Raw genomic sequence first — 57,671 nt, forward strand, 5'->3', positions numbered from 1 at the left:
GCGCTGGATAACCGCCGCCTGCGCCTGATGGAGGACCAGCGTGCCGCCGAGGCCGACGCGACTCGTCTGCGCCAGACCTTACGCCGGCTGACCACTGCCGGTGATGTGCCAACCCCGGCAGTGATCGCCCAGGCCCGGCGCGACCGTGACCAGTGCTGGTCCATCCTGCGCCCGCATCTTCTGACGGGCACGGTCCCGCCCGCCGATATGGTCCCGGTTTTTGAAACGGCGTTGCGCAACGCCGACGATCTGGCCGACCGGCGCGACCGCGATGCGCAACGGGTGGCCGATTATCTGCGCGCCGACAGCGATCTTGTCGCCTGTATTGAACGGCTGGCCTCCCTCCAGCGGGAGGCCGTCGCCCTGGATCAAGAAGAGCAGCGCTTGTCGCAGGCCTGGACGGAGCTGTGGCGCCCGGCGGGCATCACCCCTGGCGGGGCCGCCGAAATGTCGGCCTTCCTGACCCAGGCGACGGCGGTTCTGGCCGCAATGGCGCAGCAATCCCAGCGACAGGACGGGCTGGACAGCGTTACCGCCGATGCCAGCCAATGCGCCGCCCATCTGCATCAGGTGCTGACCCTGTGTGGCGGCGATGCCCTGGACACGGGCCCGCTCCCCGCCTTGCGTGTCGCAGCGGAGGCCGCCTTTGCCCAAGCGCGGCGGGCCGCCGATGCGGCCGCCAAGGCCGACCAGCGGATCACCCTCGCCCGCACTGCCCTGGACAATGCCGGTGAGGATCTTGCCGCCGCCGACAAGGCCCTGGCCGGCTGGGGTGCTGGCTGGGCCGCCGACATGGCGGCCATCGGCCTGCCCCCGCTGGCGCTGCCGACGGAAGCGGAGGCCGCCCTGCGTGTATGGGAGGATATTGCTGGTGATGTGCGCCAGATCCGTGATCTGGACCATCGCATCGCCGGTCTGGGCCGCGATATTGACAGTTACCGGACCGACAGTGCCGCCCTGCTGACCGCTGCTGCGGATCTGGTCCCCGGTCTGGATGTGTCCGCCGATGCGGCCGCCAGCGCGCTGTATAACGCGCTGCGCTTGGCACGGACCCAGGCGGCGCGGCGGGAAAGCCTGCTGCAATCGCGTGATCAGGCCGCCAGGCGGGCCGAACAGGCCGATCGGGCCGCCCGCGATGCCGCCGCTGCCCTGTCCGATCTGCGCCGCCTGCACCGTCTGGCGGACACCGATGATGTGCCAAGCCTTGTCGCCGCCGCCGCCCGCCGCCGCGACCTGCGCGCAACGGAGGCGGATTTGCGGGCCGACCTCGGCCGGGCCGCCGATGGGCTGGACCCGGATCAGTTACGCGCGGCGGTGACCGGTCTGGACCCCGACACGCTGACGGCGCAGGTTGCTGACCTGTCTACCCAAATTGAAACCGCCCAGAATGATCTGGCCGAAACCTCGGTCAAGCTGCGGGAGGCGGAACGGGCCTTGGCGGAGATGCGGCAGCGTGCCGGCATTGGCGGCGCCGCCCAGGATGCCGCAGATGCCGCCGCCAGTGCAGGCTCTTTGGCCGACCGCTGGTTGCGCCTGCGTGCAGCGTCGCTGCTGCTGACCCAGGCGGTTGAACGCTATCGCACCCGCAACGAACACCCGTTGCTGGCGCGCGCCGGGTCCATCCTGGCCACCATGGCCGCCAGTGGTGGCAATCCGGTGGTCCGGTTGAAGATCGATTACGGGACCGGCGACAGCCCGGTCCTGGTGGGCGTACGCCGGGATGGCAGCGACGCCTATGTGGAGGGGATGAGCGAGGGCCTGCGCGACCAGCTTTTCCTGGCGCTGCGCATCGCCTCGGTGGAGGCGCATGTGACCCAGGCCACCCCCCTGCCCTTCATCGCCGATGATCTGTTCATCACCTCCGACGAGGCCCGCACCCGCGCCGGCCTGGTGGCGCTGGCCGAACTGGGCCAAGCCACCCAGGTGGTCCTGTTCACCCACCATGAATATGTGGTGCAGGCGGGGGTAGAGGCCTTGGGCGACGCGGCGCGGGTGCATCGCCTCACGCCGGCGTGATCCCCTGGCCATAGGTGAAGACGCTGTTCGGGTCGACCCGCTTTTTCACCTGCCGCAGACGGGGCAAATTCTCCCCGTAATAGGCCCTGGCATAATCATCCAGGGTCGGGTCGGGGAAGTTCTGATAGGCGCCGGCGGCCGAACAGAGCTTGTTGGCCAGGGCGTAGAAATCCTTCTGCCACTGCAGATTTTCCTCAACCAGGCCCGCCGGATCAGTCGGCAACCACCAGTTCATCTCCACCGAGAACAGCCAGTCATTGCCGCGATGGACATAGGCGGTGGCGTCGGCCTTCATGTCGTTGCAGGCGCCGCCCGTCTGGAAGAACTTATAGGCGACGGGCATCGACGTGCCCGGCTGCGCACGTTGCGCATCGAACAGCGCATCAATGGCGCCCCGCGTGATGCGAGAGGCCTGCATATAGCTGGATTTTTCCTGATAGAAATAAGGATAGGTTTCTTCGGCCAGATAGTCCTGCCCCTCCCAATAGGGGATGTTTTCATGGACCCAGACCTTGGTGGCCGTCTCCCACAACGGCCCGAAGATATCCTTCAGTGTCTGGCCCTTGGTCACATGCAATTGCGCCAGGATCGACACTTCGCTGCCCTTACCCTGACAGCGCTGCTGAATACTGGGCAGGGTGACATTGATCTTGCTGCCAAAGGTACGCGGCGCATTCGGCAATGTTGTCAACAGCTTGTAAAGCACGTCCGCCTGATTGTCGGTCCATTTCAACTGGCAGACCGACACGTTTTCGGCCGGGAAAGTGCGCAGCAGAAATTCCGTGTTGATGCCGAAATTACCACCCGCCCCACCCCGGCAGGCCCAGTACAGATCACTGTCAGTTTTGGCATTGGCGTCGCGGCGTTCACCATCGGCGGTCACAACCGTCGTGCCGGCCAGGAGGTCGGACGCGATGCCATACATGCGCATGCTAAAGCCGATACCGCCGCCCAGCAGGAACCCCGCCGCCCCCACGGCATCACACCGCCCATGGGTAATGGTGCGGCCCAATCTCTCCATATCCTTGTAGACCAGGGCGTTGCCCGTGCCGCCCTTGACGCGGACAATGCCATCCTTTTTATCCACCACCTCCACCCCGGCCATCAGCGACATGTCGATCAGCAGGCCGTTGGTGGATGAATAACCCGCATAATTATGGCCACCCGACCGCACGGCAAACGGCAATCCCTGCTGCTGCACCCATTTCAGCGCCGCCTGCACCTGTTCGGTCGACAGGCAGCGGGCGATGCCCATCGGCAGGGTGTTGTAGCGCAGATTGTTGGGCCGGCAGACATCGGTGAAAAACGGGTCATGCGGACGCAGGACACTGCCATCCAGAAGGCGGGACAGATCGTTCCAAGCGGAAGGCGGCGGGCAGGCCAGCGGCGGCGTTGCAGCGCGGGCCTTACCCCCCAAGGCCCAGGGGAGGGATGTGGCCAGCGGGGCCACCGCCGCAAACCGGCCCAACCCGACCAGGAAATGACGACGTGAAGGTTCAACCGTACGCAGCATGATCCCATCCCCCCGCTTTTTATCGCTTAGGTTTAATAGGGTATATGCCCATGCACGTCAATCCAGTCCTATGACCGACCTCCCAGTCCATCTTATTCCGCTTCCGGAACGAAGTCACATCACCGGAAACTACCTATTTCGATGCCGAAACGTTTCAGCTTGTCATAGAGGGTTTTCTTTGGGATGGCCAAGGCATCGGCCGTTGCTGCCACATCGCCTTGATGATCGGCCAGCATGGCACTGATCAATTGCCGTTCAAAAGCCTCCACCTGGGCCACCAGCCCGACCGTTTCCGCTGCCCCCGTCAGCAGGGCCGGCAGGCCCAGGGCCAGACGGTCGGCAACATTGCGCAACTCGCGCACATTGCCGGGCCAGGCATGGGCCAACAGCGCCTGTCGCTCTGCTGCCGGCAGCAATGGCGGCGGGGTGCCCAGCCGGTCGCTGGCCGTCAGCAGGAAATGGTCCAGCAGCAGCGGGATATCGTCGCGCCGGTGGCGCAGCGGCGGGATCGCCAGGGGCACGACATTCAGGCGGAAATATAGATCTTCGCGGAACCGACCCTGTTTTGATAGGGCGCCCAGATCCTCCTTGGTCGCCGCCACGAAGCGAATATCCAACGGGATCGACCGGTTGGAGCCCAGCCGTTCCACCCGCCGGTCCTGCAGCACGCGCAGCAGCTTCACCTGCGCCGCCAGCGGCATGCTTTCGATCTCGTCCAGGAAGACGGTACCGCCATCGGCAAATTCCAGCTTGCCGATGCGGGTCTTAGCAGCCCCCGTGAAGGCGCCCGCCTCATGCCCGAACAGCTCGCTCTCCACCATACTGTCGGGGATTGCGCCGCAATTGATGGCGACAAACGGTTTGGGCGCTCGTTTGGAGAATTGGTGCAGAGCATGGGCCACCATTTCCTTGCCGCTGCCCGTCTCGCCCAGGATCAGGACATCGGCGCCGGTATCGGCCACCTGCCGGATCAGCTTTTTCACCGCCATCATGCCCGCTGACCGGCCCAGCAGGGCGGCATCCAGCCCATCCTGCTGCACCAGCGCCTGACGCAGCGCCCCCACCTCCGCCACCAACCGACGCTTTTCCAGCGCCCGGTTGACGGTGGTGATCAACCGGTCGGACGCGAACGGTTTCTCAATGAAATCATAGGCGCCATCGCGCATGGCCCCCACCGCCATGGCAATGTCGCCATGTCCCGTCATCACAATGACGGGCAGACCCGCATCCACGGCCAGGGCCGCGTTCAACAGTGCCAGACCATCCATCCCCGGCAGGCGCACATCGGTGATCAGCAGATCGGCCCCGTCCCGGCGCAACACCGCCAGTGCCGGTTCGGCCGCCGCGAAGCCTGCGACAGACAGGTCCGCCAGTTCCAATGCCTGCTCCACGCCCAACCGGACGGCGTCATCATCCTCCACCAGCAGGATACGCGGTGCGACCATACGCTAACCCTCTTTTGCCGCCGGCAGGTCGATGCTGAACACCGCCCCGCCTTCCGGCCTGTTTGCGGCCGTCAGGCTACCATCATGGTCGCGGATGATGCTGCCTGAAATCACCAGCCCCAGGCCCAGACCGTCACCCGGCGGTTTGGTGGTGAAGAAGGGCTCAAACAAATGCGGCATATGCGCGTCGGCAATGCCCGGCCCGGTATCCGCCACACATAGCTGCACACGGCCCCCCGCCGCCTGCCCCGTTACCGCCACACGCCGCACTTCCCGCCCTGTCACCGCGTCCAGGGCATTGCCGATCAGGTTGACCAGCACCTGTTCCAGGCGCAGCTTGTCGCAGCGCACGGCCAGCCCATCGGCCAGATCCAGCACAATCTCCGCCCCCACCCGTCGCACCTTTTCGGCCAAAAGCGTCAGGCTGTTCTCAACGGCCCGCGCCACGACCACATTGTCGGGCCGGTTGTCCGACCGGCGGGCGAAGGTGCGCAACTGCCCGGTGATCCGCGCCATCCGTTCCGTCAGGCCGGCAATATGGCGCAGATTTTCCGCCACCCGGTCCAGCCTGCCCCGTTGCAGAAAGGCCGCCGCATTGTCGGAGAAGGTGCGCAGTGCCGCCAGCGGCTGGTTCAGCTCATGCGTGATGCCCGCCGAGAGCTGGCCCAGGGCCGCCAGCTTGGCCGCCTGCACCAGATCATCCTGCGCCCGGCGCAAATCCTCGTTGGCCGCGACCAGCGCCGCCGTCCGCGCCGCGACTTCGCGTTCCAGGGCGGCGGCAGAGCGTTCCCAGGCCCGCCTTGTCCGCCGCCGCTGCCGCCAGTACAGCCAGCCCAGCAGGCCCAGTGCGGCCAGCCCGACCCCGCCGACCCTGCCCACGGTACGGGCCATGGCCACCCCGTCCAGGCTGGACAGAAGGTAAAGCCGCCAGGGCGTGCCCTCCACTGCGCTGTTGCTGGCCAGATAGGCACGTGGCGTACCTGCCAGCGTCACTGTCCCATCGTCACCGGCGCGCCAGTCCAGGGCGCGCAACGCCACCCCCTCATATTGCCGCGTATCGGCGAGCCTGACCTTCTCCGCGTCTGACAGCGGGGCCAGCGTGCGGAAGGTCCAGTCCGGCACCGACGACAGGATCACCACGCCATTGCCATCCACCACCAGGATACGGTCCGACAGCCCGGCCCAGCTTTTTTCCACCGGGGTCAGCGAGACCTTGACGACGGTGATACCCAGCGTCAGCCCCCCGTCCTCCAGCGCGCGGGCAAAATAATGGCCGGGTTCACGGCTGGTGGTGCCCACGCCATAGAACCGGCCAGAACCGCCGGCCAGCGCGTCACGGAAATAGGGGCGATAGGCAAAGTTGCGGCCCACAAAACTGTCGGTCTGCCGCCAGTTGCTGGCCGCCAGCGTTGTGCCGGCGGTGTCCATCAGATAGAGCGCTGCCGCCCCCGTCCGCGCCGCAATCTGTTCCATATGGATGTTGGCGGCCTCTATCGCCGCCGGATCATCGGGGCTTTGCAGGGCGCTGCGCAGCGTGGCGGACAGGCCCAGAATGGCCGGCGTCGTCTCATGCCGCGTCAACTCGCTGCGCAGGCCGGCAATCAGCAGGTCCCGCCGCGGCCCCGCCTGATCCAGCAGCGCCTCCCGGCTGATCCCCGCCGCCAGTTCGCCGCCCCCCCAGGCCAGCACAAACGCCAACAGGGCAAAGCCCAGGCCGATCAGGCCGGTCTTCACCCTGTTGGGGCCGCGCATGGGAGGGGGGGAGGTCATGGCGGCCAAGGATAAAGGATGAAACAGGTTCTGCGGAAGCGCTTACTCGGCCGGGGCCAGCACCGTGCGGGGGCGTTCCACCGCCTCTTCAATCCCCGTCGGGTTGGCCAGTTCGGCGTGCAGCTTGTTGGTGTCCAGCGCGCCTTCCCACTTGGCCACCACCAGCGTGGCCACACCATTGCCGATCAGGTTGGTCAGCGCACGCGCCTCCGACATGAAGCGGTCAACGCCCAGGATCAGGGCGATGGAGGCCACGGGGATATGGCCCACGGTGGCCAGCGTGGCCGCCAGCACGATGAAGCCCGATCCCGTCACCCCGGCAGCACCCTTGGAGGTCAGCAGCAGCACGGCCAGAATGCCCAGTTCCTGCCAGATGGTCAGGTCGGTATTGGTGGCCTGGGCCAGGAAGATGGCGGCCATGGTCAGATAGATGCAGGTGCCATCCAGGTTAAAAGAATAACCGGTCGGCACGACCAGCCCCACCACCGACTTTTCCACACCCAGCTTGTTCAGCTTGACCATCAGGCGCGGCAGCGCACTTTCCGACGATGAGGTGCCCAGCACGATCAGCAGCTCTTCACGGATATTGCGGATGAAGCGGGTGATGGAGAAACCACAGACCCGCGCCACGACACCCAGCACACCGAAGATGAAGATCAGGCAGGTGGCATAAAACGCCGCCATCAACTGCCCCAGCGAGATCAGCGTATCGACGCCATATTTGCCGATGGTAAAGGCCATGGCCCCGAACGCACCGATGGGCGCCACCTTCATCAGGATGCCGACAATCTTGAAAAAGACACCCGACGCCTGATCGATCAGGTGCAGCATGGGCCGGCCCTTGTCGCCCAGGCTTTGCAGGCCAAAGGCGAACAGGATGGCGATGAACAGCACCTGCAAAATCTCACCCTCGGCAAAGGCGCCGACAACGGTGGTGGGGATGATATGCATCAGAAAGGCGATGGTCCCCTGCTCCTGCGCCTTGGCGGCATAGGAGGCGATGGACTTGGTGTCCAGGGTCGCGGGATCGACATTCATGCCGGCACCGGGTTCCCAGACATTGACGATCACCATGCCCAGCACCAGGGCGATGGTCGTCAGAACCTCAAAGTAAATCAGGGCCTTGAACCCGACCCGCCCCACCTTCTTCATGTCTTCCATGCCGGCAATGCCATGCACGACGGTCAGAAAGATGATGGGCGCGATCAACATCTTGATCATCTTGATGAAGGCATCGCCCAACGGCTTCATGCTTTCACCCACCGACGGGTAGAAATGCCCCAGCGCAATGCCGATGGCGATGGCCACCAGCACCTGCACATAAAGGCTCTGATAGAACTTTTTCGGCGCCGCCGGGCTGGCGGCGATGCTGGCACCCTGGGCCATGTCGCTTCTCCCAATTGATCCGTGTCCGCCGGGTTGGGAGGCCACATAGCCCCGTCCCGCCTTCAGGGGCCTATAGGCATGGGGCGTGCCAGGGGGCGAGTTGCTTGGGAATCAAGGGGTTGGCGTGGGGTGCGGGCGGGTTTTGTCTGGAAGTTCGGACAGGGGGTGTGGGGTTTGTGCGGGATTTCGGACGGGAGCGTCCGCCCCCGTGCGCGCCGAACACACTCTCCCGTCATCCCCGCGAACGCGGGGACCCAGCGTAAGCGGCGTCTGCCGCGATATGACTGACTTCACTGCGGGTGAGTCCCTAGTCTTAACCTTACCACTTGCCTGTCTTTCAGGAACTCTGTGCTGTATCCTGCGTATACCCTGCAACTGCAAGCCGCAGCCCACGCTCATGACCAACAGCACCGAAAAAGCGACACCGAAGCCCGCTGAGGAGAATCCTTGGTATTTGCTCGCAACGCTGTATGGAGTGCCTAGCCTGGACGACGATAACCTTCGGCTACAGAACCGGGTCGCCTGGAACCGCTTTTATGCAAACGAATGGACCGATATTCAAAGAAAGTACTTAGCCAACAAGATTGACGCCGAGGAAATAACGCCTTTTGACGATAACGAGATGGAGGAAATCCGACTTAAATTTGCAAGAAGGGCTGGAAAAGCAGCGGTGGATATACCAAGAGCTGACCAGTTAATTAACTTCGAAGATTGTCATTTTGACCAAGATTTTCGTTTTAGTTCGTATATTCTAAAGGATGCCTATTTCACTCATGCCAAATTCTCTCAAGGCGCATATTTCAGCAACGCCACCTTCTGCGGTGAGGCCTGTTTTCGCGGCGCTAATTTTGCAGGAGAGGTCCATTTCGATAGTGCTAAATTTTTTACATCCGCTCATTTCAGCAATGCTACCTTCGAAAGGTCTATGTATTTCCGCCACGCAGTCTTTTGCGGGGAAGCCTATTTCCGCAGTGTAAAATTCAAGGGGCGCACGAATTTCGACAGTGCGAGTTTCGAAAGGGAAGTTATCTTCTCCGGTGCAGAATTGGAGGCGGCGACAGACTTTGCCGATTGCCGGTTCGAAAAATCTCCACCCCAATTTGAAGGTGCTACGCTCCATCCACGCACTAACTGGCGTCGGGTTGCTTGGCCACGACTGAAGGGATTAAAGCCTGCAGATGTTGAAGCGTTGACCGATGCGTATTGCATCCTCAAGCTGGAGATGGACAAGCAAAAGCGGCACGAGGATGAGCTTCTATTCTTCGCTAAGGAATTGGAATGCCGGCGGAGGGAATTAGGACGGTTCAAAGGCTTACCGATCTCACTGTATTGGCTCACTTCCGACTATGGGCGAAGTTACTACTGGCCGTTCCTATGGCTGCTCTCGCTCTTCAATGCTGGTGCCCCGGCCTTGTTTTTCCTTCAACCTGATATAGGGTGGACAAAATCGGTCGGACTGAGCGCCGTCAATTGCTTGGCCGGCTTCGGCCTGCGCAAGGAACTGATGGGCAAGACGGTGGAGAGCTTGGGCACCGGGGCGTTAATCGTTTCCGGCATACAGATGGTTCTGGGCCTGATCCTCCTCTTCCTTATCGGCCTCGGCCTGCGCAACCGGTTCCGGATGAAGTGATCCGCTGCCCCTTTCCGCCTTCCCGGCGAAGGCCGGGACCCAGGGGCCACAAGCACACCCCTATCCATAGCCTCGATCAACGAAGCTGAAAGGTCGGGCGCTTGGCCCCTGGGTCCCGGCCTTCGCCGGGAAGGCGGTGGAGAGTGGGGGAGAGGTGGTGATCTTGGTGCCTCCAGGCCCTCCCCCCCCCTCCGCACCCAACGCCTTGCCCCACCCCACCGCACCCCTGCCCCCCGCCATCCGCCCTTGTCGCAGCGCACAATCCCATGCGATAAGCACTCTATAACGCAACATTCTGGAACCGCCGCCCCATCGGGCCGCCACCGTTCCGGTGGTGCTTATGATGTCCGGCTGCATCCTGCGCCGGGCCGGTTACGAAGGTTACGTTTCCTCACATGCTTGATTTTAATGGTCTGGGGCTGCTGTCCCCGCTTTCCGCCGGGCTGTCCGCTGCCGGTTACACCAAACCCACCCCCATCCAGGCGCAGGCCCTGCCCGCCGCCCTGGCGGGTCGTGACGTACTGGGTCTGGCCCAGACGGGTACGGGCAAGACGGCGGCCTTTGCCCTGCCCGTCCTGCAGGCCCTGGCCAAGGCCGATAAACGCGCCCGGCCGCATTATCCGCGCGCCCTGATCATGCTGCCCACGCGCGAACTGGCGCTGCAGGTCGGCACGGTCTTCGACCTGCTGGGCCTGCACTTGCCCTTCACCAATGCGGTTGTGCATGGCGGGGTGTCGATCAATCCGCAGATCAAGGCGCTGGCGGCCGGGGTCGATATCCTGATTGCCACGCCGGGCCGCCTGATCGACCTGATGGATCAGGGCAAGTGCAAGCTGGACAATGTTGTCCTGTTTGTGTTGGACGAGGCGGACCGCATGCTGGACATGGGCTTCCTGCCGGCGGTGAAGAAGATTGTGGCGAAGCTGCCCAAGGCGGGCCGCCAGACCATGTTCTTCTCTGCCACCATGCCCAACGATGTGTCCGGTCTGGCCGAAAGCCTGCTGCATGATCATGTCCGGGTGGAGGTGACGCCGCCCGCCACCACGGTGGAGCGCATTGATCAGTCGGTGATCCATCTCGACATGGCGCAGAAGGCACCGACCCTGGTGAAGCTTCTCTCCGATCCGGCGGTGGAAACCGCCATCATCTTCACCCGCACCAAGCATGGCGCCAATAAACTGGCGGCACAATTGGCGGGTGCTGGCTTAGGCGCGGACGCCTATCACGCCAACAAGTCGCAGAATGCCCGCGAACGTGCCCTGGATGCGTTTCGCGCCGGCAAGACCCGCGCCCTGGTCGCCACCGACATTGCCGCACGCGGCATTGATGTGGATCTGATTACCCACGTCTTTAATTATGACCTGCCGGAAGTGCCCGACGCCTATGTCCATCGCATTGGCCGCACGGGCCGCGCGGGCCGGGCCGGTACGGCGGTATCGCTGGTCACGCCTGCCGACCGGCCGCTGTTGAAGCAGATTGAAAAGGTGACGCGGCAGTCGATCCCGCGCCACCCGATGGAACCGGCCGCCGCCGCCATCCTGCCGCAACTGAAGCCCGAACGCCCGCCGCAGCCACAGCCCAAGCGTGGTAACCGGGCCAAGCCCGCAGGCCAGCCGGGTGAGCGCAGCAGCCAGGGCCGCCCCGGCCATCGCGGTCAGCCGCGCCATGGCGAGGCCGCCCGCAACGACAGCCCGCGCCCCGATGCGCCCCGGTCAGACATGCTGCGTGCCGAAGGCACGGCTGCCCCGGCCGCTGCCCCCGCTGCCCGGCCGCAGCCGCCGCGCCCCCAGCAGGGCCCCCGCCCCCAGGGGCAGCAGGGCCAGCGCCCCCCGGCTCAGGGCCAGCGGCCCGCCCCGCACGGCAAGCCGCAGAACCATTCCCGCCCCGCCGCCAAACAGGCCGCCGACAACCGTCCGGCGCGCGACGGTGCCGCCCAACCGCAGCGGGCCCAGCGCCCGGCCCGTGAAACGACCGAGGCAGGCGGCGACTGGACACCCGATTTCCTGCGCCGCCCCGCCCGCGGATGACGGGGGTAGGGAGGGTGTTCGCTCACCCTCCCCCCCCAGACCGCTGACTTCCCCGCCCAACCCTGCTATACTGTGCCAGGACAGCACCCGGACCCTGTCTGTCCGGCAGGTCGTCCCCAACGCCCATGCAACACATCCCTGTTTTCTGTTGCATCCTGTTGCACGAAGGCGGCAGGAGTGGCGCCGTGGTAACTGAATTACCAAACTGACATCGAATTCTTGTAACTGGGGGATTAATTCCGCAACCGGGCGTGCTATAGTGCTGTCAATGACAGGTCGCATCATGCCGCGACCGGATAAATGGACCACCAAGCCCCAAGGAATGCCCATGCGCCGCCATCGCCATGCCAAGATCGTCGCCACCGTCGGCCCGGCCAGCAATACGCCGGAAAAGCTGAAGGAGCTGTTCCTGGCCGGGGCCGATGTCTTTCGGCTGAATTTCAGCCATGGCAGCCATGAGGACCATGCCAAGGTTCATGCCGCCATCCGGGCGCTGGAGAAAGAGGTCGGCCGCCCCATCTCCATCCTGCAGGATTTGCAGGGCCCCAAGATCCGCATCGGCACCCTGACCGCTGGCAAGGAAGAGCTGGTGAATGGGGAGAAGGTGACCTTTGTTCTGGGCAAGGAACCCGGCGGCAAGGACACGATCCCCCTGCCCCATCCCGAGATTTTTAAGGCCATCATGCCGGGCCAGGACCTGCTGATCGATGATGGTCGCGTGCGGGTGCGGGTGCGCGGGGTCAGCGACGACAAGATCACGGCGGAAGTGATCGTCGGCGGTGTCATCTCCAACCGTAAGGGCGTGAACCTGCCCGGTACGGCGCTGGACCTGTCACCCTTGACGGAGAAGGACCGCGCCGATCTGGCCTTTGGCCTCTCCTTGGGCGTCGATTGGGTGGCCCTGTCCTTTGTGCAGCGCCCGTCCGACGTGATCGAGGCCAAGTCCCTGATCGGGGACAAGGCGGGTCTGGTCTCCAAGATCGAAAAGCCGCAGGCGCTCGAAAAGATTGAAGATATCATCCGCCTGTCAGACGCCATCATGGTGGCGCGTGGTGACCTGGGCGTGGAAATCCCGCATGAGGATGTGCCCGGCCGCCAGAAGGAACTGGTCCGCGCCGCGCGTCTGGCCGCCAAGCCGGTGATTGTTGCCACCCAGATGCTGGACAGTATGGTGGCCAGCCCCACCCCGACCCGCGCCGAAGCGTCGGACGTGGCCACTGCTGTCTATGACGGCGCCGATGCGGTCATGCTGTCTGCCGAAAGCGCGTCGGGTCAGTTCCCGGTGGAATCCGTGTCGATGATGAACCGCATCATCACCAGCACGGAAAAACATGGGACCTACCGTCCCATCATCACCGCCCTGGAGCCGGAGGTGGACCACACCCCGTCCCATGCTGTGGCCGGGGTGGCGGCCGATCTGGCTGGTACCATCGACGCCGCCGCCATCTTCGCCTACACATCCAGCGGAAACACCGTGGCCCGTATCGCCCGCAAACGGCCGGATGTGCCGGTGCTGGCGGCGACCCCGCATGAAGGTGTGGCCCGACGTCTGGCGCTGGTCTGGGGGGCGCACGCCATCCATTCCGGTGATGTCGGCACCTATGAAGAAATGGTGGACCGCGCCCGGACCCTGGCGGTGAAGGAAGAGTTTGTGCGGCCGGGCGAACGTATCGTCATCGTCGCCGGCATCCCCTTCGGACAGGCCGGCAGCACCAACAACCTGCGTATTGCCAAGATCTGATCCAGGCGGACCCACAAAAGCCCGGCACCGCCAACGGTCGCCGGGCTTTTTTGTAGGGTCGTCAGACGCTTTTCCCGCCTGAAGGCTGAACAGACCCCACAAGAGTAAATTGTGTGGCTTCCGGTGGTCCCATTGCGGATCGGTCAGAACGCTCGCCTTGTATCACGACGTCTTTGGGGTGATCTCCGGCATGCCAACAACCACGATCTCTATCTCTGCCGGCGCGCAGAAGATATTCAACGATACGACTTTCGGAAACAGGTTGTCGGGATTCTTCTTGAAGTTATCCGGATTGTAAATCAGCGACTTATGCCGCCAGCAGCGATAGCCCAGGGAATGGATCTTCTCCAACATTCTGGCCGTATCGACGTTGGCGCCATATTCAAAATAAAGGAAAGGCCGGCACCGTTGAATGGTGCCGACAGCACCGTCAAGCACGGCCATTTCCATACCTTCAACATCGGCTTTCAGAAGCCGGAGATGGGGCACATTCAGGCTGTCAATCGTCACAACGTCAACCTGGTCACCATCACCCGCGTGATGAAGCGAAATGCCACCAAAGTTTCCGCGCTGATCATAATCTGTCCGGGGGACATATAATGTCCCGATTTCGGCCCCGACCGCCACCGGGTGAACGGACACGTTGCTGTTCTTGTTCGCCTGCAGGTTCAAGGTCAGCACGTCACTGATCCGCTTCTGCGGCTCAAACGCATGGACATGCCCCTGTGGCCCAACCGCATTGGCAAGCAACAGCGTATGGGCGCCAATATTGGCGCCGGCCTCAACCACTATATCGCCCGGTCGAAGCACGGATTGGCACACCAATGCTTCTTCCACCGACCATTCGCCATAAAGCTCAAGGGAGCGACCAATAAACTGATCGGTGCCCAGATACCACATGGGACCAGTGCGGGTGGCTGCCTGTCGCAGTCCCGCCGACACCTGCTCTTCCGGTGCCTGCTTAAGCAAGACCGGCGGCATATACCGGGGCAGCGGAGGACGGGATACGGGCGGGTATGTTTCGGCAGGTGCCGGGCCGGGCGGTGGCGGCGGGAGCAGCCGCGACCGGTCTCCATCTTTCAGGGCCGCAACCTCTGCCGCCAGCCGGTCAAAGACCTGCGGCCAGTCGCCCGGCTGCCGCTGCCGGAACAACCGCATGGTATGAGGATACCAAGGACTGTCCTCCCGGTCGGTCAGCCAACGCCAATCGGGCGACAGTTTCAGCGGCACCCAGACGGGCCGACCCAAGGCACCGGCCAGATGGGCAACCGAAGTGTCGGAGGAAATGATCAGATCCATATGCTGCATGACAGCCGCGGTATCCAGGAAGGCATCGGCGCCTGCATCGAAATCAGGGCCGAGCGTTTCCACCCGCATGCCGTCGGGCAAATTCTCCAACTGATCAAGGCCATAACCTTTCTGGAGGCTGACCAGGGTCACACCCGGAACACGGGCGACCGCCGCCAGATGATGCAGGCCATAGGAACGACCACGGTCAATGCCCACACCGGCCTTGCCCTGCCAGACAATCCCGATCCGGAACCCGCCCGGCGGTAAGCGATCCCGCCACATCTCCACCCGCTGCGGGTCCGCAAACAGATAGGGAATCGGCGCCGGAATGGTTGCCAGCGTGGTACCCAGGACAAAAGGCACACTCATGATGGCCAGATGCACATCAAACGGCGGAACAGGCTCCCCATAGGTCGCCAGGGTCACCCCCTCGATCTTCAGCAGGCATCCATACAGCGCACGCAGGTTAGGCGGCACCTCCAGGATAACCTGCCGTGCCCGGGCGGCGACATCGGCAACGAAGCGGACAAACTGGATACTGTCGCCCAGCCCCTGCTCGTGATGCAGCAGAATGGTCTTGGTCGAGATATCCTCCCCCTGCCATTCCGGCTTGCCGAAATCGCGCAGCGGAACCGGCAGATTGGGGCGCAGCCAGCGCCACTCAAAATGAGCCCATCCCTCTTCAAGTTTCCCGGCACCCAGAAACAGGCCCGCCGCTGTACCATGGATCGACGGGCTCAAAGGGTGGTGGCGCAGCGCCCGGCGCACGATCTCCTCCGCGTCCGCTGCCCGGCCCATATTCATATAGGTATTAGCCAGATTATTCAGACCGTCAGGATGTGTCGGGACAAGCCTCACGGCCTCACGGAAACTGCTTGCCGCCCCTTCCAGGTCGTTATGAACATCATACAGGGCACTGCCCAGATTGATGTGGGCTTCCGCCAGATCAGGCCGAAGCTGGGTTGCTTTGCGCAGAAGCGTGATCGCTTCTTCCCCACGACCGCGCTTTGACAATTGATTGCCCAGATTGACCATGGCCTCGACCATGCCGGGATGATGGCGCAGCGCCTCTTCATAGACCGCGATGCCATCGTCCGCCCGACCCGTATCGCAAAGAATATTCGCGAGGTTGAATAGGGCCATGGCCGCGCCTGGATGTTCCTTCAAGACCAGGCGGTAATTCTCCTCTGCCCCCGCCGCATCGCCTTGCGCATAAAAGGCGTTGGCCAGAAAGCAGCGGATCTCCGGTGATTGCGGCCGTAGAGACAAGGCCCGCTGATAAGCACCCGCAGCCTCGCTCGCACGCCCCAACGCCAACAGGGAGTTACCGTGATTGACCAGCGCATCTGCATCTTGAGGCGCGTGGCTGAGCCAGCGGGCAATGATGGTCTCTGCCTCGGCGTGGCGTCCTAATTGCTGAAGCGCGATACCAAGCGGATGCAGGGCATCATGCAGAGTTGGGTTGCGGGCCAGCAGCGTACGATACCGGCTCTCCGCCTCGGCGATGTTCCCGGCGATATGGACCTGCTTGGCCGCGTTCAGTTCCGCCAGTACCTTTTGATTGACGCCCGCCTTCTGCACCGTCCCATCCCCCGCCACGGTCGATCCTATAGAACATGTACCGAAGGCGCAGAGTGTTAATCAATGGAATCCCGGCCCCAATGATTGGTCAGCGCAAGGCGTTGCTGATCAGGTAGGCGGCATAGTCGGCCACTTTCAGCTTGATACCAGCCCGTTCACTTTCGCCTGCCATGGCACGGGCCAGCACGATATGGCGCTGGACATCGGCCTCTACCACCTTGAACAGGGCGGTCTCCCCCTTGATCCGGGGGTAATAGGTGGGATCGACGCGTTTCTGCCGCTTGCACAAACGCTCCACCACCTCGTCCTCGCTCACCGCGACATCGGCCTGCTTTTTCACCAGGGTCCAGTCTTTCTCGCCCGCAAACCCCTCGGCCAGCAGCGGTGCCGGATCACCGTCGCAGACGCCGACCTTGAACAGATTCTTGCCCAGACCGACATCGGAGCCCCACTGGCTAAGATTGGCGCTGCGCGCAACAAAGATCGTCGCCATTGATTCGGGGCTCCTCTTCGCACATGACCCCACCACCGGGGTCATCGGCTTCCCGAGGTAGCGCATAGGAACGCCGGTGAAAAGAGGCAAAGAAGTGGTGAGAAGAGCATACCCAAACCAATCAGGATTGGCGGGGTCGCCACAACCACCCTTCTCTGAGGGGCGGGCAGGAAGAAGTGCCGGTGGCCCACCAACGCGGCCAGCCTGCGCTGGACATAACGGACGGGAGCCGCAGGGTCAGTATAGATTCCGGGGAAAGAAGGTGGCGGACCCGAATGGATTCGAACCATCGGCCTCTGCCTTCGGAGGGCAGCGGCACTTCTCCGATTTTGCAAAAAACACAGGATTTCTGCGGGGTTTATGAGCGCCGCATTGCACATTCTGACTATCACTGACGTTCATTGACGGCCCAAATCTGCTCTGGGCGGCAGTGATGCGTCAGTGATTTTGGCGTTCTACCGACTTACCTCAAAATCATGTCAACTATATTCGTTATGCGTTTGGCGCAACCTAATAAGGCAATTTCTATTGCCCTGAAGACAAATTACCCCTCCAGGCCATCAATAGGATAATTGACCTACTTTCATTAGGAAAAGAACGAAATCGCATGACCGTCCTATTCTCCGAAAGTGGCGGAAATCCTGGGTTTTTTGGGCATATTGGCGAAGGTGCGGAAAATTATAATGGTTAACGGCTGTGTGACTAATTCGTAACACATTCCTATCTTGCGGATATTTTCGGTAAAATAGGTTTTTTATCGCTCGACAGCCTAAAAACGCTGGATTATGTTCTGCTCATACCCGCCGCTGAGCAGGTATCTGGGCTCCCGCCACCCCATCATAATCACAATATGAACAAAAGCCGATATTGGCATCGGCGAAGGAGAGTAGTCATGTCCACGTCTTCCGTGAACCATCAGGTTGTTGTGCCGGCTGTTTACTATTCATTTTGTGTAACAGATATGAATGTGTATGACGCCTCTGAGAGCCGCGTGACTTTTGACTTCCATGTAAGTGCATCGCCAATTGAACGTGATGGCGAGGTATTGGTCAACATCGACTTCCGGTCGATTAGCAATGGCCGCAGGTTTAGCCGGTCGGCTGGACCCATGGTTGAACTTGTGCTAAAGCACAACCGCGCTGGCGATGACGAGGAGCTGCTCAGCGACACTACTTTTACTTATGGTTACCAAGAACGCGTATATTACAGCCCGGCTTACAATAAGAAGCCTCGCTGGAAGTTCCGCCACTATGAATCGTTGCGTTCGATGCACTACATGATTACCGCAACCGGCGAGATGCGCTACGACGACTCAGTCGCACTTCATCTCGCAGTTTATACCGCGCTTCTCAACAAGCTTGCTGCGCATCCGCATGCCGGCGATCCGATCAAGCTGCGCGTGAGCAGTATCGTAGGTGCGCTTCAGCGCAAGCACGATAGGAACATGGCCACGCTGCCGTTCAAGGCGACGGTTCCTGTGGCCGCTTGACAGCAGCACAGTTCCGGGTGGGCTGGCTGACCAGCCCACCCAGGCCACATCCCAAGACCCACAACACCGAGAAGTCGGACCCTGCTCAACCGGGCAGCGCCCGAAGGAGAGAAGTCATGCCCGCCGAGATCCGCCTGCCGTACCTCACACCCGAAACGTCCGCCGCCGAAATCGACAAGCGCCTGGCCGCCATGGGTTTCCAGTCCCTGCGCAGCGCCGACATCGCCGCCGCAGCCAGCCGTTCCCCTCAGCCGGCGCCTGGACAGAATTTCCACGTGTGGGTTGACGCCCCTGCAGATGGAGCCGGGATCAGGGTCGCGATGATCCCGGAAAGCGACGGCGGCTATGTCCTGCGCGAAATTTCGCATGAGGCCGACACTATGGGAGACCAGCGTCTCGTCCCTATCGCCCTTTGCCCGTCAGCGGCTGCTATCATGCCGCCGCAGGTCGCCTCAGGCATTCTGGATACCGTCGGCCTGCAGATTGCGGACGTCATCACGTACCTGGAAGCCGCCCAGGCTGCCCTGCGCCGGCGCGAACTTTCCGCCCGCAAAGTTGTTGAAGCCACCACTGTGTCTATCCCCACAACCGACGGCCGCTTCGTTGACCTCTACATCGCCCGCGCGTCGCCGTTCCGTTGCTGGTGGGTCGCTCAAATCGTGGACACGCCCGCCGCCACCCCCTGCCAGATCGTCATGCGCACCAGGCGCGGCACTGTTCGTACGATCTCCATCGAAGATGGCCGCCGCACCCGCCACCAGCGCGCCGCCGCCTGAAAGCGCCACGCACGAACAACGTCACAATGACGGGCCGGCTGCCGTGCCTGGCCCCAGGAGAAGGATAGCCCCATGTCCACCGCTCGCACACAGCTCATGGCCACCGCCGCCACCGTTCTCAGCTTCAACCCCAACCCCGACGGCGAGACCGCCGACGTCGTGGTTGAAGTTGCTTACCCTGAACATGGTCATGCCGACATCCTGCGCGGCACTTCGGCCCGCGACGGCCAGGAGCGCTCGTGGACCCACGTTCACCGCTGCTCCCCGGAGGAACGGGCCAGCCTTTACACCCTCGGTGATGACGGCAAGCCACTGATCTACAACGCTATCAGCCGCCAAGAGTTCTGGTCTGTTATGACCGGAGTCGAGCTTTTCGGGCCGAACACGGGCTCTTGCCGTCGGCCCCTGAACCCGTTTGAAGGTGGCGATCTTGAAACTGAGATAAGCCAGGCTGCCCGCGGTTACCAGGGCAAGTGCTACGAAGAAATGGGCCCCTTCGAGCGCATGCTGCACTTCAGCGACCGCGTCATCGCCGTTGCCGATCAGTCCGTCTATGAATTTTGGAATAACCATCCCTCCTCGTGTACCATCCGGGAACTCGAAGTTCATGTTCGCGGTGAGGATGTTGTTCGCCGACAGCCCATTCTCAGTCGGACCATTGAGTTGTTCGAAGATGCAATTAAGCGCTCCGGAATTACTACGAAAGAAGCCGAGAACGCACATTTTCATGTGACACTTCACAATTCGGTGAAAGCGCTTGAGACAATGGTGCATGTAACTATTCGCCGCGATGGGCCTGAAAATTGGGTAATACAGGATGTGGTCGCCGCTGATCCTGATAACGAAGATGAGCATTACTATGGCGATAGTCTTTTTCTTCCCAACCGCGACGATCTTTCGATTGTAATTCCCGTGGATGAAGGCGGTGTCGTTATAAGGTTTGACTGATCTAATGCTTTGTATATTTCGCGGAGACATTCATGTCGGACAAGAAACTCAGACTCGTGACGTCAGCCGGAACCCGGCTGACGGTAACAGAAATTGAAGTTGAACCTGAACCAGTTCTGCTCAGCGAGTGTCTCGGATATTACCGGCGCCCGCCGGTCAAAACCGTCGTAATCTCAATCAGCCCCTCAGCCCACAGCGGCGGCCAGCCCCTCATTCTCCGCTGCTACTACGCCAGCGGCCCAGGCGGCTCAAAGCTCGACGTCGGCACCATCGGCGGCCCAGGCCGCCGCCCGTCCGCCACCCGCCTGGGCGACCACATCCTGGAAACCGGACACATCCTGCCGCCGCCTGAAACCGACACGCGGCTTATCGCCTGTGCCTACCTTCTCGCCCGCCGCGCCTTGGACATTGAGCAGCCGGAAGATGAAGCCCACGTCCGCCGGATCATCGCCTCGCCGGTCACCGCCGACGAACTTCTGACCCTGCGGACCCCGGCAGACATCGAAGCCGAGGTCTTCGGGTGTGATATTTTTGCGCCAATTGAAAAGGATGCCGCACCGGTTTCGCAAGCCTGCGCTATGGCCGATCGGCGTCTGGATGCCGACGAGCTTCCGCAGGGCTTGGCCAGGATCGGCTATCACTTCTTCCTGCCCGTCAACCCGCCGTCAGGCGGGCCACCCATTCACATCAAATGCACCATCGGACTCTCTGGCTGGTCCGCCCAGATGGCCATCCGCACAGACAATTCTGGCCAGATCTATAGCTTGGATGGCCGGCCTTATTGCGAATTCATGACCATCCGCACCAACGCCCAGGCTGCCGAAATGGACGCCATCCTGGCTGCCTACCGCGCCCCCGCCTGACTACCAGCGTTGCGCATCTGCCACGCCGTCCTGTCACATCAGTGCAGCACCAGATCGCCAAGCTCCAGCGCCAGGGCACGCTCCAGCGCCGCCCTGACCCTCCGCAAATCGGCCCCGCCCGGCTTCGCAAACCCACGCCGGATGACCGCCATCACATCCCCGCGGATGCCGGGCACTGCGTCCGCGGGAATTCCCCTGTCCGCCAGGATCCCCCTGAACAGGGCCTGGATCGCCTCATCCGCATGCTCCAGTCCAGGCCGGCCCACATGCAGGATCCGGAGGCGGGACCGGAGCGGAAGCGGGACGCTGTCCAGGCTATTCGCCGTCATAATCCAGGAAATCGCGGAGATATCGAAGGTGGCTCGCAAAGCATCGTCATAGTATCGGCTGGCGGTTTCCTTCTCCAGCATGGTCAGCAAGGTGTCTGTCATGCTGCCGTTATGGCGACTACTGCCAATCTTGTCGACCTCATCTACAATGATTAAAGGATTGGCCACCTTATGCTTTGCAATCGTGGCAACAGGCCGCGACGGGGCGGAACTTGACCAGCCGGCCGCGGTTCCGGCCAAATCTCGGTTGTCCGACGCGCCGCTGGCGGAAATGATGTCGACAGGCAGAGCGAGCCAGAAGCCAAGCTCACGCGCCAGCGCCGTCTTGCCGGAACCCGGCGGCCCGACAAGCAAAACCGGCGGCAGGTTCCTGAACCCCGTGCGGCTCATCTTCATAATTCTTTCCTGTTCAGCCGCGAATTTGATAACTTCCTCGGCCCACGGCGCAGATACTTTCACGCCCTGCGCGTAGTCTGTCATGCGCCCGGCGATCCGCTGCGTTTCTTCATGGAAATACTGGATCATTTTCACCAAGTCCGGCCTTTTGTCCCCATTGGGAAGGTCAGACGGCGGGCGCGGCATCACTTTCATACTCCGCGCCCGAGGCTCCGGTTTCTTGGCATCTTCCGCTTTCGCGCGCCGATCTTCATGCGCCGCGAGGACCATCGCCTCGTCTTCCGTGATCGCCTCCGGGCCATCCTTTTCCCGCGCCGCCCTGATGGCCGCCAACGCCTGTTCACGGCTCAGATCGGCGAGAGTCCTCGGTTTTTCTGACGATCCACCTTCCGCCTCAGTAGCGTCATCCTTGCGTCCGGCAGCTTCGGACAGCCCATGCGGACGCATCCAGCCAATCGCCATGGCGGCAGTCGTCAGTGGATGATCGTCAACTAAAACGATGGTCGTCGCCACGAAATCAGCAGTGAAAACCTTGGCCTGGCCGCGAAGATATCCAAGTCTTCCTCGGCGCTTGTCGTCAGCGAATACATGCTTATACAGCAGGTCGCCGTCGGGAAGCGCCTGTTCTCCGCGGACAATTCGCGACGCAAGTTGCGTATACCAAACCAGGAAATGGAAATAGAGTAGATAAACGGCGTATTCGTGAAAATGCTTGGCCCTGTCGATGTAATATGAAGTAGTAAACAAGCCGATGCCCAAAGTGAAGATATGCATATAATATTTGTGGTAGACAACATTGTTTCTGCGTGAGCTGGCTGTAATCATGCCAAGAGCGGCTTCCATAAGCCTCACGATTACTTCAGGCCTGTGTGCCAGCGGCCGGACATTTTGATCGCGCAGGAGATGAATCGCATCGTCCAGTGCCGCAGTTAACCAGTCGATTCTATCATCGCCACGGGCCTGGGCAAGAATAACATGTCTCAGGCTCTCCGAACGCCGAAGTAATGCAGCCTTGACGCCTTGGTGATCCTTCGGTTCGATTGAAGTCATGCCAAACAACAACCGCCGAAAGTCGTCATGGCGCGCGTTTTTGATCCGACGCAACTTAATCATCATTACCACCATCATCTGGATATTTGTCTGGCGCTGGCTTGATTGTCAGCCAAACGCGCACGCGGCTCCGGGCATCAGCCCGATATTATGAGGCCGCCGCATATCTCGATGAAGGATGTGGTATATGATGTATATTCCATGCTGTTAGCCTGCAGCAGCTGGGCGGCAGGCGTCAAGGGGATCCGAGTCAGTCCGCCTGCGCGCCGGCCCATGCCTGCCATGCAGAAACAGCATTTCGTAGTTGATCGACATATCCTACAAGCGCGGCACGGCCAGCAGCGTCGATGCAGGCGACAGCGCCCGGTGCGCCAGGCGGAAGGAAAACGTCGGTGGCCGGCGGCTGGATGGCGGCGAGGAGTTCGGCGGGCGGTGCGACGGAAACGGGGACCGGCACCGCGACCTCCATGGTGCGGATAGTCTCGCGCGGGGGCGGCTGGGATGAGCAGCCGGCCAGGGCCAGCATGGTGAAGGTGGCCAGGATGGCGGCCCAGATCCTGGTGGTCATCGTGCGTCTCCAGTGGGTTGGCGGATCCATACATTCAAGGCCGCGACATCCTGCGGAACCGGCGTCGGCGGTCGGGAAAGTTCCCGTTTCGCTGCGACGTCGGCCCGCCTGGCCCGTACCTGGCCGTCGGCCTGCATTCGTGCGACGACGGTGTTCTGGGTGGCGATCGCCCGCTCAAGCTCACCGATCTGCGCATCGCGGCGGGCGATGTCAGCCAGGGCTTCGGCCTGGGCGACTTGGGCCCGGGCGACGGCGGCCTCCAGTCTGGTGACAGTGACAATGTGGAATGCGACAGCCGTGGTGAGGGCCAGGCCGGCAGCAGCCAGGCCGAATAGGTGCCATGGGACGGCGGACGCGGCGATGCGGGTGAGGATGGAGGCGAGCATCACCGCCTCCCCTGGCGGCGATCCGACCAGCGGGCATACAGGGCGAGCAGCGCGCCGGCAATGGCCAGGCCGGCCAGCACCATTTTTAGTGTCGGCGCGTCGACACCGATGCTCCAGAGCGCAGCCTGCACTGGCTGTAGGGCATCTTGGGTGTCAGCGACGACAGATGCAGTGGTAGCCACAGCCGCCGTGGCCGATCCAATGACAGTCCGGCTTGCAGTCAGCGGCGCGACGGTCGGCATGGCGGCACTTTCAGTCATGCCGCCCGCCTGGTCATCGCCTTCCGCGACCGGTGCGGAGGCAGGTGTTAAGAGATAGAGCGCCGCTTCGTAAGAGCGACGGCGGACAAGCCCTGGAAGATCCTGCCGCTTGCCATCAATCGTTCCCTTCGTCCACATCCCGAAGGCGCGGCCGGCGCCGGCGGTGTCGCCGGCGTTGTGCAGCCGGAGGACGCTAGAGCCAGCAAATCCCTTTTTGCCAAGGCCAACGTTGTAAGCAAGGCTTGTCATCGCAGCGAGTTGCTGAGCAGTAACCGGCTGCGCCAGCAGATCAATGACCCCGGACATGAACCTCTGCATGTCTTCACGCAGCATCTGCTCGCATTCTGCCCGACTGAACCCCTGCGGCCACAGTTCCTTGGCCCGCGCCAAGCCTGCCTTCCCTTTGAGTTGCTGGCCAGTCTGCGGGTCGATCAGGACCCGGCCCCACCCGACAGTGACGTAGCCGGTCGGGCACAGCACAGGGTCAGAATGTGGCGTCCGCTTGTCCCCATCGTGCCAACCCTCGAACCGTCGCAGGATCTGCTGGAGGATCGTCACAGCCTCGCGCCGGACCTCCTCGCTCACCGCAACCACGCTAATTTTTCCTGTATTCGCAGCCACTTGCGGCCTCCTGTCCTATAAACCGTAGGACGATTGTCAGATTTCGATTGACGTAGATCGTCTTATTCGACAGTATACGCATAGGCGGCACGGTCCGCAAATCGACGGAGATTAGGAAATGGGAATCATGGCGTTGATCGCCCGGCCGCGCGCCGTGGCGGAAGGGGAAGCTGCGCCGCCGCCTGGCCGCTGCACATACTGCGGAACCGAAGTCGGCCCAACGTGCAGCTCGTGCCCGACGTGCGGGGCAATGCGTCTGTCGCTGTCGCCTGCAGGTTTCGCAATGGCTGGCTACGCTACGCTGTCAGCCGGAATGGAGCAAATCCCGCTGTACGCCCTACCTGTCGCCCTTCTTCTTTGCGGCGTTCTCTATGCGGTGGCATCCAGCCGCCGGTCAGCTTCCAGGCGGTGTATCTGGATCAAAATCTGACATGTCCAAAAATCGCATTGTCCCGAAAATGGATTGGTGCGAAACAGAATGGCAAAACATCATCTTACGCAGAGCGACTTGGGGGCTGTCATGCCGGATTTCTACGAGTTTTTTGCCGGTGGCGGCATGGCTCGGGCCGGCCTTGGTAACGGCTGGACCTGCAAGTTTGCTAACGATTTCAGTGAGATGAAGGCCGACACTTACCGGTCAAACTGGCCGTCCGATGATCTCCACGTCGGTGATGTGAATAACGTCACCGTTGCGGATATCAGCGGCGGCGCGGGGGCGGCAGATCTTGTTTGGGCTTCGTTCCCGTGCCAGGATCTGTCCCTGGCCGGCAACTATCTCGGCATCGGCCATTGGGGCGACAAGCAGAAGACCAGATCTGGAACTTTCTGGCCGTTCTGGCGACTGATGCGTGGTCTGATCGACGCCGGGCGTGCGCCGAAGATCATCGCCCTGGAGAATGTCTACGGCGCAATCACATCGAACAACGGCAAGGATTTTGCCGCGATCAGCAGCTCCTTCAGCGGTGCCGGCTATCGCTTCGGTGCGATGGTAATCGACGCAGAGCTGTTCCTGCCGCACTCACGCCCGCGCCTGTTCTTCGTCGGTGTGCGTTCAGACGTCGAGATCCCGGCCAGCATCCGCTGCTCTGGTCCGGCCGATCCGTGGCATCCGTCCTCTCTGGTCGCCGCGCAGCAGGGTATTTCGGCCGAGGCGCAACGAAAGTGGGTTTGGTGGGACATGCCTACGCCGCCGGCGCGCACCAAGCGGTTCGCGGATATCATCCAGGACAAGCCTAACGGCGTCGACTGGCACACAGCCGCGGAAACGAAGGCCTTGCTTGGCCTCATGAATCCATTGCATCTGGCGAAGGTCGAGCGCGCCAAGGTGGCCGGTCGCCGAATGGTTGGCGGCGTCTACAAGCGCACCAGGTCAGAAGATGGTGTGAAAAAGCAGCGGGCCGAGGTTCGGTTCGACGATATTGCCGGGTGCCTACGCACGCCCGCTGGCGGATCGTCTCGCCAGAGCATCCTGGTCGTCGACGGCCAGCGCGTTCGGTCGCGTCTGTTGTCGCCGCGGGAGGCTGCGCGGCTGATGGGGCTGCCCGACACATACAAGCTTCCGGCCGGATACAACGACGCATACCATGTGGCCGGCGATGGCGTCGCGGTTCCCGTAGTCCGTCACCTGGCGGCGCATATCTTCGAGCCGATCGTCGCATCGTCGGAATCCGCGACCGATGTTGTCCATCATACCATTGCTGCTGAGTGAGCGACGAACCACTCGACTCTCTCAACTCATCCGGTTATGACTCCTGGCATTGATTCCGTCTTCGCCTGGAGGCTTGTATCTTGCCGACCGATATAATAGGCCGCAACCCGGATTCCGTAAATTTCCCACCGTTTGAAACCGAAGACCTTAGGAGAAACCTGGAGCTTTTCCTTAACCGTACAGTCATTGACCCGATAACTGGAAAGAATGTTGTTCTTGGGAACTATAAGTGGGGTGTATACGCATTTTTTGATTACGACGGTGAGCCGATTTATGTCGGTCAAACCAATGAGATGCTGAGAACCAGGATCAGGAGACATCTGACAAACCAGCGCACTGACGCTGTAGCTATGTCGGTACTTGATCCGTTTGAAGTCCACACGATCAATGTCTATCCACTTCCACAGTACCAGAATGTCGGGAAGGGCAATAAGGAGCAGTTCCAGGCGGCCAAGGCTCATCTCGATGGGCTTGAGCGGGCTATCTATGATGATTCGATCAACAGAAGCGAATTCAGGGCAATCCTGAACGAGAAGGACCCGCCACCATCGACCGTTGTGCTCGGCGCCCTACCTGTTTGCTTCTCCGGGTGCATTGTGTCTGAAGAAGTTTACAGAATCAGATCTCACCCGGATTTTCGTATTGCTCGGCGGGCATACATCATCAGCCGCCTCGCCCAGGTTATATCCGAACGCAAGGTTCAGGGCGGTCTGCGCAGGACGCTTCTGACACAGGCCAAGAGGCTGCAGTGGCTCGCGGATCGGCGATTTATGGCTCTGGGTGGAGCTTTCTCGGTCGAGACCGAGGCTGGTGGTGAAGAAGGTGATGTTGAATAGTGACTGCTAATATGAATAGAATTCCAGACTAAAAGAAGAAAGGTTCGGCTATGCGCTATGGACTTTGCAGAGTTACCGGTGCCAAAGGCTTTGGTGTTTACGCTCATTGTCTTTTTAAAGAGAATGGAGATATTGATAGAGTATTTGGGTACTCTATTTATAGCTCGGACAATATTTATGTTGGGAGTGCCGACACATTTGAGGGTGCGGTCGCAAAATTATTGAATCTATGTGACATCTTCAAAGATTATGTTGAATCATTTATGACCCATGTGAAAGAGGATGTCGATCGCATATCAAATGAAGATTTTAGTGAACTAAAAGACCAAATAGTTGATGATGGCATAATTGGTATATCATTTGGGCTGATGGCTAGTATGTTTGAATTCTTCTGTATTCTAATCGGCGGCGGACGTACTTTTGATAGTGAGGCATTCGAATGTATTTCGAAAAGCATAGAGTCAGCAAAATCAAAACTTGATGAATTAATGCCAAATAAGTCCGAATTAAAGGTCTAATGCACTATAGGGGCGGCCGGTCATCCTCCAGCCGCCCCCTATCAATCGCATCCAGCAAAATCCCGAGCCCGGCTCTCGCATGCGCCAGGTGCGACCTACCGCTCTCCGGATCCATGTCCTCGCCGTCGTACCATGCAGTCACATGCCGCAGCACGGCCTCATAATACACGCTCGCCTTTGGCCGCCGACCCTCCAGCCGCCAGTTAAAAGCCCCGTATTTCCTGGCCCCAAGCTCAAAAGCCCAGGCTTCTTCCCGCATCGCCGCTGGCGGGATCAGCCTCAGTGGCGTTTTCTTGCTGCCGGCCTCAGCCTTCGGGTCGTACCCGCCGCCGGCCCCGCCATCCCCACCGCCAGTTGCCGGGCCCTGCTCAGCGGTCTTCATGGCGCGGCTCCTGCTGCGGCGGGGTGAAGATGGCCGCCGCCTCCATGAAGAAGGAGGCGGCAATCTGGAGGAATATGATGGGCAGCAGGGCGGCCGGGAGCATCACTGGGCCTCCTGGACGGCCCAGCGGGGCGACTGCGTGTCACCGAATGCCCTGCTGGCGGGCTGGTCGACAAAGATCTGGGTCTGGATCGTGGTGCCCCAGCGGGGGTGGTCAAAATGCAGAGACTGGCTTGGCGGATGCGGGGCAAAGCGCATAGCGCGGCTCCACTCGTCGGCGCCTTTCAAGCAATCGTTGACGGTAATATTCGGAAGGCACATGTAATTGTGATAGTGACCAAGCAAAAGATGGTCAAATGGAGACTTTGCAGCGGCATAAGCTGCCATCATCTTCTTGGCGCCGCGAATGATCGGACCGGCGGCCCCGATGATGCCGTCACCACCACCCACCCCCAGGGAATCGCCGTGTGTCAGCATGTAACGCTTGCCGAAGACGCTGAATGGGGCGTCGTTGCTGTCAGCGACTTGCCACGAAACACCGGGAATTCCCTCGGTTTCGCGCTGTGCCAGGCGGTAGGAGATCCAGTCGGCGTTGGTCGCATTCCGCAGTTTTGCCATCGGTTTGTGGCTGGTGCGGCCGTGGTTCCCAGTGACGCAGACGATATGGATGTTTCCGAATGCCTTCGCCATTTCTTTTATGGCGGCAGAAATATTTGAGGATAGGTCGTAGATACTCTCCATGAGGGTCTGCTCGTTCGTCAGGGCAAGCTCATGATGTATATCGCCCGACACCATGTCGCCGCCCAGGCACAGGTAAAGGCCTGGGTACCGCGGATTCACCATGTGACCGAACGCGAAGTCGATCGTGCGCTCGACCAACGTTTTCAGACGCTTATGTGCGATCTGTGGATTGTATTCGTTGTAGCCATCCATCTCTCGCAGAGAGACGGTTTCGCCCCAGTGCCAGTCCGACCAGATTGCGATCGGTATCCCAGGGGCGCCCGAAGTCGTTCCTTGCGGCTGAGCCCGCCATTCCGGTTGGCGTAGGTTGGTTTTCCCGATGACACCGAGAATATCCAACACACGCTCGTCACTCGCCTCGGCGCGATGCGCCCGGCGCAGTTCGGCCTTCAGCCGGTTCACCTCGTCTTCCAGACCTATGATCCGGCGGGATGCTGGTGAACCGTCGATCCGATAACGCTCCGGCTTCTGCGGCGCGATCTCTTCAACCACCTCGGCGGCGGCCGCCCGTTTGTCCAGAGCCAGCGGCCGGCCATCTTCCATGCCGCCATCAAGCCCATCATCCGCCGCCTTCGGCACCGGCGGCTCGGACATTCTCACGCCGCCCAGGCCGCCCATCAGATCCTCGAAACTGACCGCCCGGCCTTCCTCTTCCACCGGCGCGGCGGAGGCCGGCTTGCCCGGCACCTTCTGCGCCGGCGAGGCGATGCCCAGCTTTTTGCACATGCGGTGCAGGCTGGACAGGGCCCAGCCCTGGCGGATGGCAGTGGCGCGGAAGGATCCGTTGCGGGCCAGCAGGCCCTGGATGTCGGCGGCGGATATGTCGGCGGGAATTGGCGTCGAAGAGGTGGTCATCGGGTGTCCTTTGTCTTGGCTGCCTGTCGCGGCGTGTGTGTCGGTTCGGGTTTCGGTTGGGCAGGAAAACGAAGGAAAACAACGGGTAGGTGTCAGGCGGCGACCTGGATTTCTTCGCCGCCGCGGAAGACGACATCACCCACGAAATCGTACGGGTCGTCCGCGTCCTCGTCCGTTTCGACGGCTGCCACGCTCCATGCGCCGGCGGCACGGACGAGGGTCACGTACCAGCGGCCGCCATCCACACCGCGCAGGGTCCTGATCAGCAAGGCATCGGTCAGGTCGGCAGCAGTGCGGCCAGCGGCAGCGATGGCCGCTTCGGCACGGGCTACGAGCGGAAACAGAATGGGGTCGGCGGCGACGGCTTCAGCGCCGCGGACTGCGATCTCAAAGGCTTCAATCTGTGCGGACATGCTTCTTCTCCTGCGGGGACGGGCTACCCATCCCCGATTGCATCGGTTGGCCATTTGCTTATTCGTGCGGCTGGCTAGATCTTGTGTTCGCCGCGCTGTGTGACCACAACATGAATCCAATGCCGTGGTCACAGCAAGTAAATAATTTCAGAGAAAACATAGCCGTGCAGTCAATCTCCGCCGATTACTTCCCAAACTTTGCTTAAAGGAGAATTTGGTTTTCCATGGAACTTTCCATTCATCGACCACCATTCTCCTTATGAAGTCCTTTAAGGAAAATGATGGAGAATCTGGCAAGGTATGACTGTGGCGCTAGAGGCGTATGCAGGTTAAGCATGGGTGGATGGGTTAGCCGACCCAGAAGGACGCAGATGAGCCAGGCGAGCTGGGAAAAATATTGTGGAGCCGGCCGTCCAGGCTGAAAACGCCTCGCAGCTGCGATCCAGTTGCGTGGAAAATTGCCATCACAATCGTGGAAACGCCTGTTGGATCCATATAGAAGCCGGTTCCCTGCGGTGAGAGATTGGCACCTGAGTATTCACCTGCGTTCGTAAGAATAGTGTACGTAGACCCGTTGGTAGATACAGCAAGCTGCACTACCTGTGTAGGATTGGGAGGCAAGGTCGCCGACGCATCATTTGTGCGATATACGATGTAGTATGTGCGACTTGCATCGCGAGGATCTGCTACTGGACCATACAGCGCGTGAACTCTTGCATTTAGTGTCGCGTTGGTCGGCACATCGGCAGTAAAAATTCCAGTCATGCCAGGCGCCGCAGGGCGGTAAACCGACCACGCATCACCAGGATCCGCGGGCACGGTTCCGTAATCCGTGATTTTCACGGACCCGATTTCACCGCCAGGCCCGCCAATCGACCACGTTCGCAGCCGGCCAGACCCTGCATATACATCGTCGAACATCGCTGCGCATCGCATAGAAATGATCCCGCCACTTCCGCCTGTGGCAAGAGCAAACGGCGGCATCGTATACGGACCGCCAAAATCATTGGCGACTACACTGGTTGACCGAAACTGAAGTCTCGCAATGGCCAGACCACCTGCCCCGGTATAAAGGCCAGTTGCCGTTATTGTTGACCCGGAATAAGTAATCAGTCCAACGAGTGTTCCGTTATGCTGGCTCCAGCCCTGCCAATATTCCGGGTCGACCGTCGCGGTGAAGCCGATCGCCGGGAATTTTGCGGCGCTGAGTGGCCAAGCCAGGCGCGCGATGTCTGGAAAAGCGCCGGAATCCGCGATGGTTTCAGCCGATACCCTGTCGTATCTGGTCGCCGTCGCCGCATTTTGCCAGAACAGCGCGACGCCATATCGCGAAGCCTGGCTGCGATACGCAATAAGAAGCGGACGGCCCAGGGCAGTCGCGCCGCCAAAGGCATACTGCATGTCGGTTATGACAGTGCCGCCGGCGGTTCGGAATTCCAGGCCAGCCACGCTGACCGGCACGGCGGTGAGCGTCCGCGCCGGGTCAGTGGTCGGCGTGGCGGGCGCGACGGTGTTGTGGTCAAAGGCAAGGCGGCCGGACTGGCTCGCCCTGGCGAAGCTGTGGCTCCAGGGCCAGGCTGTACCGGCGGCCGGCGGATAAAGGTGCCACCACCATGGCCGGCCGGCTTGATACCAGCCCGGCCGCGTCCCGATTGTGCGATGTGCAATAGGCATGATTTTAGTACCCCAGGCCGCCGACAAACGAAAACCAGCGGTTCAACCCCTCGACGTAAGTGCATGTTATTACGTCGATTTTCCCAGCGGTGGTTGAAAACTGGATTTGCGTCGCGTCGGCTGGCACGGCGCCCAGGCCGCCAGGCAGCGACAACGTCTTGGCGCCGGACGCGCCGTGGACAATGAAAACAGTCAGACTCCATGCCCGGCGGCGGGGGGCGAGCCCGGCTGGAACTTGGGCGGCAGGAACAGCTGGACGCGAGGCGACAGACAGTGAGCCCGACAAGCCCGGTAGATTCCAAACGACGATTTGCCCGCGGGCCGGATCGGCGATCACAGAAGACCCGCTAAGCTCTTGAATTACTTCGCCATAATCCAGCAAGTCCATCTTTCCGAGGATCGTTAAATCTCTAATATCGTGGAGCGGATCGGCCCGCACGGCCCGGCCCGGCTCAGGTGGCCCTACGCCGGCAACGGCGGGCTGGCCACCCCCTGCCGGCGATGCGGGCACGGGCCGGCGGGACGCTGTGTCAGCTGGGCGGCGGGCTGTGGTGGCGATGAGTGAGGCGAGATCGGTGGACATGTGGGCAGTCCCTTGGTGTTCTGGTTCAGGCCGTGCGGGCGAGGTTGATGCCGAGCGGCAGGCCGGCGACGAGGCTGGGCAGATCGGCTTCGAGCAATATTTCGCCGGATTGCGGCTCAATGTTTTTCAGCGCGATACTGATGCTGATGGGATGGTCCCGCAGGTACGCCTCGGGGTCAGATGTCAGCGCCAGGCCGGTGTTCTGCGACCCGAGCGCGTTGGTAACGGTAACGTTTGTGATGCAGAAATCGTCCGGATCCGCGACAAGTGCGGCGGCATCAACAGGGCGCCAGGGGTAAACCCCGGATTCCGGAGTCTTGGTGCCGACATACGACATGACCGATGATGACAGACCCGCGGGTCCATCCGCGGTTTCGTTTTGCCAGCTTGTCGCCCCGGCAGTTTGCCAGCCCGTCAAAGACGCTTGCACGCCCGTACCGATCGCGACGCCGATCGTGACCTTCGCCGTCCGCTGACCATCCGCGTCCGCCGACAACGTGAGCTGTGTCACTTTTCCTCTGCATGTGCCCAGCCCTGGGATTCCAGAAAGGCGAACAGAGGACGACAGCGTCAGCGCGGCGGCGGCCTCGAAGGTGCATTCGAAGCTCACCGCGATCGCCCTGGCCGCCGCGGCCAGCTTCGCCCTGGCCCGCTGCATGGCGTTCTGGACCAGGTTAAGGCCCAGGGTCGACAACCCGCCGCCGGCGAAGCATGCGCTGGCCGCGGCTCGCTGGCGAACCGAGGTTTTCCATGTCGTTTCGCCATCCGGCGACTGGTATTCCACGAGCTGCGAAGTCTCAAGCTCAGCATCAATGTAAGAGTTGGCCTTCAGGGCCAGCTTTTCTCTCTTGGCAGAAGAACCGGACGCCACAAAAAGTGGCTGAATACCAGCGGTTACTGAGAATGAAACGACTTCCCGGCGCGGCTGCTCGTAGTTCGCCTCGATTTGCATTTGCCCAGTGAAAACGCCCACTTCGTAACTGATCTGCCGGTTCCGCGGCACGTCGGGTGTGGCCGGCCAGTCGGGCGAACGAATGTAGTCCACTTCTGGGTCGCCGGACGGGTAGTCCAGCGCCGACACCGTGGCGGCGGACGACACAGTTGTACCCACTTTTCGCAGTGCGGCATATTTCACGGAGTAGCCGGACGACGAACCTGACACAGCCCCGGTCCAGGCGCTTTCAAGGTCGTCCTGGGTTATCGTGGATATCGTGGTCGTCGGAACTCCGCCGTTTGCAGCCGCGAAAATCTTCGGTGCCGCATCGAACTGCGTCGCAACCCGCTGCGACCAGCCCACATCCAACTCGACATCAATTTGTGTCACAGGCGGTTCAGTCACCTCAACGCTTACATTCCACACATCCGAAGCTGTTAAAGTGGTGAACCCACTGCCCGCGAAAATGTGGCTCAGCGTCGGTGAACCCCCGACGCGCGGCCAATGGACCACCAAAGGGATCGCGGCCAGTGCCACGGCTGGATCCGCCGGGTCGTAATCTTCCGGCAGCAAAAGTGGTTCGAACTGGGGGCGGCGCGGCCTGGAGATCGACACCGCAAGGTTCGCCGGCGTCCAGCCAACTGGGATTTCGATGACGGTCAGGATTCCGGCAGCGAAATCAACGCGATAGTGCGTGTTTTCGATCCAGAGCGGGTCGACCACATCGGCGGACGCGAGCTGCGTGAAGCCAAGGTTGAGCTTCGCACCGGCCAGAATCCCAGATTGTGGGAGTGAAGCCGTCGATACAAGGCCGTTTAAAGAGCCGAACAGCGCCAGAAGGGCCCCGCGGTCATCAAAGGGCCTAGAAACGCATTCTATAGCAACGCTTTCCTGACCAACCAGGCCGACCGGGAATGCGGTCAGCGAACCGGCGAACAGCAGCGTTGGGCTCGCGCCGGCGGTCAACTCGCAGGAAATGAAGGCCCGACGCTTCCTGCCTGGCGCAAGAAGGCCAATCCCAGGATTCCGGATCTCGACAGATGCCGTTGCGAACTCACCCTCGCCGTGGGAAATCGTCAATGCAAAGACTTCCTCGTCCTCGCGGGCGTGAGTAGCAACCGAGAAAACTTCCGCATCGTCAACCCACGCGAAATAAATCTTCCCAGACGACATAATCAAACCTCTTCGAGTTCAACGCCCCAGCTTGCAGACCGGCCCCAATCATTTTCCGACCTGGACCAGGATGCGACCAGACACTGAACAATGGGCCGATATGTCACGTAAGCGACTGCTTCCGGAAAAGTAACACTCCACGGGGCGCTTGTCGAACTTGTGGATGGCGAAATTTCGACTCCGTCGACAGTCACGCCCCTGACTGACCCCGCCACCGGCTGCCGGGCCAACACCGCCTGCGTCGGCGTGCCCGGCGTCGGCAGTTGCTCCACAGGATCCGGCATATGCACAGTGACCGGCATGCCGCGCCACAAACCCACCAGCGTCGGAACCCGCCCACCGCTATGCGCTAGCGAGATTTTGACCTTGCGGAACAATGGGTTGGACAGGTTCTTGAGCGTGCCGTTGACCGTCCTCCGGAGTTCGCCGGCATCGATCGGCGACACGTCCACGTCAATGCCGCGGGCAGAACGGACCGGGAACACGACTTCCCCTATTTCCGAGGAAATAATCCGCAGATAGGTATCTGGAGCATCGGTCATTTCGTTGTTTTCCTATTCTGATTGTCGTCCTACGGCCTTGCGGGAGGGGTTAGCGCCAGGCGGGCTGGCTGCCGCTCGAAGACACGCGCGCGGTGCGCTGCAGGGCGGCCTTGATGTCCCTGATGCCGGCGTCCGACGTCCGCGCGGCCACGGACTGGCCGCTTGGCAGCACGAGAGTCAGGCCGGCGCCCATTCCGGTACCGCCAACGTCGCCGATGCCGGCGAGGCTTGGGACCGACATCCGGGGCATGGACATGGCCCCGACGAACCCTCCGGTGGCGAAACCGGGCAACCGCAAGCCGTTGACGCGATTGAGGAAATCGACGCCGTACTGGCGCACGGCGGCGGCCCTGACCACGAACTCACCTGTGGACAGGCGGGCAAGGATAGAGTCAGAGGTCGGGCCGCCGGGCCCGGAGACCTGGCCGCCGTCGGCGTAGCCGGGGATGGACGGGGTGGTGGATGAGGTGGCTGGTGAAGACAGGCCCAGGAACCGGCCCGCGGCGGACAAAGCTTCGCCAACGGACCGGCCGACGTCGGCGGCCGTAGTGCGCAGCCAGTCCCAAAATCCGGCAAACAGGTCCTTCCACGCGATTATGGAAGTGGAAATTGCGCCCGTGAATCCTTCGACCAACGCGGTTCCAATTGCGGCGAGCGAAGGCAGCGGGAAAGTTCGGATGACCGTGACAACGCCAGCCAGCGCATCGCCAATCGCAACGATAACCGGCCAAAGTCTTGATACGACTGCAAAAACGGCACGCAGCGCACCGCCAAGCGGCGCCAACAAGCCGATCAGGATAAACAATTGACGATTGTTCTCAGCGCCTGTCAACTCGCGCAGAAAAGCCAGTACAGGCTCAACAAAGGCTTCGATTGGCTTGTAGATTTTCTCGAAAACCTTAGACACATCACCAGCGAAACCGACAATGTACTTAATAATCTCGTTGATGGCATCAAGGATCGGCTTGATGTCACGATCGTAAACCTTGACAAAGTCGTCAAACAGCGCTTTGAACTCTTTTGTAAGAGTTGCACGAGCCTCTGAGATCCATTTCGGTACAGCGCTTGGCTGGCCGTTGATGAACTTGAAAATCTCGCCGAAAATCCCGCGGATTTCAGACGCAACGCCGGTAAATGCTTTCAGCCAATCGTTGGTCAGCGGCTCCTGGCTCCCGGAAAGCAACTTAAAGATGTCGACAATGACGCTGCGCAAAAAGCCGAACCCCTGCGCAGCGAGGTCAACGATCGCGGCGCGGTTTTCAGCGATCCAAGCGGTAAGCGCCTGAAGATCTGCGGCGGACTGCGGCCCAAGGGCTTCCAGCAAGGCGCGCTGAACCGATTTCAAAGACAGAACAAGTCCTTGCCAAGCAGAGTCAACCTCTACGGCAATTTTCCCCTGGTTATCCGAAACAAACAGGCCCAGTCGATAAATTTCCTCCATTTCCTTTCGGATGCCGGCACTGCCCTTTTCGAGGAGTGGCAGCAGTTTTATTGCATCGTCTTCACCAGTAATCCTTTGCAACGCGAAAGTCCGGCCAGCCGAATTCGGCATGGCGGCAAGACCATCGGCGACGCGGGGGATGAGCTGGCTCATAGTCAGCAACTCGCCGTTCGGCCCGCGCAAAGCAACGCCCAACGCTTTGAAAACGCTGGCTTGCTCGCTCTCTGGATCCTGGAGCGCTGTGACGTAGGCGTCGGTCAGACCGGACAGAGCGCCGGACAGGTCATCGACTTCAATGCCGGTTTTGCGGGCAACTGCGGCAAAAGCGGAATACTGTCCAACGCCCCCGGAAAAACCGCTGGACTGCGTAATGCGCTGAAGCTTTGCTGTTTCGTCCGCGCTGTCGCGAAGGGAGACAGCGAGTCCGGCACCCGCTGCGGCGCCGGCGGCAAGGCTCGCCAGGCCGGTGCGGATGGTAATCCCAGCAGCTGCGCGAGCAGCGCCAAGGAGTGCGCCGCGCAGGCGGCCCGCTGTTGAAGTGGAAGCAGAAAGGCCGGACGCCAGCGGGCCGGTCGCAGCGGCCATAGATGAGATGGACGAAGCGGCACTGGAGGGCGGCAATGCGGAAGTGAAGGCGGACATGGCCGTCGCAGCGGAACCGGCGGTCGTGGCGATTGACCTTAGGGCGGCGTTGATTGCAACCAGCGCGGTTTCTAGTCTCGTCGCGGAAATGACGAGTTTGTCTATTGCGTCGGTGACGCGCTTCAGGGCAGCCACGGCTGCGGCGTCGCCGGTGATCCGGATGGCGATAGTGCCGGCTGAACCGACGGCTGCGACGCGGGTGAGCGCCGCCGCGATGTCATCGAGCAGTCGGGCGACGCGGGCACCGCGAACGGCGGCACGGCCCAGGGCGGTGGCTAGGCTACCGACCGCGGCGGCGCCGGTCGACCTGATCGTCGTAAGGTCGGTGGCGATGCGCGCAAGGTCGGACGACAGCGCAGCGGCGCCAGTAGCGCGAAGATCAATGGATGCAGACGCGGAGCGCAGGGCGGTGACGGCGGTGGCGATGCGGGACAAGGAAGATTCAGCGGCTGGAGCGCCGGTGGTGGTAACGTCGATGTCGATCGGAGAACGGATGCCAGCAATGGCAGCCACCAATTTGCCAATCGCGGTCGACAGCGTGCTGACCTTCGTCGTTGCGGCACTGGCGGCTGAATCCAAGCCGCCGATCGCCGGCCCGGCACCGCTGCGAACGGCGGCAAGACCAGCAGAAACGGCGGCAAGATCGCGGGCGATGGCAGCCAGACCTGGAGACTCGATGTCAATTTTCCCAGAAGCGCTTTTCAACGCCGCGGCAGCGGCTGCCGCGGCGTTGAGATCGGTCGTCAGCGCTGCGACCTTGGACATCGCCCGTGTCGTCGCCACCTCAATATCGCCCAGGGCCGCCCGGATTCTATCCAGGGCAGTCGTCACCGTGCCCACGCCGGATGCGTCAAACTCGAAACTAAGTTTCTGACTGGCCGATCCGGTAGTCATTTTATTACGCTCCGCTCAGTTCCTTGAGCAATTTTTTGACACTGTCGTCTTTGCCGTGGTGCGCAGCGCGGGCGGCGACTATGGACCTGGCCATCGCGAGATCCAGGCGGCGGGCGTCGATGGCGGCGAAGGCGGCGATCTGGCGCGGGGTGTATTGCCAAACTGACGACGGAGGATGGCCGGCGGCAATCAGTTGATGTATCGCCGCCGCCAATTCGCTCAGCGGTCCTTCGGAGCGCCCCGACCGCCGGTCGCCGCGGTGGCGAGGCTTTCGAGGCGGCGAACGAAATCCTCCACGCCCTGCGGCATGGTTTCAGCGATGATGGCCGACAGCAGATCCAGCTGTTCTGAGGCGGACAGCGTCGCGGCCACGGCTTCCGCCTTGCTGTCACCCGGCGAACCGGTGCCGGCGGCGATCACCGCGGCCAAGGCTTCAGGCGCAGCCTCAGCCAGCGTCTCAGCCGACATGTTGCCGCCACCGAGGGCCGCCAGCAGCGCCGGAAACCGGTGCAGCAGCGTAGCCAGTCCAGCCGCCGAGACTCCGGTGACAGCCACGTCCGTCCCCCTCACGGGAACGGTGCGGCCGGCGGGTGCGATATCGAGAAGGGATGCCATAGTCTGATATCTCCAATCAGATCAACTGGATAGCGGGAGAATTAGAGGGTGGACTCGCGGCCGATTTGGAACCCGGCGGGCTGCGTGCCGTCGGGGTAGGCGCGCCCGGACAGTTCGACCGTGCCAAAGTCGCTCTCGGAAATCAGAGCGCGGGCGCTGGCGGGGCGAAGCTCAACGTCGTGCAGCTCAACGAGCGATTTGACGCCGATGGCGTTGATCCCGCGAACGATGAGCCGGCCGCGAATTCCGGTTCCATCGGCGATCCCCGACTGGTGGCCCGAGGTAATCGCGGCGGCGTCGTAGCCGATGGTGAGGTCGCCGGACAGGCCCGAGGGAATGGCGACGATTTCGACCAAGCCAGCGGCAGCGTCGACGCGGAAGTGGGTGTTGGCGACCCAGGTGCCGGTGCCGGTGGCGGACGTCAACTCGACGCCGCTGACGGACAGGCGCGGCAGGCGGTAAATACCGCCGGCTTCAACGTCTGCGGAGGGGATAACCAGCGTCTGATCCGTCGCGGCGGCCTGCGTCATGACGGTGGCGGTGGACATGAGGCTCGCGGCGCGGGCGTACGGCGACATCTGGGCGAGCGTCATCGAGACCTCGGCGTCGACCTGGGAAACGACCCGCTTCACAAGGGTTCGCGTCGCCTGATTGTTCGCGTACCTGTCCGTTTCTTCGACCGAAATGGTGATCTCGACACTGTCGGCATCGCCCAAGTTCAGGAATTTGGTGCTTCCGCGCGGCTGAAACAAAAGTTCCGCCTTAGGGATCGAATAAAACTCGTCGCTCAGGGGGCTGAAAACCTTGGACATTTCGGAAAACTCCTGGTGATTACTTGGTTGTGGAGCCCTCACGGGCGACGATATCGACCTCGTAGGTCGCGGATACGGAGTGAGTGAGGCGGTCGCCCTCAGACGTGATTGCCTTTTCTGCGCCAGTCAGCTGCAGATCTGCGGCGATCCCGCCGAGCGTCACATCGGCGAAAAGGCGGACCTCTACATCGGCGGCGACAGCCTCTGCGGCATCCTCGCCGTCATCGCCGCGGCTCGCGCCGACAATGGTCACGAGAACGGTCCTGGTGAGCATCCTGCTGCCGGGCCGACCCGCACTTCCGGTGGAGACGCGCTCGCCGGTGACATAAACCAGCGCGGCTGGATAAGCCGTGTCAGCGAGCGGGTAAGCGCGGCTGGCTTCAACTGTGCCTGCCACTGGCACACCGGAGGTCAGCGCGCCGACAATGGCGTCCCTGACCTGGCTGCGGATGTGTGGTACGGTGGCGGTCATGGCGATTGTTGGAGATCGTTGTTTTCTACACAAAAGGCAGACTATCACGGCGATCTGGCTGGCGCAAATCTGAGCCCGGCTGGCGGGATCAGCTGCGGGAAAGCCGGCAGACGACGAGCCCGCCCGCGGGCTCGGCCACTGTTCGCACCTTATATATATGTCCGTCGGGCGAGATGAGGCTGTGGCCTTCGGCAATCCCGGGCGCTGCGTCTGCGGAGATCGTGGCCATGGGGGCGGTGGACTGGTACTCAACCCCGTCCTGAACATCAACAACCACAGCGTCAGCGCGGAAAATCAGGCGGATCGGCGTACCTGCGGACGACGGGCTGGCCCGCCAAGTCCAAGCCTGGCGGTCGGCGAAAGCGCCGATGGTGAGGGCAGGCAGTGCGGCGAAGATGGAGGCGGGCATTGGCTTAGATCCTTGCGGATGGGCCGCCACCGGGTCCACGGGAAGCGAGGGCAGCAAGGACGGAATCGATGCGGGAGGTGAGCCCACCGAATCCTGCTCGAAGCTCGGCGCCGAGGTCGCTGATGCGGGTTTCCATGCGCTCGCGATCAGCGACGTATTCAGCGCGCTTCAGGTAATCATCCCGGATGTCATCGAGGCGGCTGAAGATTTCGTCGCGGTCGCGGTCGACGCGGGCGACAATTTCGACGCGGGTCTTGTCGATTTTCTTGGACAAGAAAGAATAGACACCCCAGGCGACGCCGACGGCTGAAACAGCGGTGCCGGCGATTTTGAGGAGCAGATCGAGTTCATCCATGGAGGCACCGCGAATATTTGGGGTATGTGGTTGGCCGTGTCGGCTGGTGATGATCGACAATATCATGGGCGCGACGACGAACGCAAATCCGCCCAGCGAAATGCAAGAGTCGTAGCCACATCAATTTTCGGATACGTTATGTCGGTCGCAACACATACTGAAGGTGCAGATTATGCAGGCCGACGACCCTACCGCCGCTATAAAGGCGAAACTTGACCCGATATTGAAAAGTATAAATGATTATGTATTGAGAGCGTTATATAATGGTTCTGGCAGTAGAGATCCGGCTTATAGCCAACATTCCGCAATTATAGCTCAAATTATTGAAGACTATAACAAAATCGAGAATGCGACTGTTGATCTTATGATTCAAAGCGTGAAGTCAGGTGGCGTTAGTATTAACGACCTGTTCCAGCGCATTGATTCTGCTGCAAGAAACTTTACTGATGCCGCACTGGTGACCAGAAGAGTTGGTTTCAAGGACGAATATGTCAATCCGACCATGTTTGGCGGACCATCGGTAATCAGTAGAATCAAATATACGAAAGATGTTCTGGATTATTTTATCAGGGAACTGAACAAAATCTGACACACAATATTTGTTGGAGCAGCATGGCTATCAGAGACTTATCTTAGATAATTCTGCTGCCATGCCGCGTTCTGTGATGACAACCTGATCTTGAAAGGGAATATCTCACTATGCCGACATGGGAAGGTGTGTTTAAAGTCAGAGGTAAAGACGGTGGGCCAAATAAAGTCATGATATCGGACGGCGATTATCCTGATGACATATATATTGATGAGGCGGACTACAGAGCTAGACTCTATAATCCGCCTTTCGAGAAGCTGAAGTGGAGCGACAAACCGGACGAGGAGTAATTTTCACACCCACGACTTAAGCGCTCTGTGCGAGTGTAACGTGGATATTGCGGCCGATATCCTGGCGATAGACAGTCATTATCGTTCGCCAACCGCCGGCAGACAGTGGCACAGCCTGGCCCTGGCTCAGGCCGTGGAACTGATCTGAATTCGACGCTGGATAAAGCTCGACCTGGTTTCCCGAGGTGTTGAGATACGTGGTCGGACCCACCGCGCTGCTGGCCCTGACGCCCTGGCCGCTGGCGGTGGAATTTACGACGACCGACGACGGCAACCCGTTGCTACCATGAAACGCTGCGCCCGATGCGTTGCTGCCAGTTGCGTTAACCGAGTAGACGGCCGGCGCTTGCACCAGAGCTTGCCACGATCCGCCAATGAAGCCGTGCCAGCCGCCCCCCGTCAAATTTGCCCCGGTAGCGACCTGCACCAGGAAACCGGCGCCGCCGGCAACTGCGGCGGATGCATCCCAATCGATGACCCAGGCGCTACCGTTGTATTGGATGATATCACCCGCGGCCACGCCGGCGATCGAGCCCCATGACCCCGCCGGCGAGCCGACAAAGCCAACGGCGTACCGGTCCCCAGTGGTAGCTGGCGGCAGAGCACCAACGCCAGGCTCTTCGAACTGCAGAAACGCGACGCGCGCGACCGGACGCAGGACTTTGAAGGCAGCCAGCACGGCGTCAGGATTGGTCCGCACGTTGGCGCCACCTTGGACAGCCGGCAGCATTTCCTTGCCACCAATTGCCGAACCGGCGGTCATTTCAGAAATCTTCTGACTCATTTTGAGTTACTCCAGTACGATTGTTGCGCCGGTTTCGGTCAGGATCGGCAGGCCGGTTTCGAGAAGGATGGCCTCGCCGGACGGCGGCGGATCTGGCGGATCGGAGATCTCAAGGGCGATGGCCTGGCCATCCTCCAGCAGGATCAGCTCTCCGGATTCCAGCAGGAAGGCCGCCCCAGGATCCGGATCCGGTGGCGGGGCTGACCCGCCACCGGCGGCGCGGATCGGCGTCATGAATGTGCCGGGGCGGATCAGCATTTTGGCGAAGCCTCGGGGTGGCGGCCGACGGCGGGTGACGCAGTGGGCGGAAAAGAAAAACCCCGGCGGGATGTTGGCCCGCCGGGGGTGAGGGCCGGAAAGGTCGGCGTTGGTGGGTTAAGTGCGCTTGCCCTTGATCAGGACGCGCGGCCTGGTGCAGAGGCAGAGCGGGTTGCTCTGCACTTCCAGCGTGGCGGACCGGATGGTCTGCAACTCCGTCGGCATCGCGGCGTAGCGCGGCAACCCGGGGCGGTTCACCGTTTCATTCCAATCGGCCGGAGCGAAAGTAACCGTGAACAAATCAGGAATACCGGACGGGAAAAACTGGACCTTCTGGTCGCCAATTCCGGACGAACCGTCGTCCATGCCCTGGTAATCGTGCCACCTCACTCCAGCATACGTGAAAACGCCGTGCGTATAGTCTTCGCGAAGGGCAGCCCCCTCCTGGAAGCGATCATACGCCTGTTTGACCTCAGGATGATTGATCAGGGCATCGAAAAATTCGCCGTCGCAGAACGCCTCCAGACCGAACGGCAAATTTCCCTGAACGCCAAGCTCAGACTTGATGAGGCGGCGAATGGCGGACGTCTTCGACCGGATTCCGGCGGCAGCGCTGTCCAAGTCGAAGTCGACTTCCGTATGCTGGGCGACCTGGAACTCGCTGAACAGGTCGTAAATCACCGACCCATCAGCATCCAGCAGCAGGCCGGACACGGCGCCCAGCATGTGATGCTCAGTCGTGGCATCCAGATCGCTCAGGGCCTCGTCCATCTTTTCATCGATCTTCGACTGCAGCGTCTCCAGTTCGTTCTCGCTGCCGAACTGCCTCACACCCTGGACCTCATCGGCCCGGATCGTGCGCTCCTGCTTCAGATGGGGGATGATGAAAGACCTGGCCTTGCGCTTGCTGTTGCCCTTTGTCGGGGCGCGCTGGTAGCGCTGCGAGGTCTGAATAAGGCCCAGCTGACCGTCCTTTTCCTCGACGATCACAGTGTCCGTGCGGACGCTCTTGGGCGTAAAAAGCCCCATGGTGCGCAACTTCGACGGCGCGTACGGGCGCTTGTTCACCGCCGCGGTCAGGCTCGTGGTGCTGAAAGCGTCGCCGGCGAAGGGATTGATCATCGTCATGATGTGTCCTTACTTGTTGGTCGTCATATTCGACATTGCAGACATGCGAAAATGTCGAGGCCTTAGCGGGCGACGATCTGTTTCGTGGAGGAAAGGATGGCCAGGGCCGCGGCCTTTTCGGTGCTGTCGACGCCGACATGCCAGACCAGGTCCGAGGCGCGAACTTCGGACAGCCTGGCGGTCACGACGGCGGGCCCGTTTCCAGCGCGGGCGTACAGAATGGCACCGGGAACGTCGATGGTGGACGTCGACGGGTCATACTGCGTCCAAGTCCCAGCCGAGCCGCCGGATTCCACCTGAGCCAACACGGTGCCGGGCTGATAGACAGCCCCGCCGGTCAGGCCGGAAATCGTCACGCGGTCACGCGAAATGGCGCCGACCTCCGAGATGAGGTATTCGCCAGGGTAGAGACCTTCGGTCAAAACGGGCATCGTGCTTACTCCACAGATATGCCCGCGTTGGTCGGGCGAAAACGGTTGACAGACATAATCTACATCAGGCTCAGCCCGGACGCAAATCCTGGCCAACCCCTTGTTTTACTTAACCTTTCCGGCGAACCGGTTCATCGCGTCAGCCGCGTCGATCTTGGGGACGTTGCGCGGCGGCACGATGGACCCGAGGGCGCCGGCGGGGCTGAGCGACGGGTCAATCTGGAGCCTGGCGTCGCCGGCGACCATGAGGTCGAACAACCGGCTGCGGACCTGATCGACGGTCAGGGTGCCGCCTGTCAGTTCAGCCTCGACCTGGGCGGTGAGACTGGCGCCGATCTTGCGGGCGCGGTCGACCAGGCCCTTGGCGGCCCCGGCGAACTGGACGATGTCCCGGACTTCTTCAACGGTTGCCCGGCGGGCGATAAGCTCCGACGCGCGGTTGGCGATCCCGCCTTCGGCGCAAATGCGAGCGATTTCAGCGGCTTGCGCAGCGGCGGCGGCCACGGGATCGGGGTCAGCGGCCGGCGGTGCGTCGGCGGGCTGGTTGGCCGGCGGGGTTGCATCGGCGGCGGGCTCGTTAGAACCTTCGTTTACAGGGCCGTTTTCCTGGCCTCCGTGGGAGGCAGAGGTATCTTCGGACGTCTGAGGCGTCGTAGAGGCTTCTGACGGGCCCGTATTTTCGGGGGTATCGGTGCCGGCCTCGGTGGCGTCGGTGGTTTCGGGGTCGGCTTCGGCCCAGGTGTCTGGATCTGCCACGGCGCGCAGGTTGGCCGGCACGCTTCCGAAAGTCCTGAGACGGCCAAAGTTGGCGCTGGCTGACAGCTTCACGGCACCGGTGACATTGTCCGCGAAACCCTTGGCAACGGCTTCATCGCCGGCCATCCAGGTTTCGGCATCCATCATAGCCTTCAGCTCATCCCGGCTCATCCCAGTCTTGCGCTCGTAGGCAGTGACGATCGTCTGGCCGATCTGGTCCAGCAAGTCCGCCATGGACCGCATCTCGTCGGCATCGCCGACGCTGACGGACCAGGGGTTGTGGATCATAAGGAAGGCATTCGAGCCGATGTTGATCTCGTCACCAGCCATGGCCACGACGGACGCCATGCTGGCGGCCAGGCCGTCGATGTGGACAACGACACGGGCCGGGTGCGCTAGCAGCAAGTTATAGATCGCCGCGCCATCGAAAACGTCACCGCCAGGGCTGTTGATGCGCAGGTCGATCCGGTCAACGGCGCCGATGCTGCGCAGATCCCTGATGAAGCTGCTGGCGTTGATGCCCCAGAAGCCAATCTCGTCGTAGATCGTGATTTCGACGGAGCTTTCGCCTTCAGCAGGCGTGACCAGGCCGCCGATGCGGTACCAGGAATTCTTGGGCTTGTTGGCAGTGGCCATGATTTAGCACTCCGTAACGGTAGCCAAGCCGGCGCCAGACGGCGACAGCAGGCTGATGCGGTCGCCAGGCTGGACCCTGAAATACTCAACGGCACCGGCCGGCAAGATCATGTCGCCGGCCGCCGCGTCGGCATCGGGACCGATGGCCACGCGGGCAAGAGTCGTGGTTGCCAAGCGGACGACGGACGTAAGCTCACCGACAACTGGCGAATGCACAGCTGCGCTTGAGCCCGTGGTAAGCGCGGTTGTTAGGGACGGTCGCAGCGCGGGGACCGTCTGGCCCACAGCGCGGAGCGTCAGCTTTTCTCGGGCCATCTGGCTCATCTGCGACTCACTATATAGATGTTGTTCGACGTTTCCGACAGTTTACATGCAGTCCGGCCTGGACGCAAATCGGCGACCCGGCTGAGCTTTACCGGCGGGCCTGGGCCCGCGCGGCTGGGTTGGAACCGGGCGTCGGCGCGGCGGTGGACGAGGCATATCGCAGCCCCATCCTCTCCGCCCGCGCGTTGTCCCTGGCATGCTCGCTGTCGACATCCTCGCTGTCGTAGCCGGCCTCTGACACAACTTCAGAGCGAGACTTGAAGCCATTTTTGACAGCCAGTTCGTTCGCCTGGACCTCTTGGACGGGCTGCAAATAGCCCCAGCTCGGCGGCGTCCAGCGCACGTCATAAAGGTCTTCAACCTCAACGCCGGCGGGCAGTTCGATGGCACCGGACAGGATCGCGGTGTCGATCCAGCGCTCCCATATGGGATGGCACATCTGCTGCACCATGAGGTTGTGCTGGTAGGCCTCCAAGCCGCGGCGATACTCGATCAGAACTTGGCGCAGGGTACGGTCCGACATGCCAGACGTGGGTCCGACCAGGACTTCGTAGGGCATGCCAACCGATGCGCAGATCCAGCGAAACTGCCAAGTTAAGAATGGATCGTAACTGCCGCCGACTTCCGCGGGCTGTGAAAGCTCGGGTTTTTGGCCGGGGTCCAGCATTTGCCAAGTTCCGGGCTGCAAAACCATGGTTGAGTCGCCGCGATCGTCTGGCTCATCCTCACCAAGAACGGGGCCTGACGTGTCTGTTGGATTTGTGATCCACCCGACTATGTTTGCTGTTGCTTTCTTTCTTACGAGTTCTGCATCGTCGTAAGCGTCCAGTTCGCGCAGTTTAATGAGGGCCCTGGTGAGCAGTGGTTCGCCGCGCTCAAGGCCCGCACGGAAATTCGGATTCAGAGCGACATGGCATACAGACGAGGCTGGCACCGCTACGGTTTCGATGGTCGATCCAGCATCGTAATCCCAGATGCCGGCGCCCATTTCCCCTGGATGCCGGCGCAGCATGTGGACGTAAGCGCGGCGGCCAATCTGGTCGCGTTCGATGCCGGCCACAATCCTGTTGCCGGGGACGGCGGGCACTATCGGATACAACAGCGGCACCTGTTCGGCCTCGATGGCTTCCAGCTGCAGCGGTACAGCGAGGCCGTCTTCGGGCCGGCGCGGGCGGAAGCGAATGAACATCTCGCCTGCCGCAGCGGTGCCGCCGGCGACCAGACTTTGCATGCCGTACAGATCCAGGCGGCCAAAGGTGTCACACTGGCGGCACCAGCGGGCCCAAAGGCGTTGGATTTTGCGCTTGAGTTCTGGATGATCTGGAAGCTGCAGCAGGGGTTTGATGCCAGTCCCGACTACATCGCGCGAAAATTTGGAAACGATGTCGGCGGCCCATCCGTCAGAGCGGACGGCCTGGCGCGACCTTGCGCGGAGGGTCGACAAGTTGTTGATTAAGCTGGCATTCGGCCCGGTCTGCGGCGCAGCCCAGTTCGCGCCACGGCCTTCGCCGCTGGCAGCCTCGTACTCTGCGCCGGACACCGCGGCTTTGACCGATACTGAGCCGGCCCTGACGCGGACTCTGGGTTTATGGGCTGGCATTTCAGAATCCCTTGCAGGTGCTGACGATGATGCGGCGCAAGCGGCGGCGGGCGGTGCCCGTGGGCGAGGTCAGCGCGGACAGTTCATCGTCGATGGAACGCAGGCGCGAGCGCATTGCGGCTTCCGAGTCGTACTTAACCCGTTGATCTCCGTAGGAAATTTCGGTTGCGCCGCGCAGCAGAGCGGATTCCAGCTCTGCCCGCATGTTTTCGAGGTAGACGATCCGATCTGGGGTAGACATAGCAGCCATTGCGCGACACTCACCTCTATCTCATACCCATGACGAACCGCGGCCCGCTCCGACGCTTTGCCTTCGGCGCGGGGGCCGGCGGCGGTGGCTGCGGAGAGGGGGCCGGCCCGGCGGCCGAATGATCGGCAGGCCGGGCCGGCTGCCCGGCGGCGGGAGCCACCCGAGGGGCCGGGCCGATGTCTGGCGATCCCACCACAGGAGATGAATGGTGTCTGTCGCGCTTTTCAACATCGTGAGCCGAAGATAGCATGGAATTTGGGGCTGACGCAAATCCGGGGCCGGCGGCCGGTGCGGCGGTGACAGAGCCGGACGGCGCACGCTGCGAAACGTAGGTGTTGAGCCTCAGGCCATAGGCTTTGAGGCCGCACAGCGCTGCGTAGGCGTAGCAAATCAAGTCCCAACTTTCGTTTCGCTTGCGCTCTGGATTCTTCCAGTAGCGCCTGTATTCGCCGCGTTCGTGGACAGTCACCAACTTTTCGGCAGTAAGTTGCTCGAAGAAGTCCTTTTCGAGGTTTTGCCCGAAGCGGATGTAGCCAGGCCCGTGACTTTCGATTTTCAGGCGGGCGTGGATTTGGTCTTTGGCGGCGTTGGTTCCAACGATGTAAAAAGTCTTGCCGGACTTGGACATGGAGACCTTTGACGGCCACACTGGCGACCGCTGGCCGTTACGCTCGGACGCGCCTTTGATTGCCCAAACTCGCCGGCCGGCGCGGGCGGCGGCGAATTCGTAGACCCTCTGGGCGTGATGGCCACCGGTGTCGATGGTGGTGGCCTGGATGTGAAAGGCTCGGCCATCCCAACGGCTTACGGGGGTCTTGAGGAGTTTGTCGAGTTCGAGCCAAACGTGACCCTGGCCTGGATCGCCAGGGATCACAACATGGTCGATGACCGACGAGCACTCGTCGATGCCATAGGAAACGATCAACGCCTCAAGACGATTGTCCTGGACGTCGACGGAGCAGACAAGCAAGCTGGAATCATCAGGGATGATCCCGGAGTACGATTCGCGGCGTGACATGAGTACGCCGTCGTCCAGTTTCTGCCCGCGTTCTTCGTATTCTTCGGCAAGCTGCGTATTGATGAAGAACCGAAGCTGTTCTACATCATCCTGGACGGTAATCCATTTGTATACGAGTTCGGATACTGTTTGCGTGCAGCTGTAGAGCTTACTGGCCCAGTAGCCTGCGTGGCGGTTGGAAACGGCGCGCTTGCCACAGTGGCGGCACAGAGCGCGGCCGATCAGGTGCTCATCGTCCCAGTCCCACATGCGCGTGACCTGGGGATCCTGGTCTTCGCCGCAGCACCTGAAGCGCCGGGTTTGCCGCCAGCGGATGGTGGTGCGGATAGCGTGATGTCGTTCGCGATCGGTCCAGCCCGCGCCGCAGCCTTCGCAGTAAACCCTGGCGGTTTCGGGCTGGTGATTTCCGTCTTCGTCCTTATCCCACTGGACCTGCGACCAACGAAGGATTTGCTCATGGTCGCAGTGCGGGCAGCGGACGTAGGGCCGGCGCTGGTCGGATGAGGCGTAGCTTTTCGAGATCGACCCTTCTTTCGTCGTCGGGCTGCAGGTGCGGATCGACAAGGAATTGGCCACGAAGGAGGACATGCGCTCTTCAGCGAGCAAAATGGGGTCGCCCTCGGGCGTGGTGGAATACTTGTCGACCTCATCAAGGCCAACGACGCGGATCGAGATCATAGCCAGGTTTGTGGGCGAGCCGGCGGCGGTGATGAGCAGGTCGCCGCCGGGGAATTTCTTGTAAGCCTGGGTGCTTTTGCCATCACGATCGGCGGCATCGCGCACAAGGTCGCGCAGCACCGGCGAATGGCGGATCAAAGGCGAAATCTTTTTCTTGGAAAAAGTCTGGACCGCATCTTCTTTCGGCTGAACAAATAAAATTGGGCATGGATCAAGATGAGCGAAGTATCCGAAAGTATTCTCTAAGCAACTCGTTTTCATTATTTGGGTGCATGACATAATAGTTATTGTCCGCACGCCCGGTTCGGTGACTGCGCGCATAGGCCCACGGGCAACTTCTTGCGTAGAAGTGCGCCACTTGCCCGGAATTGCATTGCCCTCCGGTCCCAGGACTCGAAATTCATCTGCCCATTGGTCAACGGTAAGTCTCGGCGGCGGCAGAAGTGCGCCGCGAGACTTTATGCGCAGCAGTTGGCCCAGGGCCTGCCGGGCTTCAGGCGCGGTTCTCATCATCGCCTCCATCGGCCTGGTTGTTACGATGTTGGTCATCGGCTTGCCTTTGGATTGCAGCGTCGTAGCCCAAGGCCTCCAGCGCGACATCGATCTCTTTCCGCATTTCACGGAAAAGCGTTTCCCCGTCAGCGCCAGCGAGCGTTTGCGATACGCGGGCCGGCAGGGATCGCAGGCGAGCCCGGACCTCTGAGTATTCCTCGGACACGATCTGGACCACATCGGCGAGCATCAGAGTCTCTTGGCGAACGCGCGCGAGTTGGTATTCAGCCATGCGGGCTTCGGCCGACAGTTTCCGACGCTGCGCCTCCTCCTTATCCATCAGACTGTCGTCGTCCATTCCGGCAGCGGCGCGGGCTCTTTCCTCGCGCCAGGCGATGACGGCAGCGATGTCTATTTGCCAGCCGCCGCCATCCGCCGCATTGTCGGGACGCTGATGCACAGGCATGCCGTCAGCGATCCAGGCGCGGATGGTATTGCGGGACCGGCCAGTCATCATCGCGAGCTGCGAAAGGGACACGTATCGCCCACCAGGCACCGCACCATCATCAGCTTCGCAGTCGTCGACAGCCATATCATCCAGGCGGACGGCAGCGGCTGGCTCATCATCGGCGACACGGCGTCTGACATCTTCCGGTGCCGGACCAGCGAGCATCAGACCTTCCGGAGCGGCGGATTTGCGGGGGCGGCCACGGCCGCGCTTCGGAGGCGGGCCGGCAAGGCGAATACCAGCAGCTGGAGCGGCACCGAGTATCGGGGCGGGATCTGCGTCGATGGGATCCTGGGCATGGCCAGCATCATCACCACCGACTTCGAAGAACGGGACATCGTGGAGGATGGGTGGCGGGTCGCGGCGGGGCATCGTGGTGTCCGAAACTGTCGAAAATCGAGAATGACGACAGTCTACATTGCAGCGGCGCGGCACGCAAATCTGGGAGGCTGGAGGATGGAGGGGGCCGGGGAGCAAGCCAGGTGTCATGGCCCAAAACCATGAAATCGCAAGCACATCAAAGTGCGCGAATTACCCCTTTTTCATTTTTCCACACTGGGTCCCCGGCGGTCTGGCATCCATTCCTTCCCACCACCGACCAGCATCCCCCTCATCTCCTTCCTGCTGGCCCAGCTCCCGCTTCATCGCCCACCGCTTACCCACGCGCCGCGCAGCCACAGCAGCCATCACCACCGCAGGCGCAGCAGCGCCAGGCCAGGGCGGAAGCGATGCTGGCGTCTGGCCCTGGGGATGGAGGATAGCGGCGGCGGACATGGGATCCTGCGGAGGTGTGGGCGGACCGGTGCGGATGGAGGATGATGGGCTGGCACAACAGCGGTGGAGGGCCAACCCGGCGGTGTCAGATAGGAAAATGGTCTTGTGTCGGACAGAACAAAGTGCGCGAATTACCTGTGAGGACCAAAAACTTTTCGACCCGGCTACGGGACGATGGAGGCATTGACCAGCGCCTGGATTGCATCGGCGACCTTGCCGGTATTGCGCTCAGCGGCAGCCCTTGCGTCCTCAGTAAAGTGCAGCTGGGGCTTGTGAGTGCGCTTGCGTAGGAAGGCGATGAGCAACTCGGAGCGGGCGGGCCGGCCGGCGGCGGCACCGCGCTTGGCCTTCGGTCGCCGCCAGATGCCGGGCTGAGAACCGGGGCCTGGGCGACCGGCGAATGCGTCAGGGCGAGCCAAGGCGCGTGAGATGGCGCCCCTGGGGATGTTGCCGTTGGCGTTGGTGCGCTGTCCGAAAGGCATCAGGAGCGGCTTGCCGGGAGCAACATGTGTCGTGCCGCCGGTTTCGATTTTGATGAGGTATGCAGCCTGAAGCTCCTGCGCGAAGACGCGGGCAATGAGCGAGCCTGGCGCGGCGTAGGCAATGCGGTAGGCTCGCTTCGTAAAAGGTGTGGGTTTGTCGATGCGGACATCCAGCTGAGCCGTGACGTGCGCCTGGACAGCTTTCGCGATGTCGTTTACCCCACGAGCCACGACACGCTCCAGCTTCGCTGACATGCGCCCCAAAGCATCAGAGACCCGGCCGGCGTTGGTGCGTATGTCGATCATGGCCGGGGGCATAGGGGCGGTCGCTTCTCTGGTTGTGGCTGTCTCTGCTGGGGATGATGGCAGATTGTCGGATATGCAGCAAGCGGATGATCGACATTTCTCCAAAGTGCGGAAATCTGGCCTCCCTTCCCGGCGCCGCAGGGGAATGGGGGCGGATCCTGAGATCAGGATCCGTCGCCGCGGCCGCGCAGGTGAGATGACATGCGGTCAATGCGATCCAGGGTGCCAACTAACTCCGCCCTTCGACTCTCCAACATTTTGGCCAGGACCGGCCAGACCCATCCTGGGATTGGCCGCTGACCGGCAGCCCACCGCTGCACGAGCCGTCCGTCAATAGCATCCCGAGGGCCGCGAGGGTGATGTGGGCCAAGCAGTCGAGCGAGTGGCTGACGCCACTCACCCCCTAGCAGCAGTTCGCCTGCGAGAGCGAGGTCTTCCTGGTCGCGTGTCATGCCGCGACCTCATTCGCATCGGCTTGGCGCCAGGAGACCCAGGAGACCCACTCCTCCCAAAACTGGGACGACACGTGGCTGCTGGCGGACGTGTCCTCGACCGTGTCGAAGAAAAACGACTTTCCGATCTTCGTCACCACGACCGGCATCCCGTCTGGCAGCCGCACGACATCGCCAACGGCGGGGACGCGCTGCGTCAAGGCGAGGAACTGGCCGACCTTCGGCCGGGACGCCTCAGTACGCCGGAACGCCGCTGCCTCTGCCTCGGTGGCCTCGCGGGTATAGACGTAGCAGTGATCATCTCCGTCCTGATGCCAGGACTGACCGGATCCGGTCGACACGAGGATGCTAAAGCCGTCGCTGAAGACCTCACCTGGAGCGGGGGCGTCGGAGACGGTGAACTGTCGGCGGGTCCTCCTGGCCTCGCTGCGGGCCTCAGCCCTCTCCCGCTCGGCCACCAGGGCCGCGGCGGCGGCGCGGTCATCATCCGCCTTCTTGGCCACCAAGGCTGCAACCGCGTCGCGCAGGGCGCCGAGGATCCTCTTCGGATCCTCGACGGCGAGGTCAAAGGTAACGGCCTTGTCGCTGACACGGCCGAGCCGGATGAGCGCCTTGTACGCGCCGTCGCAGTAGCCGCCGTAGCTGGCAGTGGCCTGCGTCTCGCTGAAGGTGATCGTCAGGGGTGCCCATGGCTGGGCCATGATCGCCGCACGGGTACGGGAAATCCTGACGCCCGCCTCGTCGATGGCCTTGATCGCAGCCTTGGCGTAGCGGGTGCTGATCGAGTACGACTTCAGCGAGGAGTCCCAGCGCGCGGTGGGGACAGCCTTTATTAGGTCGGCGATCGCATCGCCCGGCCACCCAGCCAGGATGATCTGCCCGCCAGAAACAGAGGCTGCGATCCCGGGGACCTGTGGCAGGACCACGTCGCCCTTCGCTGCCTTCGCAGCGGCACGGGTGGTCTTGGCGAAGAGGCCCAGCAGGGCCTCGGCGTGCTCGAATGGCACGCCAAGGCGATTGGGTGCGCCGACGATCGCCTCCCCGCCGATGCGCTTGAGGGACGGGCGGGCGCTGGCAGGACCTTCGACCTCATAGCGCCAGGCCGACGAGGAGGCGGAGACGGTGAAATCGCCGTGGACCCCCGGAGCGATGCCGCCGCGGTCGCCAGCCATGACCAGGGCATCCAGTGCCGCCAGCAGGTCCGCTTCCGTCGGGCCGGGCATGATCACCACACGGCCGTCGCTCGCCGTCGAGACATCCGTCTGGCTGGCGGCCCACTCGTAGACGCTTGGGGCATACTCCATCGACGGGGGCAGGACAATCTGCAGCTTGGCATTCTCGGATCTCGCGTTGTCGGCATGGCCGACGCGCAGCCCGGACGGCCGCTGGCCGAGTTCGATGCCGCGGACTACGCCTTCGGAGATGATGCGGATGGATATGGACATGTCGGGCTCCTGGCCGATTTGGTGATCGGGCGGCAGCGCCGCCCTGTGTGTCCGTATATATATGGACAACGAGACGCCCGTCAAGGGGAAAATGTAGGCAGCATGAGATTAAGTCTGCACTGTCGATCGACATTTCGCCAAAGTGAGGAAATCCCGCCGCCTGTTGTGCAATTGTGTAGTTGCTGTGTAGGCCCGCTACACAGCATAAATCATTGATATAATTGACTAAAATGACATTTGTGTAGTTGTGTAGCGAAATCCGAAAAACCTCTATACGTATATATAAGGAGCCCATATATCAGTTTGATATCTTCCCATATTTTTCCGTCATAAAAATTCTTTTAAGCTGCACAACTACACAAATGGCAAAAAGTCCATATTTATCAATGAGCTATACTGTGCAGCGGGCCTACACAGCAACTACACAGCTACACAAAGCCGGGCCAGGGCTGCCGCACAAAAAAATTAACTAACGTTAACCATTCCGTTCTTCCGAAGGCACGATCCCGCCAGCACTTCAGCCGCCCTTCACCCGGCGCCGCAGGCGTCGGTGGCGACCCCGCAGGGGTGGGGCGAAGCCCGGTTGTCGGCCGTCGCGCCGCGGATGCAGAAAGGGCGGCACGCATTGCTGCGGCCGCCCCTGGATAGTTTGTGTGTCGCCGTGGTGTGTCTGCCATGGGCCCTGCCTGGTGGCTTATCACCGCAGCGCAGGAAGGCCCCGCAGGTCGCCGCCGACATCCTCGGCCTCGATCGGTCCGATCCCAAGGCACGTCACCGTCGGCGCCGCGAAAACCGTGTGCCCGGCATCGACCACGAGAAAGGTGCCGCACCTGTCGCTGTAGGCAGATGCCAGGGCGGCCAGGTCGGCGGCGGTGGCGGCTACCAAGACGATCTTGCGCGGCGCATCTGAAGCAACATAGGCTGCCGCAGCGCCTGGAAAGCGGGCCGTGGCGTCAAGGAAGGCGTGGAGGAAGGCATGGCCGGCTTGGGCCATCATCTTGCCCCGAGCGCCACCAGCGGCGTCGATAGCCGCCCGTGACACTATGCAATACATCGTCATCGTCGTCATGGGGATGGGTCATCGTCCGCGGCCGCCATAGCCGCTTCGATCACCGAGAAAGCGGGCGCATAGTCAGGCGGATCGACTGGTGCAGGGGCAAGCGCAGCTGCTGCCGCAGCCTCGCCAGATCCACCGCCATCATCGCCATCGCTACCCATTGCGGCGGCATACTGATCCGGGAAAATCCCCTGTACCCCCGCGACAAACGACATAACCGTGTGATGGATTATAATAGCTACAGCTACCCGCTGAGCATCCGTCATCGCCGCAGGGCCAGCCTTTGCGATGAGTTGGCAAAAAATCTTATCCTGGATAGGAATTTTTCGCACATCCAGGCCAAGCTCATCGCGGCAAACAGTCCTAAAATCTGGGTCCTGCATACCAGCCGCCGTGGCGAGCAGATGCATAAACTGCCTACTCATAGCGGGCGTGAGATCGGATATCCGCTCCCGGATATGCTCAAGCGGAACGGTCGAGGAAGAGACCCTGCACGCCGGCAGCAGTATCCGCATCGTTCGTATCGCTTCATATGCGATGGCTTGATCATCGCCAATCCGGGCCATCTCCAAGATTGCCGCGGCCCGATAAGGCCGCGAGTAGATATCCCTCGGTGTCCATGGCAGGACTGGGCCCGGCTTCGCATCGTGATTTTGTTGGGTCGGCAACATATCTCCACCTCCTTGCCGCCGCGCCGCGCGCGTGCGGGAAAAGTGGCCGGCCCCGATTGGAGGCCGGCCGAGTTTGGCAGTAGGAGAAGGAAAGCAAACAACAGGCTTTGGCGAAGCCCGCAGATCTGAATGTAGGTCAGAGTGTCGGATGATGCAAGAAAAATATTGTGTTGTCTGTCGAAATAATCGACAATCGACACATGAAGATTCTGGCGATTGACCCCTCGAAACGAAACTCTGGCTGGGCCGTCATTGACGCGGTTCGCTGGACCCGCTTGGCGAGCGGAGGCCAGAGTTTCCAGCACATTCATGACTATGCTGAGATTGGGCAGGCTTTTGAGGGATGGCTGCTGGGTATGTGCCGCAAGCACAGGGTCGACGTACTTGCGATCGAGCGTCCACCGATGCGCGGGGCGAGCACTTACCTGCTTTTTGGGCTGGTGTGGACCGCACACAGGGTTGGCCACCACCTCGGCTTGAGGCGTATGGAAACGGGCCCCAGCGAGCTGAAAAAATGGGCCGCGGGTAAGGGAGATGCCGACAAGTCGGAGATGGTCACCGCTGCCCGGAAAGCTTTTCCTGGGCACGAACCGGCGGACCATGACGAAGCAGACGCTCTGCTTATCGCAGCCTGGGCTGCGACCGTCATCCGTAGCGAAGCGGAGAAAAAGAGGAGAGCGGCCTGATCATCGTCAGGCTGCCTTTCCCGGAGAAGCTGGCGAACCTGGCAGGTGATAGCCCGATTTGTGAAGAGCGGACATCAACTTGTCGATGACATCCCGGGCTTCGGGAAAGTCAGGCAGGACGTCACGAATGCCGGCAAGTGCGTAGATCGGTGAGGCCATCGCCAGATCGTGCGCAGCGCCGTGTAGATTGTCCAGGTCAGCGGGTAGGCGCTTCCAGCCACCGGCTTCCACCGCCAGTTCCTGCTCCTCCGTCATGCGAACCGCTAGATCCGTAACCGCATCCAACAGCCGCCCGGCCAGTTCCCTACGCTCGCCGATACCGGCACCCTGGAAAGCAACATCGGTCGCAAGCCGGATCGCCTCAGACCGCGTTACGTCACCCCTCCGCGCCGCAGCCATAAAGGCCTTGGCCGCAGTGCGTTCGCAGAAATGGTCCGGCGCAATCATCGTCAACCTGACCGGCGCATCCACATCCTCGTCGCCAGCGGCCGACCCCCGCGCCATTGAAGGTGGCGGGATGACCTGGATCGCGGCAGTGTAATCCGGCTGCTGGCCATCGCCAGCTTCGGCGAAAAGTTCGGCGGCGATGCGTGCAGCGGAATAGCGTATCCGCATCCAGAGATCCTGGGGAATCTTGCGCGAAGCCGCGTCCTTTTCGGCGATGTGGCGATTGCCGGGCCAGCCGTCCGGCTCCTGGGTGTAGTTGACGATCGGCTCGATGGTCAGCGATATGTGGGGGCCGGCGGTATCGCGGGCGATGGTTGCATCGAAGCCTGCGGCGCGAAGGTCGGCCAGCGAAACGACATGGTCAGCCAGCAGGCGGGTCCTGAGTGCATCCGCATACTGTTCCCATCCTGCCCGGACCTCCGCCGGAGCGGCGAGCCACCGAGCTAAGTCCGGCGGCATCGGCCAGCCTGTGGCTGGGTCGATATGAGTAGGTAGGAGATCCAGGTCAACCAACAGACCCAGGAAGGCCGCGATGCCCTCCGGATTGTCCGAATATCGACTGGGCGTCATGGACAGCGCGCTTGCGGCGCGGTCAGCCTCGTGCATCGCGGCATTGATGATCAGCGGCGCTATGTCCGTGGCCAAGCCATCCGCAATGGCCCGGCCCCAGTTTGCCTGGACCTCCAGGATCTCGATGCAGGCCCCCAAGTGCGTCCTGACGCCCTCTATAACCTCGTTCGGGATCTTCGCGCCCGGCTGCTGCACAGCAACCCGGGGGTCGCCACCTGACCGGCACAGCAGCAGCTCGCCGCCGGCATCGCGCAGGGCGCGCATGGCCGATCGGGCCGCGGCGTAGACGCTGGGGCTGACGGGGCAGCCGGCGGCGATGTTGTCAGCGGGCCGATGGATGGGTAGGAAACGGTCAGCAATGGCTGCGCGGACTACTGGCGTCATCGCCACCCTGAAGGTTTCCCATGCGTCTTCAGATGCCGGAGCATCTGGGTCCGCGTCTACGGCGTCGACGCGACGGAC

General features: G+C 61.6%; 52 protein-coding genes (2 of these 52 cut by a window edge). 13 read left to right on the top strand and 39 right to left on the bottom strand.

What is annotated here, in order from left to right; translation table 11 throughout:
- Positions 1 to 2,016 carry the 3' portion of a YhaN family protein gene (locus tag CHU95_RS19855; RefSeq protein WP_094458091.1) on the top strand. The gene continues 1,488 nt to the left of window position 1, outside the view, so the window shows 2,016 of its 3,504 coding nt (coding positions 1,489-3,504); its start codon lies off the left edge, out of view; it ends in the stop codon at positions 2,014 to 2,016.
- Here the strand turns inward: CHU95_RS19855 and CHU95_RS19860 are convergent.
- The 4 genes from CHU95_RS19860 to CHU95_RS19875 all read right to left on the bottom strand — a co-directional run bounded on the left by CHU95_RS19860 (position 2,003) and on the right by CHU95_RS19875 (position 8,130).
- Complete coding sequence (locus CHU95_RS19860; protein ID WP_094458092.1) at positions 2,003 to 3,529, bottom strand: FAD-binding oxidoreductase; 1,527 nt, start codon at positions 3,527 to 3,529, stop codon at positions 2,003 to 2,005. The genes CHU95_RS19855 and CHU95_RS19860 overlap by 14 nt on opposite strands.
- A gap of 119 nt (positions 3,530 to 3,648) precedes the next feature.
- Positions 3,649 to 4,974, bottom strand: a complete 1,326-nt coding sequence (locus CHU95_RS19865; protein ID WP_094458093.1) for a sigma-54-dependent transcriptional regulator — start codon at positions 4,972 to 4,974, stop codon at positions 3,649 to 3,651.
- Between the two features lie 3 nt (positions 4,975 to 4,977).
- A complete protein-coding gene (locus CHU95_RS19870) occupies positions 4,978 to 6,726 on the bottom strand; it encodes a sensor histidine kinase (protein WP_165772275.1) in 1,749 nt (582 codons plus the stop codon).
- A gap of 60 nt (positions 6,727 to 6,786) precedes the next feature.
- Positions 6,787 to 8,130, bottom strand: a complete 1,344-nt coding sequence (locus CHU95_RS19875) for a dicarboxylate/amino acid:cation symporter (protein ID WP_094458095.1) — start codon at positions 8,128 to 8,130, stop codon at positions 6,787 to 6,789.
- Between the two features lie 397 nt (positions 8,131 to 8,527).
- Between CHU95_RS19875 and CHU95_RS19880 the strand changes: the two genes are divergently transcribed.
- The 3 genes from CHU95_RS19880 to pyk all read left to right on the top strand — a co-directional run bounded on the left by CHU95_RS19880 (position 8,528) and on the right by pyk (position 13,528).
- Positions 8,528 to 9,760: a pentapeptide repeat-containing protein gene (locus tag CHU95_RS19880; RefSeq protein WP_165772276.1), complete on the top strand. Its 1,233-nt coding sequence runs from the start codon at positions 8,528 to 8,530 to the stop codon at positions 9,758 to 9,760.
- Between the two features lie 395 nt (positions 9,761 to 10,155).
- On the top strand, positions 10,156 to 11,787 hold the full coding sequence (locus CHU95_RS19885; protein WP_094458097.1) for a DEAD/DEAH box helicase: 1,632 nt from the start codon (positions 10,156 to 10,158) through the stop codon (positions 11,785 to 11,787).
- Positions 11,788 to 12,115: 328 nt separating this feature from the next.
- Entirely contained in the window at positions 12,116 to 13,528 is a 1,413-nt protein-coding gene (gene pyk / locus CHU95_RS19890; RefSeq protein ID WP_094458573.1) for a pyruvate kinase, read from the top strand.
- Positions 13,529 to 13,690: 162 nt separating this feature from the next.
- Here pyk and CHU95_RS19895 read toward each other — a convergent pair whose 3' ends face one another.
- On the bottom strand, positions 13,691 to 16,417 hold the full coding sequence (locus CHU95_RS19895; protein ID WP_094458098.1) for an FkbM family methyltransferase: 2,727 nt from the start codon (positions 16,415 to 16,417) through the stop codon (positions 13,691 to 13,693).
- 70 nt (positions 16,418 to 16,487) lie between these two features.
- Complete coding sequence (locus CHU95_RS19900; RefSeq protein ID WP_094458099.1) at positions 16,488 to 16,892, bottom strand: hypothetical protein; 405 nt, start codon at positions 16,890 to 16,892, stop codon at positions 16,488 to 16,490.
- An 892-nt stretch (positions 16,893 to 17,784) separates the two neighbouring features.
- Here CHU95_RS19900 and CHU95_RS19905 point away from each other — a divergent pair.
- From CHU95_RS19905 to CHU95_RS19920, 4 genes are all read left to right on the top strand, one after another.
- Complete coding sequence (locus tag CHU95_RS19905) at positions 17,785 to 18,381, top strand: hypothetical protein (RefSeq protein ID WP_094458100.1); 597 nt, start codon at positions 17,785 to 17,787, stop codon at positions 18,379 to 18,381.
- Between the two features lie 116 nt (positions 18,382 to 18,497).
- Positions 18,498 to 19,157 (top strand): hypothetical protein, encoded by a 660-nt coding sequence (locus CHU95_RS19910; protein WP_094458101.1) that lies wholly within the window; start codon positions 18,498 to 18,500, stop codon positions 19,155 to 19,157.
- 72 nt (positions 19,158 to 19,229) lie between these two features.
- Positions 19,230 to 20,105 (top strand): hypothetical protein, encoded by an 876-nt coding sequence (locus CHU95_RS22205; protein ID WP_133065585.1) that lies wholly within the window; start codon positions 19,230 to 19,232, stop codon positions 20,103 to 20,105.
- A 32-nt stretch (positions 20,106 to 20,137) separates the two neighbouring features.
- Entirely contained in the window at positions 20,138 to 20,968 is an 831-nt protein-coding gene (locus tag CHU95_RS19920) for a hypothetical protein (protein ID WP_094458103.1), read from the top strand.
- Positions 20,969 to 21,006: 38 nt separating this feature from the next.
- Here the strand turns inward: CHU95_RS19920 and CHU95_RS19925 are convergent, their stop codons facing one another.
- The 4 genes from CHU95_RS19925 to CHU95_RS19940 all read right to left on the bottom strand — a co-directional run bounded on the left by CHU95_RS19925 (position 21,007) and on the right by CHU95_RS19940 (position 24,578).
- Complete coding sequence (locus CHU95_RS19925; protein WP_165772277.1) at positions 21,007 to 22,809, bottom strand: AAA family ATPase; 1,803 nt, start codon at positions 22,807 to 22,809, stop codon at positions 21,007 to 21,009.
- Positions 22,810 to 22,993: 184 nt separating this feature from the next.
- Positions 22,994 to 23,311 (bottom strand): hypothetical protein, encoded by a 318-nt coding sequence (locus CHU95_RS19930; protein ID WP_094458105.1) that lies wholly within the window; start codon positions 23,309 to 23,311, stop codon positions 22,994 to 22,996.
- Positions 23,308 to 23,697, bottom strand: coding sequence for a hypothetical protein (locus CHU95_RS19935; protein ID WP_094458106.1), 390 nt, complete (start codon positions 23,695 to 23,697; stop codon positions 23,308 to 23,310). The genes CHU95_RS19930 and CHU95_RS19935 overlap by 4 nt, the downstream gene beginning before the upstream one ends.
- Positions 23,697 to 24,578: a lysozyme gene (locus CHU95_RS19940; protein ID WP_094458107.1), complete on the bottom strand. Its 882-nt coding sequence runs from the start codon at positions 24,576 to 24,578 to the stop codon at positions 23,697 to 23,699. Before CHU95_RS19940 ends, CHU95_RS19935 begins: the two co-directional genes overlap by 1 nt.
- Positions 24,579 to 25,098: 520 nt before the next feature.
- Here CHU95_RS19940 and CHU95_RS19945 point away from each other — a divergent pair.
- The 3 genes from CHU95_RS19945 (at position 25,099) to CHU95_RS22210 (ending at position 27,640) form a co-directional block, all read left to right on the top strand.
- Positions 25,099 to 26,286: a DNA cytosine methyltransferase gene (locus CHU95_RS19945; protein WP_094458108.1), complete on the top strand. Its 1,188-nt coding sequence runs from the start codon at positions 25,099 to 25,101 to the stop codon at positions 26,284 to 26,286.
- Between the two features lie 80 nt (positions 26,287 to 26,366).
- A complete protein-coding gene (locus CHU95_RS19950) occupies positions 26,367 to 27,122 on the top strand; it encodes a GIY-YIG nuclease family protein (protein ID WP_207762563.1) in 756 nt (251 codons plus the stop codon).
- Between the two features lie 50 nt (positions 27,123 to 27,172).
- Entirely contained in the window at positions 27,173 to 27,640 is a 468-nt protein-coding gene (locus CHU95_RS22210) for a hypothetical protein (RefSeq protein ID WP_133065586.1), read from the top strand.
- 4 nt (positions 27,641 to 27,644) lie between these two features.
- Here CHU95_RS22210 and CHU95_RS19955 read toward each other — a convergent pair whose 3' ends face one another.
- The 14 genes from CHU95_RS19955 to CHU95_RS20020 form a co-directional block, all read right to left on the bottom strand.
- Positions 27,645 to 28,022, bottom strand: coding sequence for a dATP/dGTP diphosphohydrolase domain-containing protein (locus CHU95_RS19955; protein ID WP_094458109.1), 378 nt, complete (start codon positions 28,020 to 28,022; stop codon positions 27,645 to 27,647).
- Positions 28,023 to 28,124: 102 nt separating this feature from the next.
- Positions 28,125 to 29,618 (bottom strand): hypothetical protein, encoded by a 1,494-nt coding sequence (locus CHU95_RS19960; protein WP_094458110.1) that lies wholly within the window; start codon positions 29,616 to 29,618, stop codon positions 28,125 to 28,127.
- A gap of 92 nt (positions 29,619 to 29,710) precedes the next feature.
- Positions 29,711 to 30,031 carry a hypothetical protein gene (locus CHU95_RS19965; protein ID WP_094458111.1) on the bottom strand — a complete coding sequence of 107 codons (321 nt, stop codon included), beginning with the start codon at positions 30,029 to 30,031 and terminating at the stop codon, positions 29,711 to 29,713.
- A 348-nt stretch (positions 30,032 to 30,379) separates the two neighbouring features.
- Positions 30,380 to 31,732 (bottom strand): hypothetical protein, encoded by a 1,353-nt coding sequence (locus CHU95_RS22215; RefSeq protein ID WP_133065587.1) that lies wholly within the window; start codon positions 31,730 to 31,732, stop codon positions 30,380 to 30,382.
- Positions 31,710 to 32,144 (bottom strand): hypothetical protein, encoded by a 435-nt coding sequence (locus CHU95_RS19975; protein WP_133065588.1) that lies wholly within the window; start codon positions 32,142 to 32,144, stop codon positions 31,710 to 31,712. The genes CHU95_RS22215 and CHU95_RS19975 overlap by 23 nt, the downstream gene beginning before the upstream one ends.
- A 169-nt stretch (positions 32,145 to 32,313) precedes the next feature.
- Positions 32,314 to 34,395 carry a hypothetical protein gene (locus CHU95_RS19980; RefSeq protein ID WP_094458114.1) on the bottom strand — a complete coding sequence of 694 codons (2,082 nt, stop codon included), beginning with the start codon at positions 34,393 to 34,395 and terminating at the stop codon, positions 32,314 to 32,316.
- A 2-nt stretch (positions 34,396 to 34,397) separates the two neighbouring features.
- The gene (locus CHU95_RS19985) at positions 34,398 to 34,937 is read right to left on the bottom strand and encodes a hypothetical protein (protein WP_094458115.1); all 540 of its coding nucleotides are present in this window, start codon (positions 34,935 to 34,937) and stop codon (positions 34,398 to 34,400) included.
- A gap of 49 nt (positions 34,938 to 34,986) precedes the next feature.
- Positions 34,987 to 37,914 (bottom strand): hypothetical protein, encoded by a 2,928-nt coding sequence (locus CHU95_RS19990; protein WP_094458116.1) that lies wholly within the window; start codon positions 37,912 to 37,914, stop codon positions 34,987 to 34,989.
- Positions 37,915 to 37,918: 4 nt separating this feature from the next.
- A complete protein-coding gene (locus CHU95_RS19995; RefSeq protein ID WP_094458117.1) occupies positions 37,919 to 38,128 on the bottom strand; it encodes a hypothetical protein in 210 nt (69 codons plus the stop codon).
- A 5-nt stretch (positions 38,129 to 38,133) separates the two neighbouring features.
- Positions 38,134 to 38,529, bottom strand: a complete 396-nt coding sequence (locus CHU95_RS20000; RefSeq protein WP_094458118.1) for a phage pre-tape measure protein — start codon at positions 38,527 to 38,529, stop codon at positions 38,134 to 38,136.
- Between the two features lie 41 nt (positions 38,530 to 38,570).
- The gene (locus tag CHU95_RS20005; RefSeq protein WP_094458119.1) at positions 38,571 to 39,341 is read right to left on the bottom strand and encodes a phage tail tube protein; all 771 of its coding nucleotides are present in this window, start codon (positions 39,339 to 39,341) and stop codon (positions 38,571 to 38,573) included.
- A 19-nt stretch (positions 39,342 to 39,360) separates the two neighbouring features.
- Positions 39,361 to 39,813, bottom strand: a complete 453-nt coding sequence (locus tag CHU95_RS20010; RefSeq protein WP_094458120.1) for a hypothetical protein — start codon at positions 39,811 to 39,813, stop codon at positions 39,361 to 39,363.
- An 88-nt stretch (positions 39,814 to 39,901) separates the two neighbouring features.
- Positions 39,902 to 40,222, bottom strand: coding sequence for a head-tail joining protein (locus tag CHU95_RS20015; protein ID WP_094458121.1), 321 nt, complete (start codon positions 40,220 to 40,222; stop codon positions 39,902 to 39,904).
- 4 nt (positions 40,223 to 40,226) lie between these two features.
- The gene (locus CHU95_RS20020; protein ID WP_133065590.1) at positions 40,227 to 40,577 is read right to left on the bottom strand and encodes a hypothetical protein; all 351 of its coding nucleotides are present in this window, start codon (positions 40,575 to 40,577) and stop codon (positions 40,227 to 40,229) included.
- Between the two features lie 172 nt (positions 40,578 to 40,749).
- Between CHU95_RS20020 and CHU95_RS20025 the strand changes: the two genes are divergently transcribed.
- A complete protein-coding gene (locus CHU95_RS20025) occupies positions 40,750 to 41,166 on the top strand; it encodes a hypothetical protein (protein WP_094458123.1) in 417 nt (138 codons plus the stop codon).
- 306 nt (positions 41,167 to 41,472) lie between these two features.
- Here the strand turns inward: CHU95_RS20025 and CHU95_RS20035 are convergent, their stop codons facing one another.
- The 14 genes from CHU95_RS20035 to CHU95_RS20105 all read right to left on the bottom strand — a co-directional run bounded on the left by CHU95_RS20035 (position 41,473) and on the right by CHU95_RS20105 (position 55,506).
- A complete protein-coding gene (locus CHU95_RS20035) occupies positions 41,473 to 42,240 on the bottom strand; it encodes a hypothetical protein (protein WP_094458125.1) in 768 nt (255 codons plus the stop codon).
- 6 nt (positions 42,241 to 42,246) lie between these two features.
- Positions 42,247 to 42,498: a hypothetical protein gene (locus CHU95_RS20040; protein ID WP_094458126.1), complete on the bottom strand. Its 252-nt coding sequence runs from the start codon at positions 42,496 to 42,498 to the stop codon at positions 42,247 to 42,249.
- Between the two features lie 117 nt (positions 42,499 to 42,615).
- Positions 42,616 to 43,626 carry a major capsid protein gene (locus CHU95_RS20045; protein WP_094458127.1) on the bottom strand — a complete coding sequence of 337 codons (1,011 nt, stop codon included), beginning with the start codon at positions 43,624 to 43,626 and terminating at the stop codon, positions 42,616 to 42,618.
- A gap of 62 nt (positions 43,627 to 43,688) precedes the next feature.
- Positions 43,689 to 44,057 carry a head decoration protein gene (locus CHU95_RS20050; RefSeq protein ID WP_094458128.1) on the bottom strand — a complete coding sequence of 123 codons (369 nt, stop codon included), beginning with the start codon at positions 44,055 to 44,057 and terminating at the stop codon, positions 43,689 to 43,691.
- Positions 44,058 to 44,162: 105 nt separating this feature from the next.
- Entirely contained in the window at positions 44,163 to 45,449 is a 1,287-nt protein-coding gene (locus CHU95_RS20055) for a head maturation protease, ClpP-related (RefSeq protein ID WP_094458129.1), read from the bottom strand.
- A 3-nt stretch (positions 45,450 to 45,452) separates the two neighbouring features.
- Positions 45,453 to 45,623 carry a hypothetical protein gene (locus CHU95_RS22575; RefSeq protein WP_165772278.1) on the bottom strand — a complete coding sequence of 57 codons (171 nt, stop codon included), beginning with the start codon at positions 45,621 to 45,623 and terminating at the stop codon, positions 45,453 to 45,455.
- A 238-nt stretch (positions 45,624 to 45,861) separates the two neighbouring features.
- On the bottom strand, positions 45,862 to 47,373 hold the full coding sequence (locus CHU95_RS20065; protein ID WP_094458131.1) for a phage portal protein: 1,512 nt from the start codon (positions 47,371 to 47,373) through the stop codon (positions 45,862 to 45,864).
- 1 nt (position 47,374) lies between these two features.
- A complete protein-coding gene (locus CHU95_RS20070) occupies positions 47,375 to 47,623 on the bottom strand; it encodes a phage head-tail joining protein (RefSeq protein WP_133065591.1) in 249 nt (82 codons plus the stop codon).
- Positions 47,624 to 47,639: 16 nt separating this feature from the next.
- A complete protein-coding gene (locus CHU95_RS20075) occupies positions 47,640 to 49,868 on the bottom strand; it encodes a phage terminase large subunit family protein (protein ID WP_165772279.1) in 2,229 nt (742 codons plus the stop codon).
- Positions 49,813 to 50,403: a terminase small subunit gene (locus tag CHU95_RS22580; RefSeq protein ID WP_165772280.1), complete on the bottom strand. Its 591-nt coding sequence runs from the start codon at positions 50,401 to 50,403 to the stop codon at positions 49,813 to 49,815. The genes CHU95_RS20075 and CHU95_RS22580 overlap by 56 nt, the downstream gene beginning before the upstream one ends.
- Positions 50,404 to 51,257: 854 nt before the next feature.
- Positions 51,258 to 51,881 carry a hypothetical protein gene (locus tag CHU95_RS20090; protein WP_133065593.1) on the bottom strand — a complete coding sequence of 208 codons (624 nt, stop codon included), beginning with the start codon at positions 51,879 to 51,881 and terminating at the stop codon, positions 51,258 to 51,260.
- Positions 51,882 to 52,329: 448 nt separating this feature from the next.
- On the bottom strand, positions 52,330 to 53,778 hold the full coding sequence (locus tag CHU95_RS20095; protein ID WP_133065594.1) for a hypothetical protein: 1,449 nt from the start codon (positions 53,776 to 53,778) through the stop codon (positions 52,330 to 52,332).
- 697 nt (positions 53,779 to 54,475) lie between these two features.
- The gene (locus CHU95_RS20100) at positions 54,476 to 54,847 is read right to left on the bottom strand and encodes a peptidyl-tRNA hydrolase (protein ID WP_094458138.1); all 372 of its coding nucleotides are present in this window, start codon (positions 54,845 to 54,847) and stop codon (positions 54,476 to 54,478) included.
- The gene (locus CHU95_RS20105; protein WP_094458139.1) at positions 54,844 to 55,506 is read right to left on the bottom strand and encodes a hypothetical protein; all 663 of its coding nucleotides are present in this window, start codon (positions 55,504 to 55,506) and stop codon (positions 54,844 to 54,846) included. Before CHU95_RS20105 ends, CHU95_RS20100 begins: the two co-directional genes overlap by 4 nt.
- Positions 55,507 to 55,706: 200 nt before the next feature.
- Between CHU95_RS20105 and CHU95_RS20110 the strand changes: the two genes are divergently transcribed.
- A complete protein-coding gene (locus CHU95_RS20110; RefSeq protein WP_133065595.1) occupies positions 55,707 to 56,192 on the top strand; it encodes a hypothetical protein in 486 nt (161 codons plus the stop codon).
- 6 nt (positions 56,193 to 56,198) lie between these two features.
- Here CHU95_RS20110 and CHU95_RS20115 read toward each other — a convergent pair whose 3' ends face one another.
- Positions 56,199 to 57,671, bottom strand: partial view of a hypothetical protein gene (locus CHU95_RS20115; protein WP_133065596.1) — the 3' portion only. 480 nt of this gene lie beyond the right edge of the window; only the last 1,473 of its 1,953 coding nucleotides appear in the window; its start codon lies beyond the right edge, outside the window; the stop codon is at positions 56,199 to 56,201.

Source organism: Niveispirillum lacus (assembly GCF_002251795.1).
Lineage (GTDB): Bacteria > Pseudomonadota > Alphaproteobacteria > Azospirillales > Azospirillaceae > Niveispirillum > Niveispirillum lacus.

Bases quoted from the DNA above. Each gene is read 5' to 3' on its own strand.
- CHU95_RS19860 (WP_094458092.1), bottom strand. From the start codon at position 3,529: ATGCTGCGTACGGTTGAACCTTCACGTCGTCATTTCCTGGTCGGGTTG.
- CHU95_RS19865 (WP_094458093.1), bottom strand. From the start codon at position 4,974: ATGGTCGCACCGCGTATCCTGCTGGTGGAGGATGATGACGCCGTCCGG.
- CHU95_RS19870 (WP_165772275.1), bottom strand. From the start codon at position 6,726: ATGCGCGGCCCCAACAGGGTGAAGACCGGCCTGATCGGCCTGGGCTTT.
- CHU95_RS19875 (WP_094458095.1), bottom strand. From the start codon at position 8,130: ATGGCCCAGGGTGCCAGCATCGCCGCCAGCCCGGCGGCGCCGAAAAAG.
- CHU95_RS19880 (WP_165772276.1), top strand. From the start codon at position 8,528: ATGACCAACAGCACCGAAAAAGCGACACCGAAGCCCGCTGAGGAGAAT.
- CHU95_RS19885 (WP_094458097.1), top strand. From the start codon at position 10,156: ATGCTTGATTTTAATGGTCTGGGGCTGCTGTCCCCGCTTTCCGCCGGG.
- pyk (WP_094458573.1), top strand. From the start codon at position 12,116: ATGCGCCGCCATCGCCATGCCAAGATCGTCGCCACCGTCGGCCCGGCC.
- CHU95_RS19900 (WP_094458099.1), bottom strand. From the start codon at position 16,892: ATGGCGACGATCTTTGTTGCGCGCAGCGCCAATCTTAGCCAGTGGGGC.
- CHU95_RS19905 (WP_094458100.1), top strand. From the start codon at position 17,785: ATGTCCACGTCTTCCGTGAACCATCAGGTTGTTGTGCCGGCTGTTTAC.
- CHU95_RS19910 (WP_094458101.1), top strand. From the start codon at position 18,498: ATGCCCGCCGAGATCCGCCTGCCGTACCTCACACCCGAAACGTCCGCC.
- CHU95_RS22205 (WP_133065585.1), top strand. From the start codon at position 19,230: ATGTCCACCGCTCGCACACAGCTCATGGCCACCGCCGCCACCGTTCTC.
- CHU95_RS19920 (WP_094458103.1), top strand. From the start codon at position 20,138: ATGTCGGACAAGAAACTCAGACTCGTGACGTCAGCCGGAACCCGGCTG.
- CHU95_RS19925 (WP_165772277.1), bottom strand. From the start codon at position 22,809: ATGATGATTAAGTTGCGTCGGATCAAAAACGCGCGCCATGACGACTTT.
- CHU95_RS19930 (WP_094458105.1), bottom strand. From the start codon at position 23,311: ATGACCACCAGGATCTGGGCCGCCATCCTGGCCACCTTCACCATGCTG.
- CHU95_RS19935 (WP_094458106.1), bottom strand. From the start codon at position 23,697: ATGCTCGCCTCCATCCTCACCCGCATCGCCGCGTCCGCCGTCCCATGG.
- CHU95_RS19945 (WP_094458108.1), top strand. From the start codon at position 25,099: ATGCCGGATTTCTACGAGTTTTTTGCCGGTGGCGGCATGGCTCGGGCC.
- CHU95_RS22210 (WP_133065586.1), top strand. From the start codon at position 27,173: ATGCGCTATGGACTTTGCAGAGTTACCGGTGCCAAAGGCTTTGGTGTT.
- CHU95_RS19955 (WP_094458109.1), bottom strand. From the start codon at position 28,022: ATGAAGACCGCTGAGCAGGGCCCGGCAACTGGCGGTGGGGATGGCGGG.
- CHU95_RS19960 (WP_094458110.1), bottom strand. From the start codon at position 29,618: ATGACCACCTCTTCGACGCCAATTCCCGCCGACATATCCGCCGCCGAC.
- CHU95_RS19965 (WP_094458111.1), bottom strand. From the start codon at position 30,031: ATGTCCGCACAGATTGAAGCCTTTGAGATCGCAGTCCGCGGCGCTGAA.
- CHU95_RS19980 (WP_094458114.1), bottom strand. From the start codon at position 34,395: ATGTCGTCTGGGAAGATTTATTTCGCGTGGGTTGACGATGCGGAAGTT.
- CHU95_RS19985 (WP_094458115.1), bottom strand. From the start codon at position 34,937: ATGACCGATGCTCCAGATACCTATCTGCGGATTATTTCCTCGGAAATA.
- CHU95_RS19990 (WP_094458116.1), bottom strand. From the start codon at position 37,914: ATGACTACCGGATCGGCCAGTCAGAAACTTAGTTTCGAGTTTGACGCA.
- CHU95_RS20000 (WP_094458118.1), bottom strand. From the start codon at position 38,529: ATGGCATCCCTTCTCGATATCGCACCCGCCGGCCGCACCGTTCCCGTG.
- CHU95_RS20005 (WP_094458119.1), bottom strand. From the start codon at position 39,341: ATGTCCAAGGTTTTCAGCCCCCTGAGCGACGAGTTTTATTCGATCCCT.
- CHU95_RS20010 (WP_094458120.1), bottom strand. From the start codon at position 39,813: ATGACCGCCACCGTACCACACATCCGCAGCCAGGTCAGGGACGCCATT.
- CHU95_RS20015 (WP_094458121.1), bottom strand. From the start codon at position 40,222: ATGCCCGCCTCCATCTTCGCCGCACTGCCTGCCCTCACCATCGGCGCT.
- CHU95_RS20020 (WP_133065590.1), bottom strand. From the start codon at position 40,577: ATGGATGAACTCGATCTGCTCCTCAAAATCGCCGGCACCGCTGTTTCA.
- CHU95_RS20025 (WP_094458123.1), top strand. From the start codon at position 40,750: ATGCAGGCCGACGACCCTACCGCCGCTATAAAGGCGAAACTTGACCCG.
- CHU95_RS20035 (WP_094458125.1), bottom strand. From the start codon at position 42,240: ATGAGTCAGAAGATTTCTGAAATGACCGCCGGTTCGGCAATTGGTGGC.
- CHU95_RS20040 (WP_094458126.1), bottom strand. From the start codon at position 42,498: ATGCTGATCCGCCCCGGCACATTCATGACGCCGATCCGCGCCGCCGGT.
- CHU95_RS20045 (WP_094458127.1), bottom strand. From the start codon at position 43,626: ATGACGATGATCAATCCCTTCGCCGGCGACGCTTTCAGCACCACGAGC.
- CHU95_RS20050 (WP_094458128.1), bottom strand. From the start codon at position 44,057: ATGCCCGTTTTGACCGAAGGTCTCTACCCTGGCGAATACCTCATCTCG.
- CHU95_RS20055 (WP_094458129.1), bottom strand. From the start codon at position 45,449: ATGGCCACTGCCAACAAGCCCAAGAATTCCTGGTACCGCATCGGCGGC.
- CHU95_RS20065 (WP_094458131.1), bottom strand. From the start codon at position 47,373: ATGCCAGCCCATAAACCCAGAGTCCGCGTCAGGGCCGGCTCAGTATCG.
- CHU95_RS20070 (WP_133065591.1), bottom strand. From the start codon at position 47,623: ATGGCTGCTATGTCTACCCCAGATCGGATCGTCTACCTCGAAAACATG.
- CHU95_RS20075 (WP_165772279.1), bottom strand. From the start codon at position 49,868: ATGACCAACATCGTAACAACCAGGCCGATGGAGGCGATGATGAGAACC.
- CHU95_RS22580 (WP_165772280.1), bottom strand. From the start codon at position 50,403: ATGGCTGTCGACGACTGCGAAGCTGATGATGGTGCGGTGCCTGGTGGG.
- CHU95_RS20090 (WP_133065593.1), bottom strand. From the start codon at position 51,881: ATGATCGACATACGCACCAACGCCGGCCGGGTCTCTGATGCTTTGGGG.
- CHU95_RS20095 (WP_133065594.1), bottom strand. From the start codon at position 53,778: ATGTCCATATCCATCCGCATCATCTCCGAAGGCGTAGTCCGCGGCATC.
- CHU95_RS20100 (WP_094458138.1), bottom strand. From the start codon at position 54,847: ATGACGACGATGACGATGTATTGCATAGTGTCACGGGCGGCTATCGAC.
- CHU95_RS20105 (WP_094458139.1), bottom strand. From the start codon at position 55,506: ATGTTGCCGACCCAACAAAATCACGATGCGAAGCCGGGCCCAGTCCTG.
- CHU95_RS20110 (WP_133065595.1), top strand. From the start codon at position 55,707: ATGAAGATTCTGGCGATTGACCCCTCGAAACGAAACTCTGGCTGGGCC.